Annotated in this window: 62 protein-coding genes (1 of these 62 only partly in view); 23 read left to right on the forward strand and 39 right to left on the reverse strand. The window is 63.3% G+C overall.

Going from position 1 to position 54,354, the window contains the following annotated elements; translation table 11 throughout:
- On the reverse strand, positions 1 to 211 hold a 211-nt coding region (locus tag BG83_RS27840; protein WP_037031974.1), incomplete at its 3' end, for a PAS domain-containing protein.
- Between the two features lie 369 nt (positions 212 to 580).
- Positions 581 to 706, reverse strand: a complete 126-nt coding sequence (locus tag BG83_RS30045) for a hypothetical protein (protein ID WP_268747346.1) — start codon at positions 704 to 706, stop codon at positions 581 to 583.
- Between the two features lie 102 nt (positions 707 to 808).
- On the opposite strand from BG83_RS30045, the gene BG83_RS29860 reads away from it, so the two are divergent.
- The 4 genes from BG83_RS29860 to BG83_RS0115255 all read left to right on the forward strand — a co-directional run bounded on the left by BG83_RS29860 (position 809) and on the right by BG83_RS0115255 (position 3,627).
- The gene (locus BG83_RS29860; RefSeq protein ID WP_235193203.1) at positions 809 to 976 is read left to right on the forward strand and encodes a hypothetical protein; all 168 of its coding nucleotides are present in this window, start codon (positions 809 to 811) and stop codon (positions 974 to 976) included.
- A 201-nt stretch (positions 977 to 1,177) separates the two neighbouring features.
- Complete coding sequence (locus BG83_RS0115245; protein ID WP_024977559.1) at positions 1,178 to 1,468, forward strand: H-NS family nucleoid-associated regulatory protein; 291 nt, start codon at positions 1,178 to 1,180, stop codon at positions 1,466 to 1,468.
- Between the two features lie 110 nt (positions 1,469 to 1,578).
- The gene (locus tag BG83_RS0115250) at positions 1,579 to 2,307 is read left to right on the forward strand and encodes a GntR family transcriptional regulator (protein ID WP_024977560.1); all 729 of its coding nucleotides are present in this window, start codon (positions 1,579 to 1,581) and stop codon (positions 2,305 to 2,307) included.
- 258 nt (positions 2,308 to 2,565) lie between these two features.
- On the forward strand, positions 2,566 to 3,627 hold the full coding sequence (locus BG83_RS0115255; RefSeq protein WP_024977561.1) for a porin: 1,062 nt from the start codon (positions 2,566 to 2,568) through the stop codon (positions 3,625 to 3,627).
- Between the two features lie 125 nt (positions 3,628 to 3,752).
- On the opposite strand, the gene BG83_RS0115260 is transcribed toward BG83_RS0115255, so the two are convergent.
- The 4 genes from BG83_RS0115260 to flgA form a co-directional block, all read right to left on the reverse strand.
- On the reverse strand, positions 3,753 to 4,469 hold the full coding sequence (locus tag BG83_RS0115260; protein ID WP_080693687.1) for a LuxR C-terminal-related transcriptional regulator: 717 nt from the start codon (positions 4,467 to 4,469) through the stop codon (positions 3,753 to 3,755).
- A gap of 458 nt (positions 4,470 to 4,927) precedes the next feature.
- Complete coding sequence (locus BG83_RS0115265; protein ID WP_004631399.1) at positions 4,928 to 5,389, reverse strand: flagella synthesis protein FlgN; 462 nt, start codon at positions 5,387 to 5,389, stop codon at positions 4,928 to 4,930.
- A gap of 400 nt (positions 5,390 to 5,789) precedes the next feature.
- On the reverse strand, positions 5,790 to 6,110 hold the full coding sequence (gene flgM, locus BG83_RS0115270) for a flagellar biosynthesis anti-sigma factor FlgM (protein ID WP_024977563.1): 321 nt from the start codon (positions 6,108 to 6,110) through the stop codon (positions 5,790 to 5,792).
- Positions 6,111 to 6,231: 121 nt separating this feature from the next.
- Positions 6,232 to 7,089, reverse strand: coding sequence for a flagellar basal body P-ring formation chaperone FlgA (gene flgA, locus BG83_RS0115275; protein ID WP_024977564.1), 858 nt, complete (start codon positions 7,087 to 7,089; stop codon positions 6,232 to 6,234).
- A 251-nt stretch (positions 7,090 to 7,340) separates the two neighbouring features.
- Between flgA and BG83_RS29545 the strand changes: the two genes are divergently transcribed.
- The 13 genes from BG83_RS29545 (at position 7,341) to BG83_RS0115340 (ending at position 19,049) form a co-directional block, all read left to right on the forward strand.
- Complete coding sequence (locus BG83_RS29545; protein ID WP_160169394.1) at positions 7,341 to 7,505, forward strand: hypothetical protein; 165 nt, start codon at positions 7,341 to 7,343, stop codon at positions 7,503 to 7,505.
- A gap of 5 nt (positions 7,506 to 7,510) precedes the next feature.
- On the forward strand, positions 7,511 to 7,966 hold the full coding sequence (gene flgB, locus BG83_RS0115285; protein WP_024977565.1) for a flagellar basal body rod protein FlgB: 456 nt from the start codon (positions 7,511 to 7,513) through the stop codon (positions 7,964 to 7,966).
- Between the two features lie 199 nt (positions 7,967 to 8,165).
- Complete coding sequence (gene flgC / locus BG83_RS0115290; RefSeq protein WP_024977566.1) at positions 8,166 to 8,573, forward strand: flagellar basal body rod protein FlgC; 408 nt, start codon at positions 8,166 to 8,168, stop codon at positions 8,571 to 8,573.
- Between the two features lie 28 nt (positions 8,574 to 8,601).
- The gene (locus BG83_RS0115295; protein WP_024977567.1) at positions 8,602 to 9,258 is read left to right on the forward strand and encodes a flagellar hook assembly protein FlgD; all 657 of its coding nucleotides are present in this window, start codon (positions 8,602 to 8,604) and stop codon (positions 9,256 to 9,258) included.
- Between the two features lie 54 nt (positions 9,259 to 9,312).
- Entirely contained in the window at positions 9,313 to 10,521 is a 1,209-nt protein-coding gene (gene flgE, locus BG83_RS0115300) for a flagellar hook protein FlgE (RefSeq protein WP_024977568.1), read from the forward strand.
- Between the two features lie 45 nt (positions 10,522 to 10,566).
- Positions 10,567 to 11,304: a flagellar basal-body rod protein FlgF gene (gene flgF, locus BG83_RS0115305; RefSeq protein ID WP_024977569.1), complete on the forward strand. Its 738-nt coding sequence runs from the start codon at positions 10,567 to 10,569 to the stop codon at positions 11,302 to 11,304.
- Positions 11,305 to 11,344: 40 nt separating this feature from the next.
- Positions 11,345 to 12,127: a flagellar basal-body rod protein FlgG gene (gene flgG, locus BG83_RS0115310; RefSeq protein WP_009240010.1), complete on the forward strand. Its 783-nt coding sequence runs from the start codon at positions 11,345 to 11,347 to the stop codon at positions 12,125 to 12,127.
- 32 nt (positions 12,128 to 12,159) lie between these two features.
- Complete coding sequence (locus tag BG83_RS0115315) at positions 12,160 to 12,912, forward strand: flagellar basal body L-ring protein FlgH (protein ID WP_024977570.1); 753 nt, start codon at positions 12,160 to 12,162, stop codon at positions 12,910 to 12,912.
- A 10-nt stretch (positions 12,913 to 12,922) separates the two neighbouring features.
- A complete protein-coding gene (locus BG83_RS0115320) occupies positions 12,923 to 14,056 on the forward strand; it encodes a flagellar basal body P-ring protein FlgI (RefSeq protein WP_024977571.1) in 1,134 nt (377 codons plus the stop codon).
- 16 nt (positions 14,057 to 14,072) lie between these two features.
- The gene (gene flgJ / locus BG83_RS0115325; RefSeq protein ID WP_024977572.1) at positions 14,073 to 15,158 is read left to right on the forward strand and encodes a flagellar assembly peptidoglycan hydrolase FlgJ; all 1,086 of its coding nucleotides are present in this window, start codon (positions 14,073 to 14,075) and stop codon (positions 15,156 to 15,158) included.
- 115 nt (positions 15,159 to 15,273) lie between these two features.
- Positions 15,274 to 17,211, forward strand: a complete 1,938-nt coding sequence (gene flgK, locus BG83_RS0115330) for a flagellar hook-associated protein FlgK (RefSeq protein ID WP_024977573.1) — start codon at positions 15,274 to 15,276, stop codon at positions 17,209 to 17,211.
- A 67-nt stretch (positions 17,212 to 17,278) separates the two neighbouring features.
- The gene (flgL, locus tag BG83_RS0115335) at positions 17,279 to 18,238 is read left to right on the forward strand and encodes a flagellar hook-associated protein FlgL (RefSeq protein ID WP_024977574.1); all 960 of its coding nucleotides are present in this window, start codon (positions 17,279 to 17,281) and stop codon (positions 18,236 to 18,238) included.
- Between the two features lie 67 nt (positions 18,239 to 18,305).
- Entirely contained in the window at positions 18,306 to 19,049 is a 744-nt protein-coding gene (locus tag BG83_RS0115340; RefSeq protein ID WP_024977575.1) for a YoaK family protein, read from the forward strand.
- A gap of 46 nt (positions 19,050 to 19,095) precedes the next feature.
- On the opposite strand, the gene BG83_RS0115345 is transcribed toward BG83_RS0115340, so the two are convergent.
- Positions 19,096 to 20,355, reverse strand: coding sequence for an NAD(P)/FAD-dependent oxidoreductase (locus tag BG83_RS0115345; RefSeq protein ID WP_024977576.1), 1,260 nt, complete (start codon positions 20,353 to 20,355; stop codon positions 19,096 to 19,098).
- A 153-nt stretch (positions 20,356 to 20,508) separates the two neighbouring features.
- On the opposite strand from BG83_RS0115345, the gene BG83_RS0115350 reads away from it, so the two are divergent.
- Entirely contained in the window at positions 20,509 to 21,237 is a 729-nt protein-coding gene (locus BG83_RS0115350) for a class I SAM-dependent methyltransferase (protein ID WP_024977577.1), read from the forward strand.
- Between the two features lie 44 nt (positions 21,238 to 21,281).
- Here BG83_RS0115350 and BG83_RS0115355 read toward each other — a convergent pair whose 3' ends face one another.
- From BG83_RS0115355 to fliL, 25 genes are all read right to left on the reverse strand, one after another.
- Positions 21,282 to 21,719 (reverse strand): hypothetical protein, encoded by a 438-nt coding sequence (locus tag BG83_RS0115355; protein ID WP_024977578.1) that lies wholly within the window; start codon positions 21,717 to 21,719, stop codon positions 21,282 to 21,284.
- Between the two features lie 48 nt (positions 21,720 to 21,767).
- Entirely contained in the window at positions 21,768 to 22,202 is a 435-nt protein-coding gene (locus BG83_RS0115360; protein ID WP_024977579.1) for a hypothetical protein, read from the reverse strand.
- Between the two features lie 51 nt (positions 22,203 to 22,253).
- Positions 22,254 to 23,498 carry a beta-ketoacyl synthase N-terminal-like domain-containing protein gene (locus tag BG83_RS0115365; RefSeq protein WP_024977580.1) on the reverse strand — a complete coding sequence of 415 codons (1,245 nt, stop codon included), beginning with the start codon at positions 23,496 to 23,498 and terminating at the stop codon, positions 22,254 to 22,256.
- Positions 23,498 to 24,724 carry a beta-ketoacyl-ACP synthase gene (locus BG83_RS0115370; protein WP_024977581.1) on the reverse strand — a complete coding sequence of 409 codons (1,227 nt, stop codon included), beginning with the start codon at positions 24,722 to 24,724 and terminating at the stop codon, positions 23,498 to 23,500. The genes BG83_RS0115365 and BG83_RS0115370 overlap by 1 nt, the downstream gene beginning before the upstream one ends.
- Positions 24,724 to 25,461, reverse strand: coding sequence for a 3-ketoacyl-ACP reductase FabG2 (locus BG83_RS0115375; protein WP_024977582.1), 738 nt, complete (start codon positions 25,459 to 25,461; stop codon positions 24,724 to 24,726). Before BG83_RS0115375 ends, BG83_RS0115370 begins: the two co-directional genes overlap by 1 nt.
- Entirely contained in the window at positions 25,458 to 25,943 is a 486-nt protein-coding gene (locus tag BG83_RS0115380) for a hotdog family protein (protein ID WP_024977583.1), read from the reverse strand. Before BG83_RS0115380 ends, BG83_RS0115375 begins: the two co-directional genes overlap by 4 nt.
- A gap of 2 nt (positions 25,944 to 25,945) precedes the next feature.
- A complete protein-coding gene (locus BG83_RS0115385; protein WP_024977584.1) occupies positions 25,946 to 27,127 on the reverse strand; it encodes a beta-ketoacyl-[acyl-carrier-protein] synthase family protein in 1,182 nt (393 codons plus the stop codon).
- On the reverse strand, positions 27,124 to 29,541 hold the full coding sequence (locus BG83_RS0115390; RefSeq protein ID WP_037031978.1) for an MMPL family transporter: 2,418 nt from the start codon (positions 29,539 to 29,541) through the stop codon (positions 27,124 to 27,126). The genes BG83_RS0115385 and BG83_RS0115390 overlap by 4 nt, the downstream gene beginning before the upstream one ends.
- A complete protein-coding gene (locus BG83_RS0115395) occupies positions 29,541 to 30,188 on the reverse strand; it encodes a LolA family protein (protein ID WP_024977586.1) in 648 nt (215 codons plus the stop codon). Before BG83_RS0115395 ends, BG83_RS0115390 begins: the two co-directional genes overlap by 1 nt.
- Positions 30,176 to 30,610, reverse strand: coding sequence for an acyl-CoA thioesterase (locus tag BG83_RS0115400; protein WP_024977587.1), 435 nt, complete (start codon positions 30,608 to 30,610; stop codon positions 30,176 to 30,178). Before BG83_RS0115400 ends, BG83_RS0115395 begins: the two co-directional genes overlap by 13 nt.
- Positions 30,607 to 32,205: an HAL/PAL/TAL family ammonia-lyase gene (locus BG83_RS0115405; protein ID WP_024977588.1), complete on the reverse strand. Its 1,599-nt coding sequence runs from the start codon at positions 32,203 to 32,205 to the stop codon at positions 30,607 to 30,609. Before BG83_RS0115405 ends, BG83_RS0115400 begins: the two co-directional genes overlap by 4 nt.
- A complete protein-coding gene (locus BG83_RS0115410) occupies positions 32,198 to 33,919 on the reverse strand; it encodes a glycosyltransferase family 2 protein (protein ID WP_024977589.1) in 1,722 nt (573 codons plus the stop codon). The genes BG83_RS0115405 and BG83_RS0115410 overlap by 8 nt, the downstream gene beginning before the upstream one ends.
- Positions 33,916 to 35,592, reverse strand: a complete 1,677-nt coding sequence (locus tag BG83_RS0115415; protein ID WP_024977590.1) for an AMP-binding protein — start codon at positions 35,590 to 35,592, stop codon at positions 33,916 to 33,918. The genes BG83_RS0115410 and BG83_RS0115415 overlap by 4 nt, the downstream gene beginning before the upstream one ends.
- Complete coding sequence (locus BG83_RS0115420; RefSeq protein WP_024977591.1) at positions 35,589 to 36,218, reverse strand: membrane protein; 630 nt, start codon at positions 36,216 to 36,218, stop codon at positions 35,589 to 35,591. Before BG83_RS0115420 ends, BG83_RS0115415 begins: the two co-directional genes overlap by 4 nt.
- A 4-nt stretch (positions 36,219 to 36,222) precedes the next feature.
- Positions 36,223 to 36,468, reverse strand: coding sequence for an acyl carrier protein (locus BG83_RS0115425; protein WP_024977592.1), 246 nt, complete (start codon positions 36,466 to 36,468; stop codon positions 36,223 to 36,225).
- A gap of 43 nt (positions 36,469 to 36,511) precedes the next feature.
- Positions 36,512 to 36,769: a phosphopantetheine-binding protein gene (locus BG83_RS0115430; RefSeq protein WP_004631431.1), complete on the reverse strand. Its 258-nt coding sequence runs from the start codon at positions 36,767 to 36,769 to the stop codon at positions 36,512 to 36,514.
- The gene (locus tag BG83_RS0115435) at positions 36,744 to 37,550 is read right to left on the reverse strand and encodes a lysophospholipid acyltransferase family protein (protein ID WP_080693688.1); all 807 of its coding nucleotides are present in this window, start codon (positions 37,548 to 37,550) and stop codon (positions 36,744 to 36,746) included. The genes BG83_RS0115430 and BG83_RS0115435 overlap by 26 nt, the downstream gene beginning before the upstream one ends.
- Positions 37,535 to 38,245, reverse strand: a complete 711-nt coding sequence (locus tag BG83_RS0115440; RefSeq protein WP_024977594.1) for a beta-ketoacyl synthase chain length factor — start codon at positions 38,243 to 38,245, stop codon at positions 37,535 to 37,537. The genes BG83_RS0115435 and BG83_RS0115440 overlap by 16 nt, the downstream gene beginning before the upstream one ends.
- 394 nt (positions 38,246 to 38,639) lie before the next feature.
- On the reverse strand, positions 38,640 to 39,452 hold the full coding sequence (gene fliR, locus BG83_RS0115445; RefSeq protein ID WP_024977595.1) for a flagellar biosynthetic protein FliR: 813 nt from the start codon (positions 39,450 to 39,452) through the stop codon (positions 38,640 to 38,642).
- Positions 39,453 to 39,485: 33 nt separating this feature from the next.
- Positions 39,486 to 39,755, reverse strand: coding sequence for a flagellar biosynthesis protein FliQ (gene fliQ / locus BG83_RS0115450; RefSeq protein WP_004631435.1), 270 nt, complete (start codon positions 39,753 to 39,755; stop codon positions 39,486 to 39,488).
- 19 nt (positions 39,756 to 39,774) lie between these two features.
- Entirely contained in the window at positions 39,775 to 40,524 is a 750-nt protein-coding gene (fliP, locus tag BG83_RS0115455) for a flagellar type III secretion system pore protein FliP (protein WP_024977596.1), read from the reverse strand.
- Entirely contained in the window at positions 40,521 to 40,922 is a 402-nt protein-coding gene (gene fliO / locus BG83_RS0115460; RefSeq protein WP_024977597.1) for a flagellar biosynthetic protein FliO, read from the reverse strand. Before fliO ends, fliP begins: the two co-directional genes overlap by 4 nt.
- Before the next feature lie 68 nt (positions 40,923 to 40,990).
- Positions 40,991 to 41,443, reverse strand: a complete 453-nt coding sequence (gene fliN / locus BG83_RS0115465) for a flagellar motor switch protein FliN (protein ID WP_024977598.1) — start codon at positions 41,441 to 41,443, stop codon at positions 40,991 to 40,993.
- The gene (gene fliM, locus BG83_RS0115470; protein ID WP_024977599.1) at positions 41,433 to 42,443 is read right to left on the reverse strand and encodes a flagellar motor switch protein FliM; all 1,011 of its coding nucleotides are present in this window, start codon (positions 42,441 to 42,443) and stop codon (positions 41,433 to 41,435) included. Before fliM ends, fliN begins: the two co-directional genes overlap by 11 nt.
- A 1-nt stretch (position 42,444) precedes the next feature.
- Positions 42,445 to 42,942, reverse strand: a complete 498-nt coding sequence (fliL, locus tag BG83_RS0115475; protein WP_024977600.1) for a flagellar basal body-associated protein FliL — start codon at positions 42,940 to 42,942, stop codon at positions 42,445 to 42,447.
- A 514-nt stretch (positions 42,943 to 43,456) separates the two neighbouring features.
- On the opposite strand from fliL, the gene BG83_RS0115480 reads away from it, so the two are divergent.
- The gene (locus BG83_RS0115480) at positions 43,457 to 45,193 is read left to right on the forward strand and encodes an EAL domain-containing protein (protein WP_024977601.1); all 1,737 of its coding nucleotides are present in this window, start codon (positions 43,457 to 43,459) and stop codon (positions 45,191 to 45,193) included.
- Between the two features lie 134 nt (positions 45,194 to 45,327).
- On the opposite strand, the gene BG83_RS0115485 is transcribed toward BG83_RS0115480, so the two are convergent.
- A complete protein-coding gene (locus BG83_RS0115485) occupies positions 45,328 to 45,963 on the reverse strand; it encodes a response regulator transcription factor (protein WP_024977602.1) in 636 nt (211 codons plus the stop codon).
- 411 nt (positions 45,964 to 46,374) lie between these two features.
- On the opposite strand from BG83_RS0115485, the gene BG83_RS0115490 reads away from it, so the two are divergent.
- The 4 genes from BG83_RS0115490 to BG83_RS0115505 all read left to right on the forward strand — a co-directional run bounded on the left by BG83_RS0115490 (position 46,375) and on the right by BG83_RS0115505 (position 50,355).
- Positions 46,375 to 47,196, forward strand: coding sequence for a flagellin (locus BG83_RS0115490; RefSeq protein ID WP_024977603.1), 822 nt, complete (start codon positions 46,375 to 46,377; stop codon positions 47,194 to 47,196).
- A gap of 197 nt (positions 47,197 to 47,393) precedes the next feature.
- The gene (gene fliD / locus BG83_RS0115495) at positions 47,394 to 49,442 is read left to right on the forward strand and encodes a flagellar filament capping protein FliD (RefSeq protein WP_024977604.1); all 2,049 of its coding nucleotides are present in this window, start codon (positions 47,394 to 47,396) and stop codon (positions 49,440 to 49,442) included.
- A gap of 60 nt (positions 49,443 to 49,502) precedes the next feature.
- Positions 49,503 to 49,940 (forward strand): flagellar export chaperone FliS, encoded by a 438-nt coding sequence (fliS, locus tag BG83_RS0115500; protein WP_024977605.1) that lies wholly within the window; start codon positions 49,503 to 49,505, stop codon positions 49,938 to 49,940.
- 58 nt (positions 49,941 to 49,998) lie between these two features.
- Positions 49,999 to 50,355: a flagellar protein FliT gene (locus BG83_RS0115505; protein ID WP_024977606.1), complete on the forward strand. Its 357-nt coding sequence runs from the start codon at positions 49,999 to 50,001 to the stop codon at positions 50,353 to 50,355.
- On the opposite strand, the gene BG83_RS0115510 is transcribed toward BG83_RS0115505, so the two are convergent.
- The 6 genes from BG83_RS0115510 to BG83_RS0115535 all read right to left on the reverse strand — a co-directional run.
- Positions 50,349 to 51,431 (reverse strand): glycosyltransferase family 2 protein, encoded by a 1,083-nt coding sequence (locus BG83_RS0115510; protein WP_024977607.1) that lies wholly within the window; start codon positions 51,429 to 51,431, stop codon positions 50,349 to 50,351. The two genes, BG83_RS0115505 and BG83_RS0115510, sit on opposite strands and share 7 nt — an antisense overlap.
- Positions 51,428 to 51,871 (reverse strand): MarR family winged helix-turn-helix transcriptional regulator, encoded by a 444-nt coding sequence (locus BG83_RS0115515; protein ID WP_024977608.1) that lies wholly within the window; start codon positions 51,869 to 51,871, stop codon positions 51,428 to 51,430. Before BG83_RS0115515 ends, BG83_RS0115510 begins: the two co-directional genes overlap by 4 nt.
- Before the next feature lie 75 nt (positions 51,872 to 51,946).
- A complete protein-coding gene (locus tag BG83_RS0115520) occupies positions 51,947 to 52,369 on the reverse strand; it encodes an organic hydroperoxide resistance protein (protein ID WP_024977609.1) in 423 nt (140 codons plus the stop codon).
- Between the two features lie 156 nt (positions 52,370 to 52,525).
- Positions 52,526 to 52,855, reverse strand: a complete 330-nt coding sequence (fliE, locus tag BG83_RS0115525) for a flagellar hook-basal body complex protein FliE (protein ID WP_024977610.1) — start codon at positions 52,853 to 52,855, stop codon at positions 52,526 to 52,528.
- A gap of 18 nt (positions 52,856 to 52,873) precedes the next feature.
- A complete protein-coding gene (locus BG83_RS0115530; RefSeq protein WP_024977611.1) occupies positions 52,874 to 54,148 on the reverse strand; it encodes a glycosyltransferase family 2 protein in 1,275 nt (424 codons plus the stop codon).
- On the reverse strand, positions 54,141 to 54,354 hold the end of the coding sequence (locus BG83_RS0115535; RefSeq protein WP_024977612.1) for a WbqC family protein. Its footprint extends 503 nt past the window's final position; the window shows 214 of its 717 coding nt (coding positions 504-717); its start codon lies off the right edge, out of view — the gene reads right to left on this strand; it ends in the stop codon at positions 54,141 to 54,143. Before BG83_RS0115535 ends, BG83_RS0115530 begins: the two co-directional genes overlap by 8 nt.

Consider the following 54,354-nt stretch of genomic DNA (forward strand, 5'->3'; position numbering starts at 1 on the left):
AATCGGCGTCTGCGCCGGTATGCGTCTCCAGCCACGCGGGCACGTCCTGGAAGAAGCGCGAGAAGGGCTCGCCGAGCAGTTGATCGGACGAAAGCGCCCGCACCATGCAAACGCCGGCCGCATTGGCAAAGACGATGCGGCCTTCGAGCACCACATAGAGCGGAACCGGAAGGCTTTGCGCCGACAACGGGTAGGAAATTTCGTCTGGCATCCCACGCTCCAACCTGAGGTATTGCCCGACATCTCACTCAGCATGAACTTCTGGCCAGGCTGACCGCGAGAACGCGCCGGCTCCGGAAGTCGGGGCAATGCTCTTCATGATGCGCAAAAGTCGTGCGCGGCGCAAAGCCTAGTTTGTGGCCGATACAACACACGAGAATTCGCCTTGCCGGTCGCGCTCTAGTTTGTTTGCGGCGCGGGTTTCAAAACGGTTTGCTCCGGTTCGGCCGCAGTCGGTTCTATTTCAGTATCCGAGCCATCCCCATCTTCGTGCGCGGCGAAATACCGATCGGTCCAGCGATGCATCAGTGCCAATCCGATTGCACACATCAAAACGCATGTTCCCATTGTCAGGCTGAAATCAGCGCTGATCCGTTCGACTGAACGTTGCGGAAAGAAAACGGGAGGCGTCGAAAAACAGGGTGCCGATCAGTGCGCCAAAGGCCAAAAGCAGATAGTAAAAATGGCATGGCAAGGGCGAATTCATCGTTGTCTCATCCAGCTGCAACCAAGAAAGGTGGCGCATTGAATCGTTTTACCGGGCGCTCAAATGAACATGCCACTGCGGTTGCAATCGCGGTGCAATCGCATGCCCGGCATCCAGCAGCTTGCGTATGAATTGATATTGCGTTTGCTGTACTGCTGCGATGCCGCAGATTGCCGCTTGGAGCAAGAACCGGAATTGCGGGACCCGGCAGCGCTTGCTATGGTGGTGGCACTGAAATGCAGCGCGATACCGGCTTGCGGCCTTGCATGATCGCGCACGCGAATCCGATGCGCCAATCTGGCTTTCGGGTTGAAACCTGGGCATCTGGTGTGCCACGAGTTGATTTTTGGCCTAGTGGCGCGTTTGAAGGGGCATGATCAAAAACGTTGAAATTTTATTTCAGTTATGAATACAATTGATCTAATATCTGGTCCACACCAGATTTCACACCAGACTTTATTGGGAGCGCATATGGCGACATACAAGGAATTGGTTGCACAAAAGGCCAAACTCGAAGAGCAGATCGAAACTGCGCGTGCCAAGGAACTGGAAGCGGTTATCCAGCAAGTGCGCCAGACGGTTGTCGAATATGGCCTGACGGCTGAAGACCTGGGCTTGGCTCAGCGTCGCGGCCGCCGTGCTGGTGCGAAGGCGCCGGTGCCGGCCAAGTACCGTGACCCGAAGACGGGCGCGACGTGGTCCGGCCGCGGCCGTGCCCCGGCCTGGATCGGCAAGAACCGCGATAAATTCCTGATCGCCTGATCTTCCAGGCCCTGCCTGGCGCGCGCGCAAGCGTGCAACGCAAATGGCCCACCCGCCCGGTGGGCCATTTGCGTTGCTGCGCGTGATGATCGTTCCTGTATAACAATGGCATGACGCCCCGCCTGCCCAAATACCTCGAACTGGCCGACCGCATTCGGCTCGACATCCTGCACGGAACCTTGCCGGCGGGCAGCATCGCGCCCAGCGAGAACGAAGTCGCCCAGCGCTACGGCGTATCCCGTTTGACGGCGCGCCGGACTCTGAACGAACTCGCGGCGCGCGGGCTGCTTCGGCGCTCGCGGGGGCAGCGTAGCGTGGTGCTCGATCGTGTGGGGCCGCATCGGCCAGTGCTGTACGCGCCAGGCCAGTCCGACGCTGCGCTGGAATACGTGCCGGGGGCCGTCTATACGGTCAGCGCATTTCGATTGGAGTTGGCCGACGAGACCGTGGCCGCCGCGCTCGACCTGGCGGTGGGGGCGCAAGTGGCGTTTGTCGAGCGCCGAGCCCAGGTGGAGGGGCAACCCATCATGCTGCTGCGTACTTGGCTGACGTCGCGGTTGGCCGCGATGCTTGAGGCGCGCGACTTTGAAGATCGCCTGTTCGTGCAGGTCTTCCAGCGCGCCAATCTGACCATCGCGCGCTCGCGCGAGGCGCCACTGGCCTGTGTGGCCGATGCCCACCAGGCCGCGCAGCTCGGCGTGGAAGCCGGCGTGCCGCTGGTCCGTGTGCGACGCATCGGCTACAGCGTGGCTGATGTGCCGATCTCCCTCACCTACTGCGATTTTTCCCCTGAGCGCTACACGCGCGAAGTCGACATCCGCGTGCTCCAAAACGACTGAAAGCGCACTGCGCCAGACCGGTGCAGAAACGGCGCCACACACCCCGCGATGGGGACTTGTCCGCCTAAAGTATTCAAGCTAGTCTGCGCCCCTTCCCCAGAAAACATATTTATTTGTGAAGCGACGCTTTGCCGACAGCGTATTGGCACGGCTGTTGCATTCACGGCGCCATCTCAGCAGCAGCGGGTTGAGCCACCTGCCGCCTCAACGCTGATTCAGTCGATTCAACACATCGGAACCAAGAGGGAGAAATCAACAATGCAACTCAAGCGACGTTTTTCGCTGGCCGTGCTGGCCGCCGCCGCAGGCCTGACCACAGGCGCGGCGCAGGCCCAATCGTCTGTGACGCTGTACGGCCAGGTGGATGCCTGGGCGGGCGCCACCAAGAACCTGGGCCAGGACCGCGCCTGGGGTGTCAATTCGGGCGGCATGTCGACGTCGTACTGGGGCATGAAGGGCAGCGAAGATCTGGGCAATGGCCTGAAGGCGATCTTCACCCTGGAAGCGTTCTTCCGCCCCGATACGGGCAAGTCCGGCCGCTTTGATGGCGACCACTTCTTCGCACGTAATTCGTTTGTCGGTCTGCAGTCGAACAGCTGGGGCTCGATCAAGCTCGGCCGTAACACCCCGCCGTACTTCGTTTCGACGATCCTGTTTAACCCGTTCATCGATTCGTACACGTTCTCGCCGATGGTGTTCCACACCTACCTCGGCAACGGCCGTTCGGGCGCCGCGGGCATCTCGGGTCTGGTCGGGGATTCGGGTTGGGACAACTCGATCATGTATTCCACGCCGGACATGGGGGGCCTGACGGCCAACCTGATCTACGGCGCGGGCGAGCAAGCCGGCCACAACGGTCAGAACAAGTGGGGCGGTAGCCTGCTGTACTTCCGCGGCAATTTTGCGGCCACGGCGGCGTTCCAGCAGGTGCGCTACGACGGCGCGCCTGGCGATCTGAACAGCCTGGTGGCAGGCTTCTCGCGCCAGACGGCGGGGCAGTTGGGCGCCACGTATGACTTTGGCGTGGTCAAGCTGTACGGCCAATACCAGTACATCAAGAACACGATCAGCACCGGCGACGCGAAGAGCAACGGCGGCCAGCTGGGCGTGTCGATTCCGGTGGGCCCGGGCGCCGTGCTGGCATCGTATGCCTACACGAAGACCTCGGGTGCGGCTGACGTGAAGCGCAACACCTGGGCGGTGGGCTACGACTATTCGCTGTCCAAGCGCACCGATGTGTATGCGGCGTACTTCCGCGACAAGGTGTCGGACCTGTCGACGGCCGACACCTTTGGTGTAGGCATCCGCGCAAAGTTCTAAGCCTTTCGCGTTCTGCTTTTCCTTGTCACCGCCCCCGTTTCGACAGCGTGGGCGGGCATTTGCAACGGCGTCCGGAGTCCGGGCGCCGTTTTTTGTTGTGCGGAAAAGCCGAAAGGGCGGCGGCGTCAGCCTGTGCGGGCCAGGCGCAACGGCGGCGAGAGCGGCGATGAGGCCTCCGCTCCAATGTTCGGATGATTCAGCAGCATGGCGCCGCGCTGCGTGGCAACGAAGACGGCCTCGGTACGGCTGCGCACTTCCAGCCGGCGATACAGCGCGTTGATATGCGCCTTGGTTGTCGCCTCGGAAATGCTCAGCATGCGGCTGATGGTTTTGACCGGATGCCCGCGGGAGAGCAAGACGAGAATCTCATATTGCCGCTGCGTCAGGCCGAGCAACGCGCCATCGTCATTACCGTTGGCAGAACCTGCCGCAATGGCTTCAGGCCGTGTCAGCACGATCGACGCCGGCACATAACGGCCGCCGGCGAGCACCAGTTCCAATGCCGCTGCAATCAATTTGCCGGAATAGCTTTTCAGCAGATATGCCGAGACATTCAATTGCATCAGCGTACGCACGTGCGCAGCGGAATCGGTTTCGCCGAGTACGGCGACATGCCGGGGATGCGGCTGTTGCAATAGCCGGGAGAGGGCCGGCAGATCGTCGATGCCGGGTAAGGGCAGGCCGATCAGGGCCAGTTCGGCGTCCGCATGCGCCGCGAGATTTTCAAAGAGGGCTTCGTCCGGCTCGACGCTGACCACTTCGGTAATGGCCGGCAAGGATTGCAACACGTGGGTCGCGCCGGCACGCACCAAAGGGTGTGCCTCCACTACGATTGATTTCACTGCGCCGCCTGTCTGGTTATGGTTTGTTTGCCCATTTCCGGAATCAGCTTGTTGCCGCGCCTTTTTGGACCACTGGGTCCAAAATCAATGCAGCCGTGCTTGTGGAAAATGCTTTTGGCGTGCGGTCTCGGTATATTCCCCGTTCAACCGGCAGTCACCGCAGTGCGGTGCCGCCGGGCCGAAACCTTGGCACGCCATTCAGGCGCAATTTCCTTCCGGTTTTTCTTGTTTATGTCGCCAGGCGCGGAGGATTAACCCCGCCAAAATCGCAGAATAAATCCCCAGCATGCTTGTTGCACCCATCAATGGGATGTAAACCTTTTTGTTTACCCCGATCGGTGGTGTGCTAGACCCCCCTATAGATAGCAGGATCAGACAGCAGCAGCTAGCCCCACTTCACGCCCATTGACGTAAGCGTAAAGCGGGGCTTTTGTACCCAAAAAACGTGTTGTGGTGGCTTATTGCGCGACGACCGAGAAGCGTGGCATCGACAGCGGTTGCTTGCCGTCGCGGCCGTAGGGTGTGCCGCCGCCGTTGTTGGCAGCATGCAGGACGGACAGCGCGTTTTGCGTGGCGCGCAGGCGCAGGTCGATCAGGGTGCCGTTGTCGATGTTGCGCTGGCGCAGCAGGCGGGCCAGGGCCAGGTTTTCGTCGAACAGGCGGCTGGCGGTTTCATCGGTGCGCAGGTATTTGACCAGCCCGTACGGATCGGCGCCGCCGTGCTGAGCCCACCACAGGCGGCGGTCACGGTCGGCTTCGCCCAGCGCGGCGAGTTGCTTCTGCTTGGTCTGGGTGATGCGTTCGAGCTCGACCATGTCGCCGTCGCGCAACGCCTGCGCTTCGGCATCCAGGGTGAGGGTGGCTGCGCGCAGCAGTTCCTGCTCGTCGGCAAGGGTGCGGATCAGCAGTGTGTTGTCCATGGTAGGGCCTATTCCCGTATGAAACGTGCGCGCGTTGGCCCAAGCGGGGGCCAGATGCGCGAAGGGCGTCGCCGCAAAGGGTGATTCCCTTTGCAAGACGCGCCGACAAAGCAGATGGCCCCCGCTTGGGCCAACCCGGAGGGCAATGACGATACGGGCCGCATGGCGTCGTTGCGACCGACTTGCTTGGCTGGCCAAGCGGCGCCGGTCGCGCCTAGCCCTACAGCCCGTATCGACATTGCGCGCACACGTTTCATACGGGAATAGGCCCTGAACCTCAGGCTGGGAAGCTTGGGCAGCCGCCGGCCGGCACGCCGCCCCGCCGCGATCAGTCGAGGGTCGGAAACCCTCGGACCGGCGGCGTCAGAAAATACAGGGGACGGACGACGGGAAAGCCCCGTCAGACCTTCTTGGATCGCGTGGAGAGCAGCGATTGCGCGTCGGAAAGCGCCGCATCGGCGATCTTGCCGGCGTCCATCTTGAGCGTGCCGTTCTGAATGGCACTGCGGATCTGCTCGACGCGTGCCGCGTCGAAGTCGCCGCTGCCCACTTGGCGCGAGACTTGTTGGACCGACAGCGACGGCGAATCGCCGGTGTGGCGCGTGGTGCCCGAAGCCGTCGTAGCGGCCGGGGACGAGCCGGTCGCGCGCGTCGACCCGGACGCAGCGTCCTTGGTCGGCGCAACGGCCGGCGTGTTGTTCACGATATGGTTGATTTTCACGGGTGTCTCCGAAGAGCGCGTTCATCCTATCACCCATAACGGCCAACCCCGGCTCAAACTTTAGCGGCAGGTATCGATAACGCATCACGGTTAAAAGTGATCAGTCGTTATCAATTTTGTCTTAAAACTGGATCGCCACGACGCCAGCAGACTGTGCAATGCCGGAAACGACATTGCCGTTGGCGGTGCGCACCTGCGCCACCTGGCCCACGGCCGCCTGGTTCAAGGCGCGACCGTCGCTGCTGACCTGGAAGCCCCCGCCCTCGGCGATGAGCTTGACGGTCTGGCCTGCCTGTACGGCAACCGGCAGGCGCAGGCTTTCGGCGCGCAGCGGCTGGTTGGCGGCCACGCTGGTGAGCAGTACACGCCCCACCACATCGGCCGGCTGCTGCACGACCGAGGCCGGCAGCATCGAAAGATCGCCCGTCCGGGCTTCCAGATCGCCCATGTCGAGCGTCTTGCCCGGCGGGAGCTGGTGCGAGGCGACGTAATACGTCCCAGTGATCTGGATCGTGGCCGGCACCCAGGCCGCCCAGGCATGCGGCGAACGGCAGCGCACGCCCACTTGTACACGGCCGCGCAGGCGGTTCGCCGCCGGGAGCATCAGGTCGATCTGGTCACAGGGCTGGTTGGCCACGCGGGCATCTACCGGTCCGACTTCCACCGACGCACGTGGCGCTCCCGTCTCATTCGTGCCGCCAAGGATGTCCAGTTGCGACTGCAGTTGTTGCTGAATCTGCATCTGGATGGCGTTCGGCCCCTGGATGGTGGTGGGCTGCACGGGCTGTTGCACGGCTTGGGCCGGCGGATAGCCGACGCGCACCATGCCCTGTGCGTGCGCCAGGATCGGGTGCACGACGCTGGCCAGCAGGCCCAGCGCCAGGATCAACAACAGCTTGCGCTGGCGCCCAGCCAGCGGCATGGCCGTGGCGGCAGGTCGGGTCGGGTGGTGCGCGCTGCGTGCAAACCGCGTGGACATGGAGAGCCCCTTCATCAAAAGTCCGGTGAAGTTTAGCCACGCGTGCGCGAGCGCCAAATGCGGAAATGTCGGCCAATCCCCCCCTTATTCGGACGAATGGTCTTGCACACCGGCCCCTAGACTTTGCAACGTGGTGAAGTCCCTGGCGTTGTGCGGTTCCTGGCCGTACAGCCTGTCCCGGTAGGTGGCGAGGTTGCTCGTTCTTCGGCCAGATATCGGATTCGCAGACAGGTCTTTTCCACTGAGGTCGCATGACGGCAACTCAGCAAGACAAGCGGTTCAGCGGTTTTGGAGACGGCATCGGCGGTTTTGAAGGGGCCGCTGATGCCGAGTTCTCCGGCCGAAGGGAACACGCAATACAGAACGCAACCCCGGCGGGTGGCAGCAGTAACCAGGGCGCCACGCGCAAGGAATGACAGACATGGTCGACAAGCTGGATCAGTTGTTCGGTTTTCAGGAGCAGGCGCTGCACTTGCGCTCGCAGCGTCACCAGATCCTGGCCTCGAACATTGCCAACGCCGATACGCCCAACTACAAGGCGCGCGACTTCGATTTTCAGTCGGCGCTGCAGAAAGCGGTCGGCCAGCAAAGCGGTAACAGCCTGCCGATGACGGCAACGGCTTCAGGCCACCTGACAGTGGATGGCGCACCGGCCGGCGATGTGTCGCTGATGCAGGCGTCGCTGTCGCAGCAGACCAAGGCGCTGCAGGGCGAAGTGCAGTACCGCACGTCGCAGCAGCCGTCCATCGATGGCAATACGGTGGACATGGATGGCGAGCGCATGCGCTTTGCCGATAACACCGTGCGCTACGAGGCCGATCTGAGCATCGTGACGCAGAAGATCAAGTCGATGCTGGCGGCCATTCAGAACAGCTAGCGCGGACGTAGCAAGAGCAGCAAGAGCAGCAGACAGGCATTAAGACGACCGCGCAGCAATCACGCGCGGCGAAAGAGGGGCGGGAACTGTGTGGCGCTCCGGGCCGGGAAATATCGGTCCGGAGCAAGCCGCCATACAGAACAACCGGAACGGTCCGGCAGCAGTGCCGGCAACAGTGTTTGAAGACATCGGAATCAACATGTCGCTATTCAAGGTGATGGATGTAGCGGGCAGCGCGCTCACCGCGCAGTCCAAGCGCATGAACGTGGTCGCCTCCAACCTGGCCAACGCCGAAAGCGTGACGGGCCCGGACGGCAAGGCGTACCGCGCCAAGCAAGTGGTGTTCTCGCCCGTGCAGGAGTCTGACGACTACGCCACCGGCGTGTCGGTCGACCGCGTGGTCGAAGACACCGTCACCCCCATGAAGCGCATGCACCAGCCGGGCAACCCGCTGGCCGATGCCGACGGCTACGTGACCATGCCGAACGTCGATGTGGTGGACGAAATGGTCAACATGATTTCTGCGTCGCGCTCGTACCAGGCCAACGTGGAAGTCGCCAACACCACCAAGACGATGGCCTCCAAGGCTCTGACCCTGGGCCAGTAAGCGGCTCTATTCATCGCGAGACACGAACATGACCGTCAGCTCAACAACCAACACGACCAGCGCCGCGAGCACGACCTCCGGCAACCAGCTTGCCATCACCAACGGCGGCGACCTGCAGAACACGTTCATGAAGCTGCTCGTTGCGCAGTTGCAGAACCAGGATCCGCTCAACCCGATGGACAACTCGCAGATGACCTCGCAGCTTGCGCAGATCAACACTGTGAACGGTATCCAGCAGTTGAACACCACGATGTCGAGCATGCTCACGCAGAACGCGACAACGCAGGCGTCGTCGATGATCGGCCGCACCGTGCAGGTGCCGACCAACAATCTGACGCTGGCCTCGGGCGCTGCCAACTTCGGCGTCTCGGTGCCCAACGGCGCCGACGATGTCGTCGTCACGATCACGAACGCCGCGGGCGTGGCGGTGCGCACCGTCGACCTCGGCCAGATGGCGGCCGGCAGTGGCAACTACACGTGGAACGGCAAGGACGACAAGGGCAACCAGCTCGCCGACGGTGCCTATTCCATCAAGGTGTCGGCCACGCAGGGTGGGAAGGTGGTCACGGGTAACGCGCTGGGCATCGACAAGGTGGCCGGCGTCACTATCAACAACGGCACGATGCAGCTGGTGTTGGCGTCTGGCGGAACCGCCAAGCTGTCCGACGTTGCATCGATTCAGTAATTACGGGTCAACTGCGGGCAGACCCCGCGCTTTTATCTTCTACGGGAGAACACTATGGGATTCCAGCAAGGCCTGAGCGGTCTCGACGCCGCCTCTGCAAACCTCGACGTGATCGGCAGCAACGTGGCAAACGCCAACACTGTCGGCTACAAGAAATCGACCGCCGAGTTTGGCGACGTGTACGCACGCTCGCTGGTGGGGGCGTCCGACAACCAGATCGGCCAGGGCGTGAGCGTGACCAAGGTGTCGCAGTCGTTCACGCAGGGCAACGTGACAAACACCGGCAACCCGCTGGACATCGCCATCAACGGCACGGGCTTCTACCGCATGGTCGACCCGTCCAGCGGCCAGGTGTCGTACACGCGTAACGGCCAGTTCCAGACCGACAAGAACGGCTTCATCATCTCGGCCACCGGCCAGAATCTGACCGGCTACGGTGTGGACTCCACCGGCAAGGTCAACACGGCCGTGCTGACCAACCTGAAGATTCCCGTCAACGACCTGGCGCCGCTGGCCACCACCAACACCGCGTTCGGCGTGAACCTGGATGCCGCCGCCACGGTGCCGACCACCACGCCGTTCTCGCCCACCAACTCGGCCACGTTCAACCACTCCGTTTCGGAACAGGTGTACGACGGCACGGGCACGGCCCACATGCTGACCAACTACTACGTGCGCACCGCCGCAGGCTGGGATGTGTACTCGCAAGTGGACGGCAACAACCCGACCGGCGGCAACCCGGTGACGTCGCTCACGTTCAACAGCAGCGGCCAGCTGACTTCCACGCCGAGCAAGATCGCCACGGCCTTCCCCGGCATGAGCATCGCCAGCATGGATTTCACGGGCACCACGCAGTACGGCGGCGGCTACAACGACACCGCCCCGGGCGTGACGCAAGACGGTTACGCCACCGGCCGCCTGGCCAGCTATGCGGTCGGTACCGATGGCACCGTCACCGCGCGCTACTCCAACGGCCGCACGGCAACGCTGGGCCAGGTTGCCATGGCCAACTTCAAGTCGCCGGAAGGTCTGCAGAACATCGGTGGCAACCAGTGGGTGGAAACGTCCAACTCGGGCGCCCCCAACCTGGGTACGCCGGGCATGGGTTCGTTCGGCCTGCTGCAGTCGTCGGCGGTGGAGCAATCCAACGTGGACCTGTCTGCCGAGCTGGTCAACATGATCATTGCCCAGCGCTCGTATCAAGCCAACGCGCAGACCATCAAGACGCAGGACACCATCCTGCAGACCCTGGTGACGATGTAATCGTCGTTGCCCGAAGCTGACTGACCGCACACCAAGGACACTCGTATGGACCGCTCGATCTACGTGTCGATGACTGGCGTAAAGCACCTGTTCGATCAACAGGCTGCCAGCGCCAACAATCTCGCCAACGCCAGCACCACCGGCTTCAAGGCGCAGATCGACGCGTTCCATACGGTGGGTGTGCAAGGCGATGGCTCGCCCACGCGCAGCTATGTGATGGCATCGGCTATCGGTACGGACCTCGCGCCTGGCCCGATCGAGACCACGGGCCGCAGCCTGGACGTGGCCATCGACGGGCAAGGCTTCTTTGCCGTGCAGACGCCCGATGGCGGCGAGGCTTACACCCGCGCCGGTACGTTCCAGCTCGGTCCTGACGGTACGATCCAGACGCTCTCCGGCCAGCCGGTGCTGGGCGATGGCGGCCCGATCACGCTGCCGCCCGACACCACGGTGCAGTTTGCCAAGGACGGCACGGTCAACGCGATCAGCGCGGACAGCCGTACGCCGCCCGTGTCGCTGGGCCGTCTGAAGCTGGTGAGCATCGACCCGTCGAACATCGACCGCGGCGCCGACGGCCTGTTCCGCCAGCGCGACGGCCAGGACGCCGATGTGGATGAAAAAGTTCGTGTGACAGGCGGGGCGCTGGAGGGCAGCAACGTCAACCTGACCGACTCGCTGGTCAACATGATCGAAATCTCGCGCCAACTGGAAATGCAGATGAAGTCGCTGCACACGAGCGACACGAACGCCCAGTCGGCCAATGAACTGCTGCGCCACGCCTGAACGGCCGGCGCAATGAATTGAATCAACCAAGGACTCGAACATGATTCGCTCCCTGTGGATTTCCAAAACCGGGATGGACGCCCAGCAATCGCAGCTGGATGTCATCTCGAACAACCTGGCGAACGTCAACACGACGGGCTTCAAGCGCTCGCGCGCCGTGTTCGAAGACTTGCTGTATCAGAACGTGCGCGAGCCGGGTGCGCAGTCGTCGCAGCAAACCACGCTGCCTTCGGGCATGCAGATCGGTACGGGTACGCGCATCGTCGCCACCGAGCGTCTGCACACGCAGGGCAACCTGCAGCAGACGGGCAACTCGACCGACGTGGCCATCAACGGCAACGGCTTCTTCCAGGTGCAGATGCCCGACGGCACGCTGGCCTACACGCGTGACGGTAGCTTCCAGATCAACGCGCAGGGGCAGCTCGTGACCTCGAGTGGTTACCCGGTGCAGCCGGCCGTGACGGTGCCGCAGAACGCCACCAGCCTGACCATCGGCAAGGACGGCGTTGTGACGGTCACCACGCCGGGCACGGTCAACAACACGCAGGTGGGCACGTTCCAGTTGGCCAACTTCATCAACCCGGCCGGCCTGCGCAGCATGGGCGAAAACCTGTACGCCGAAACCGAAGCGTCGGGCACGGCCAACCTGGCCAACCCGGGCTCGAATGGCGTGGGCGCGCTCAATCAGAACTACGTTGAAACGTCCAACGTGAACGTGGTGGAAGAAATGGTCAACATGATCCAGACGCAGCGTGCGTATGAGATCAACAGCAAGTCGGTCCAGACGTCGGACCAGATGCTGGAGAAGCTGTCTCAGCTTTGAGCTGACGGCGCAGTTTTTGAGGATGTAGTGCGATGCATACCCCCCCGGTTTACTCGCTCCAGAATGGCAAGCACAGCGGCCGCGCTGTGTCTGCTGTTCGAGTCGTTCGATTGGCCGTGCTCGGCACGGCCGCCTTGCTCGCTACGGCGTGCGGCATGCTGCCGCCGCCGGCCCCGATCGTGCAGGGTCCGACAACCGCGCGCCCACCGATGCCGGTGATGGCGCCGCGCCAGAACGGGGCGATCTACCAGGAAGTGGCATCGGGCAGTGGTGGTTTCCGCGGGATGTTTGAAGACCGCCGCGCCCACATGGTGGGCGACACGATCACGATCGTGATCACCGAGAACACGGCGGCCAGCAAGCAGACCTCCGGCAGCGTCAACCGCACGGGCAGCATGAGCGCTTCGGTGCCGACCTTCGCCGGCATGAACGCTGGCGTGCTCTCGCTGCTGGGTGTGTCGGCCAGCGACGCCAACAAGTTCGACAGCAAGGGCGCCAACGGTGCGCAGAACAACTTCACGGCCACGATTACCGTGACCGTGGTGGAAGTGCTGGGCAACGGCAACCTGGTGGTCAGCGGCGAGAAGCAGATGGCCGTTGGCCAGGGCACCGAGTCGATCAAGTTCTCCGGCGTGGTCAACCCGACCACCGTCAACAATCAAAACACCGTGCTGTCCACCCAGGTGGCGGACGCACGCATGGAATACCGCGGCACGGGCTATGTGGCCGAGTCGCAGCAGATGGGCTGGCTGTCGCGGTTCTTCCTGACCGTGTCACCGTTCTAAGGGATCTGCCATGACTTTGCATCGAACGAGGTTGTATCGAACCCTTGGCGCGGCCCTGGTGGCACTGAGCGCAATCTCGGCGGTTGTTCCGACAACGGCACACGCGGATCGCATCAAGGATCTGACCACCGTTGCCGGCGTGCGCGACAACGCGCTGATCGGCTACGGCCTTGTCGTCGGCCTGGACGGCAGCGGCGACCAGACCACACAAACCCCGTTCACGGTCCAGAGCTTCAACAACATGCTCACGCAGTTCGGCATCAATGTGCCGGCCGGCGCGAGCATCCAGCTCAAGAACACCGCCGCCGTGGTGGTGACGGCCACGCTGCCTGCCTTTGTGCGGCCAGGCCAGACCATCGACGTGACGGTGTCGTCCATCGGTAACGCCAAGAGCCTGCGTGGTGGCACGCTGCTGCTCACGCCGCTCAAGGGCGTGGATGGCCAGCTCTACGCATTGGCACAAGGCAACGTGGTGATTGGCGGCGCGGGCGCATCTGCCAATGGCAGCAAGGTGCAGATCAACCAGCTCGGCGCTGGCCGTATCGCCAATGGCGCCACGGTGGAGCGCGCTGTGCAGGCCACGGTGGGCGAGGCGGGCAGTATCCAGCTCGATACCGGCACGACGGATTTCGGCACCGTGCAGAACATCGTCACGGCCATCAACAAGCAGTTCGGCTCGGATACGGCGCAAGCCGCGGACGGCCGCACGGTCAACGTGCGCGCACCGGCCCTGGCGTCGGACCGCGTCGGTTTCCTGGCCAAGCTGCAGAACATTGACGTGACGCCGGCGCTGGCCGCCGCACGTGTGGTGATCAACGCCCGCACGGGCTCGGTGGTCATGAACCAGCTCGTCAAGCTCGAGCCCTGCGCGGTGGCGCACGGCAGCCTGTCGGTCACCATCAGCACAGATCCGGTCGTGAGCCAGCCGGCGCCGTTCTCGCAAGGGCAGACGGTGGCCGCAGCGCGCTCGAACATCGAGGTCAAGCAGCAAGGCGGCAGCCTTATCAACGTGAAGGGCGGCACCAATCTGGCGGACGTGGTCAAGGCCATCAACGCGATTGGCGCCAACCCGCAAGACCTGATCTCGATCCTGCAGGCGATGAAGGCGGCCAATGCGCTGCGCGCCGATCTGGAAATCATCTGACGCTGGGGAGGCCACGATGAACCAAACCGACCTCACCAGCCGCCTGGCGCTCGATTCCAAGGGTTTCGAGTCGCTCAAGCAAACGGCGCGTACCGACCCGACCGGCGCCGCCAAGACCGTCGCCAAGCAGTTCGACGCGATCTTCGTGAACATGATGCTCAAGCAGATGCGCGATGCAACGCCGCAGAACGGGCCGCTCGATTCGTCGTCGAGCAAGATGTACACGTCGATGCTCGATCAGCAGCTTTCGCAGACCATGGCCTCGCGCGGCGTGGGCGTGGCAGACCAGCTTCTGAAGCAGATGCTGCGTCAGGCCACGCATGTGAACCCGGATGCGGGCGGCAAGGTGAACACCACCCTGTCCAACACGACGGCCACCAATACCGCGCTGCCAGGTGCTGCCGGCTCCACGAGCGATGCCGCCAAGGCCATCGCCCGCTCGTCGCTGAACAGCATGGCCGCGGCCGTCGCGCCAGGCACGGAAGACGACGGTTCGGGCATCAGCACTGTGCCGCGCCCGGGCTTGGAAGAACGCGTGCAACGTGCACTGGCCGCCCTGCGCAAGCAGGCGGATGCGCAGGCGCAGACCCCGAGCGCGCCGCCCGACGTTGACCTGTCGACGGTGGCGTCTGAGCCGCGCGGCGAGCGCATGACCAGCTTCTACAACAAGCTGATCGGCCACGCATCGCAGGCCGCGCAGGAAACCGGCATTCCGGCCAACTTCATGATCGGCCACGCGGCGCTGGAATCCGGCTGGGGCCGTCGCGAGATCAAGGCAAAGGACGGCACGAACACGCACAACCTGTTCGGCATCAAGGCCGGTGGCTCGTGGGCCGGCAAGACCGCCACGGTGACGACCACCGAATACATTGGCGGCGTCGCCCATAAGGTCCAGGAGAAATTCCGCGCCTACAGCTCATATGCCGAAGCGTTCAAGGACTACGCCAACCTGCTGGCCAACAACCCGCGCTACAGCAACGTTGTGGCGGCCGGCAACGGCAACGACGCAGCATCGTTCGCCAAGGGCTTGCAGCGCGCGGGCTACGCCACCGATCCGAACTACGCCCACAAGATCATGGCGGTGCTCAAGCAGATCGTTTGAGTGATCCAAGAAGCATATTTTGGCGACGACGGCCGGCTCAAGTTTGCGCTTGTCCGGCCGATGTTGTTTCTAGAGCTTATTTCGGCGGCGTCATGCTGCCCGCACCGAGACAACTATGAGCAGCTCCCTTCTTAATATTGGCGCGTCCGGCCTGCGGGTTGCCGATATCAACCTGCAAGTGACCGGCAACAACATTGCCAACGCCAGCACCCCCGGCTATTCACGCCAGGAAGCCGTGCAGACGGAAAACATTCCGCTGTACGCCGGCGTGGGCTATCTCGGCCAGGGCGCCAATGTCACGACAGTCAAGCGTATCTACGACCAGTTCCTGACTGCGCAGGTACAAAGCGGCCAGGCTTCGACCAGCGCGGCCGACCAGCTCAACAGCCTGGTGTCGGGCCTGAGCAAGTACATGTCGGACAGCAACAGCGGCCTGACTTCGTCGCTCACCAGTTTCTTCAATGCCGCCGATGGCCTGGCCTCCAAGCCGTCGGATACCACCGCTCGCCAGGTTTTCCTGAACGCGGCCGCGGGCCTGCAAAGCCGCTTCAATTCGATTGCCGGGCAGCTGAGTTCGCTCAGCAACCAGGTCAATACGCAGGTGCAGACGCAGATCAGCTCGGTCAATGGCACCGCGCAGCAGATCGCTTCGTTGAATGATCAGATTTCCAAGGCGGAAGCGTCGACCGGCCAGCCGGCCAATGACCTGCGTGACCAGCGCGACCAGCTCGTGCAGACGCTCAACCAGTCGATCAAGGCGAGCGTGGTGCAGACCGGCGACGGCCAGTTCAACATCTACGTGGGCAACGGCCAGGCGCTGGTGCAGGGCAATCAGAGCTACCAGTTGACGGCGGTGCCGTCGCAGTACGATCCGACGCAACTGTCGGTGGGGTACAAGAGCCCGGGCGGCACGGTCAACATCGACGACAGCCAGCTCGGCGGCGGTGCGCTGGGCGGCCTGATGGACTTCCGCAGCAACACGCTCATTCCGGCGCAGAACAGCCTGGGCCGCCTGGCCACGGCCGTGACGGCCGACGTGAATGCGCAGAACAAGCTCGGCATGGACGCCAACGGCAAGATGGGCACGGACCTCTTCTCCGTGGCCAGCCCGAGCGTTGCACCCAGCACCAACAACACCGGCAGCGGCACGCTCACTGCCAGCATCACCAACGCCAATGCGGGGCAAGGCTACGACTATCAGGTCAAGTACCAGGGCGGCGCCTACACCGTTTCGCACTATCCGGACGGCTCCGCCTCTGTAACGGTGTCGAGCTGGCCGACCACGATTGACGGCGTCACGCTGAACCTGTCGGGCACGATGAACAGCGGCGATTCCTTCCTGGTGCGTCCGACCGCCAACGCGGCCGCCACCATGCAGACGCTCACCACCGACTACCACAACGTGGCCGCGGCCTCGCCCGTGGTGCTCAACCAGGGCAGCAACAACACGGGCAGTGCCACGGTGTCGTCGTTGGGCGTGGACAGCACGTATGCCGGTTCGCCGCTCACCTCGCCAATCAACCTGACGTACAGCTCGGCCGTCGGCGGCTCGCTGTCGGGGTTCCCGGGCAGTGTGACGGTCACGGCGGGCGGCACGTCCACCACGTACACGGGCGGCACGGCGCCGTACACGCAGGGCGCGACGTATGCGTTCAACGGCGTGCAGATGACGCTTTCGGGCTCGCCCGGCAATGGCGACACGTTCACCATTTCGGCCAACACCGCCAACAGCACCGACAACGGCAACGCCAGCGCGCTGGCCAAGCTGCGCAACAGCAACCTGCTTGACGGCGGCACGACGTCGATCGGCACGGCGTGGAACAACCTCGTCACCCAGGTGGGTGTGCAGGCCAACCGGGCCAGCACCAACCTGACCTCGCAGAAGGCGCTGCTGGCCAGCTCCACGCAACAGCAGCAGTCGGTTTCCGGGGTGAACCTCGATGACGAGGCGATGAACCTGATGAAGTATCAGCAGGCCTACCAGGCCTCGGCCAAGGTGATGCAGACGGCCAATTCGCTGTTTGCCAGCTTGCTGTCGATTGCCGGCGGCTGATCGGGGCGGCTGAAGAAATCGCCCCGCCTGCCGATAACGTCCTAAAGCCCTACCGTCCGGACCGATCATGCGAGTCAGTACCGCCCAATTCTTTGCAGCGTCTTCCGCTTCGATGCAGAACACGCAATCGAACCTGCTCACGTTGCAGCAGCAGATTGCGAGCGGCATCGCGCTCAACAGCGCGGGCGACAACCCCAGCGCGTTTGGTCAGATGGCGCAACTGCAGCAAACGCAGGACGCCAACGATCAATACCAAGCCAATCGCGACGCCACCGACGCGCGTCTGACCAACGTGTCTTCGGCGCTGACCAACCTGGTGACCACGCTGCAGCAGGGCAAGCAGACATTGGTGGGGGCCAACACCTCGCTGATGACGGATTCGCAGCGCATTGGTGTGCTGGCGCAGGTCAAGCAGCAGTACCAGCAGTTGCTGTCGACGGCCAACCAGCGCGATGCCGCAGGCGTGGCCCTGTTTGGCGGCGCCAACGGCACGACCGATCCTTTCACGAATACCAGCGGTTCCGTGCAGTACGTTGGTAGCGGCCAGCCGCCCACGGTGCAGGTGTCACAGAACATTTCGATGCCGAATTCGGTGTCGGGCGATTCGGTGTTCGTGCGCATCCCCAACTCGGATACGTCCAACCCGAACACCAACCAGAGCATCTTCAAGACGTACGAGAACCTGATCTCGGCGCTGTCGACCCCGATCAGCGCGGCCACCCAGGCCACCGACGTCGCGAACCTGCAAAAGGCCGTGCAGACGGCGCAGGGCAATCTGGACAACGCCTATCAGGTCGCCCTGCAAGCGCAGGTGACGGTGGGCACTCAGCAAGCGCAGATCACCACGCTCAACAGCAGCGGCTCGAACTACGGCGAGCAGTTGAAGGAGCAGATCTCGAAGCTGCAATCGGTGGACTACACCACCGCCATTTCGCAGTTTTCTCAGCAGCAGGTGTCGCTGCAGGCCGCGCAGAAGACGTTCACGGCAATGCAGGGCATGTCGCTGTTCCAGTACATCAATCCGTGATCTGTCGCGGGCAGACGGTGGGGTGGCGCGGCGTATCATGTCGGCTAACCTACCGTCAGGACTGGTCATGCCTATCCAGTATCTTCGCCGCCTGACCAGCCCGGAACGCTCAGAGGATGCCAACCGGCGCCTCGGTCAGTCGCTGGCCTTCGTGGCGGGCGCCGCCAACGCAGGCGGATTCCTCGCCGTCAAGCAATACACCTCCCACATGTCCGGCATCGTCTCGGCGATGGCCGACTCGCTCGTGCTGGGCGATATCGTCCTTGTGCTCGCCGGCTTCGCCTCGCTGCTGGCATTCCTTTGCGGTGCCGCCTGCACGGCGGTGCTCGTCAACTGGGGCCGTCGGCGCAGCACGCAGAGCGAATTCGCGTTGCCGCTCATGCTCGAAGCCGCGCTGTTGTTGCTGTTCGGCCTGATGGGGACATCGCTGGGGCAATACCGTGTCGTGTTCGTGCCGGCCACCGTGGCACTGCTGTGTTTCCTGATGGGGCTGCAGAACGCCATCATCACCAAGATTTCGAAAGCGGAAATCCGCACCACGCACGTGACCGGCCTGGCCACCGATATCGGCATCGAAGTGGGCAAGGCGCTCTACTGGAACCACGGGCACCGCAACCTGCCGGCCGTCGTAGCCAATCGGCCCAAGCTGCGATTGTTGGCGTCGTTGCTGGGGATGTTCTTCGTGGGCGGCGTGGCGGGCGCGTTGGGCTTCAAGTATCTGGGTTATGCCGCCACGATTCCGCTGGCGTCCATCCTGATGCTGCTGGCCGTTGTGCCAGTGGTGGATGATTTGCTGGCGCGTCGTCGGTAAACGGGCCCGGGCTGCATCGGCCCGGGCGTGCGCAGCTGCGCTCCCCTCAGCCTATTTCCCGCCGGCATACCTCGTGCAGTGTATTCAGGCGCCGCACCGGATTGACCACGAACGGATTCGTTTCGTCCCAGGCGTAGCCCGCCAGGATGGCGCTGATCATGCGGCGGATGCCTGGAGAATGGCGTGGGTGGAAGATGATGTCCTGTAGCTCGCCCGAGTACCACCGGTCGACGAAGGCGCGGAACGTATCGACGCCTTTGCGTAGCGGCTTGTCGTAATCGGCAAGCCAATCGACGGTTTCGCCGTTGAGTTGGCGTACGAGGACGCGCGTCGCCAGGTCCGCCGAGCGCAATGCGATCGTTACGCCTGACGAGAACACCGGGTCCAGGAACTCGCCCGCATTGCCCAGCAACGCATACCCTGGCCCATAGAGGCGCTCTACATTGGCCGCGTAGCCACCGATCTGTCGCACGGGCATGAGGAACGGCGCGTCGCCAATCAGCGCTGCGATATTCGGTTCGGCCTGGATCAGCTTGCGCAAGGTCGCTTCGCGCTCTGCCTCCGGCACGTCGAGGAAACTCGCTTCGGCTACGCAGCCGACTGACGAGCGACCGTTGGCCAGCGGGATCATCCAGTACCAGACATCGCGCCGCTCGGGGTGAACGGCGATGCAGATCTTGTCGCGATCGGTGCTGCCGGCGGGCAAGGCGTCGCGCACGTGCGTGAACAGCGCCGCACGGGTTGGCATGCGGGTCGGCGCTTCAAGATTCAGCAGGCGCGGTAGCACGCGGCCAAAGCCGCTTGCGTCTAGCACGAAGCGGGCATGAACGGCATAAGCGTTCCCGGCTTCGTCTTCAACTTCCAGCACAGGCGCATCGCCCGGCTGCATCGTGCGCACGGTGTGGCCGAAGCGAACGTCGGCGCCTTGTTCGGCGGCGCTTTTGATCAGTGTTTGATCAAACACCGCGCGTTCAACCTGATACGTGGTGCCCCAGCCAGTGGAATGCTTGTCTCGGAAATCGAAGGAGGCGTGCTTGTCCTGATGTACGAAATACGCCCCGTTCTTGTACTGGAATCCTGCTTCCACAACCGCTTGCAGCATGCCCGCCGCTTCAAGGTAGGCCATGCTTTGGGGCAGCAGGCTTTCGCCAATGGAGAAGCGCGGGAAGTGCTGGCGTTCGAGCACCAGCACATTGCGCCCGGCGCGCTGCAGCAAGGCTGCTGCTACCGCGCCTGAAGGGCCCGCGCCAATGATGGCGACGTCAACATGTTCGTGCTTTTCGATTGCTTGGGTAGTTGTGTGCATTATCGGTTGTGATTTTCGTTGTCTTTTCGCGGCCGGCCGAGATAACGCACAAGATTACGTCTTCCCAAACGCTTTGAAAACCGGCGATCGATGTCGGTACAATGCGCCAGCCTTGAAAACCCGTTTTGATTTTCAGACCAACACCATTCATCCATGGATACCACTTCAACGCCTGCGCATATCGGATCGTTTGTTCCGGAAACCGCTTTCGGCATCTGGTTTCTGCGCACGTATACGTGGGAGCACCATGTGCTGCGTGTTGCCATCAATGACCTCAAACGGCTGATCACCAAACCGCTGCCTGCCGCGCCGGTCCTAGTGGATGTGGGGTGCGGACAGGGCATTTCCTTTCGGTTGTTGGAGCAAGCGTTTGCCCCGCAACGGATTGTCGGGGTGGACTGCCATGCGCCTTCGCTGGAGGCGTCCCGTAGGGCGGCCCGTGCCATCGGCACGCCGGTCGACATCCTGCATGCCGATTGTGCGGCGCTGCCCTTGCCTGATGCCAGCGCAGATATCGTGTTCTGCCACCAGACGTTTCATCATCTTGTCGAACAGGAGCGCGCATTGGCGGAGTTCCGCCGCGTATTGAAGCCAGGCGGCGTGCTGCTGTTCGCTGAATCGACCGACGCGTATATCAAGTCGTGGGTCATCCGGTTGCTGTTCCGTCATCCGATGCATGTGCAAAAGAGCGCGGACGGGTATCTGCAAATGCTGCGTGCGGGCGGTTTCGATTTTGACCAACGTAACGTGTCGCTACCGTATCTCTGGTGGAGCAGGGCGGCGGATTTCGGCTTGTTTGAACGCCTGGGCTTGCACCATCCGAAGCCGGGCAAGCGGCGCGAGACGCTCGTCAATGTCGCCGCCACCAAGTTGGCTGCCTGAGGGGCCGCCGACCGATCTCTCTGGCCGGCGGCGCCCGCTGGCCACTACTTCTTCAGGGTTACAACCTCGCCCTTCAGTGCAACGCCCGACATGAGCGCGCCCGAACCGCAGGTGAACTCCGTGGCGCTCTCGGTCAGCTTGTTCTTATAGTTGCTCTTGATATTGATGACCGCGTTGCCACCCAACTGGCGCGCACGTTCCTGCAGCGCCAGCACGGCAGACAGGAACACATACTGGCACGCCGCTTCATCGCTGCGGCCGACGCCATTGGTCTTCTTGTTGGTGGCAATCTCGCCCATCGATTTCTCGACCGCCGCGTGCTTCTGGCCGGCGAAGACGAGCGCGATATCGCTGCCCACCTTGTCGGAACCTTCGCTCTTAAGGGCCGCATCGAGCGAGTACGCCTCGACATCGTTGCGGGCAAACGCGGCGGTGCTCACCGTGGCAACGCACAGCACGGCCAGCATCAGGTGACGCTTCATTCCAGACTCCTGTAACGAGTGTGAGTGGGTGCGGACGACGAACGCCGATTACTTGGCCGCCTCGACCGTGACCAACTCGCCGCTCACGCGCAATGCCGCCGATACGCCACTGACACCGCAGGTGTAGTTGTTCACGTCGTTGCTCTCGGTCGAGTGGAACCACGTCTTGATGTTGATGACGGCATTGGCGCCACGGTCGTGCGCGGCGCTTGCGAGCTGGCGCAGGGCATCGGCCAGCGTGGCGTTGCAGATTTCGACCTCCGTGGCGGTCTTGCGTGCCGGGTGGGACGACTTCGTGACTTCACCCAGGCTGGACACCACTGCCGGGTGCGCCTGGTTGCCGAAGTAGAGCGCCACGCCGGGGGCGAATTGCTGCGATTGCAGCACGGGCTGGATCGGGTACGTCATGACTTCTGTGCGCGCGTGTGCAACCTGCGTGAGCATGGCAAGCGCGCTGGCGGCCAGCAGTAGTTGTTTCTTCATTGAGAGCACTCCTGTCTTCTTATTGCGTTGAGAAAATCGCCGAGGATGGTGTCAGATCACGGCGTCGAACATCAGCCCGGCGCAACTGCCGCCGAACCCAAAGGAAATCGATAGCGCACGCTCGATGCGAGCGGCACGCGATTGGCGCACCAACGGCAGGCCGACAACCGCGGGGTCGAGTGTTTCGATACCGGCCGAACCCGCAATGAAGCCGTCTCGCATCATCAACAAGGTATAGATGGCTTCCTGCGCGCCCGCCGCCCCCGGGGGATGTCCGGTGAGGGCCTTGGTGGATGAGAACGGCGGCATGGCGGTACCAAATACGGTTTGCAGGGCAAGCAGCTCTTCCACGTCGCCAGAGGGTGTGGATGGGCCGTGCGTATTGATGTAGTCAGGGCGGGTGCCGGCATCATCCACTGCGCTCTGGATTGCACGCGCAATGCCCGGTGCACGCGGCGATACCATCGAGCCGACGTCGGTGCTCTGCCCGAAGCCGGTCAGTTCCGCATAGATCCGGGCGCCACGGGCGCGTGCGTGCGTAAGCGATTCCAGCACCAGCATGCCGGCGCCGGAAGCCAGCACGAAGCCGTCGCGTGCCACATCGTACGGGCGTGATGCGCGCTCGGGCGCGTGCGCCGGTGCACGCGACAGCGCGCCCATGGCATCGAAGAACATGGCATAGCTGTCGTGTAGTTCTTCTGCACCGCCGGCCAGCATGATGTCTTGCTGCCCTGAGCGGATCCATTGCGCAGCCTGACCAATCGCCAGCGCCGACGTAGTGCACGCCGATGACGGTGAGTAGCTGATGCCGCCAAACCCGAACACCTGCGCAAGGTTGGCCGACACCGTACTGCTCATCACCTGCGGCACGATATAGGGCGATGCCCGTTCCACGCCGCGCGCACGTACGGCGTCCAGTGCGATGTCATACGCGGCCAATGCACCGCTACCGGAGCCTGCCACCAAGCCCGCGCGCGGCGTCTGCAGAGCCGTCGATTCCAGTCCAGCATCGCCGATGGCGTTGCGTGCCGCGTGGCACGCCATGCGCGCGGTCTCGCCCATGAAGCGTTCGAACTTGCGTGCAAACGGCGGAGCGCCCTCAACTGAGGCCAAGCCTGCGACCTGGCTCGACAGCCCCAGCGCCTGCCAGGCCGGAACGTGCGAGAGGCCCGAGCGGCCGTCGCGCAGCGCCGCAGAAACCCCATCCAGCGTGTTACCCAGACAACTTACGATACCCAGGCCCGTCACGACCACGCGTTCCGGTGCAGCCAAGGGGCGCGAAGTGCTAAGCGACATCAGGCAGCGCGCTTGAAAATCAGCGACGTGTTGATGCCGCCAAACGCGAAGTTGTTGCTCATCACGTGCTCGGTATCAAGGGTGCGCGCGCTGCCGACGATGTAGTCGAGCGGTGCACAGGCCGGGTCGACGTTCTCGAGGTTGAGCGTGGGCGCGTACCAGTTGCGCTTCATCATCTCGATGGTCCACCACGCTTCAATGGCGCCGCATGCGCCCAGCGTATGACCGATATAGCTCTTGAGCGAACTGATCGGCATCGTGGGGCGGAAGACCTCGGCCGTGGCCAGGCTCTCAGCCACGTCACCGAGGTCTGTGGATGTGCCGTGCGCGTTGACGTAGCCGATGGCGTCCTGCGGCAGGTGTGCATCCTGCAGCGCCAGACGCATGGCCTGGCTCATGGTGGCCGCGGTAGGTTGCGTCATGTGTGCACCGTCGGAATTGCAGCCGAAACCGACGACCTCGGCATGGATGCGCGCGCCGCGCGCGCGGGCGTGGTCGTAGTCTTCCAGCACCAGCGTGGCTGCGCCTTCGCCCACGACCAAACCATCGCGGGCTTTGTCGAACGGGCGAGGCGTGAGGTGCGGCTCATCATTGCGCGTGCTGGTGGCGTACAGGGTGTCGAATACGGCCACGGCTGGTGCGGACAGTTCCTCGGCGCCGCCGGCCAGCATCATCGTCTGTTTGCCGGTCGCGATGGCTTCATAGGCATAGCCGATCGCCTGGCTGCCCGATGCGCACGCGCACGATGTGGGAATGACTCGGCCCTTCAAATCCCAGAACAGCCCGACGTTGACCGCCGTCGTGTGCGGCATCATCTGCACGTAGCTGTTGGATGTGACGCCCTGCATCGAGCCCGTGTCCAGCATGTTGCCGAACGCGCGGATGGGCTGCACCGAGCCTGACGACGAGCCATACGCCACGCCCATGCGGCCATCGGCGATGGAGGTGTCTCCCGCCAAGCCTGCATCGGCCAGGGCCAGCTCGCTTGCGCGCACCGCGTACACCGAGACAGGTCCCATCGAGCGCGTCTTTTTGCGTGGGTACTCCGCCGGTGTGCTGAAGGCCGGCAGCGGGCACGCCAGCCGCGCGTGCAGTGTGTCGAAGTAATCCCACTCCGGCATACGCCGAACGGCATTGCGGCCCTGTTCGAGGGCCGATTGGATTTCACTCCACTCAGAGCCGAGGGCGGTAACACCGCCCATGCCGGTGACGACAACCCGTTTCATCAGATCATCCCGCCGTTGACACCGATGACCTGGCGCGTGACGTACGACGCCGCATCCGACATCAAAAAGCCCACCACCGCAGCCACCTCGGCTGGCTGGCCGACGCGCTGCATCGGTACCGTCTGGAGTGCGTGGTCCAGGTGTTCGACGTGGGACAGCATCTCGGTTTCGACCAGACCCGGGGCTACGCAGTTGACGGTGATGTTGCGTGAAGCCAGTTCTACAGCCAGGGCCTTTGTTGCACCAATCAGCCCGGCCTTGGCCGCGCTGTAATTGACCTGCCCTCGATTGCCCATCACGCCCGAGACCGATGCGATGGTGACGATGCGTCCACCCTTGCGAGCACGCACCATTGGCATGGTGAGTGGGTGCAGGACGTTGTAGAAACCGTCCAGGCTGGTTTCGAGCACGATGTCCCAGTCTTCGTCCGTCAGGGCGGGGAAGGCGGCATCGCGGGTGACACCCGCGCACAAAACGATGCCGTAGTAGGCACCGTGCGCTTCGACGTCGGCCTCGAGCTGCGTACGGCAGGCGTTGCGGTCGCGTACATCGAACTGGAGCACGCGGGCCTTACCTGCATTCGCACCCTGCGCCTGGATACCGGCGACAACGGCATCGGCCTCGTTGCGGCCACTGCGGCAATGCACCGAGACGTCAAACCCGTCGGCTGCGAGCTGATAGGCGATGGCGCGGCCGATGCCACGGCTTGCGCCCGTCACAAGAACACGGCGGCTCATATCGTGAGACTCCCTTCGATGAATGCTTGAAAATCGGTCGGCTGGTAAACCTTGATGATGGCGTTGGCCAGGGGCTGGCCGCCTGCACTGATTGTGCACTCGTACGCGCCATGACCCTCGGCACCGCGCAACAGCTCGCGTGCCTCCACGCGCAACGGCTTGCCTTGTTCAAACGCGGGAACGCTGGCCTCGTACTTGCGCGAACCAAGCAGCACGCCAGGCCGCGCTGGTTGACCAGCGCGCGTCGAAAGCAGGCCGACATGTGCTGCAATGGCCTGCGCCATCAGCTCAATGCCGATCCACGCGGGCATGTTGCCGCGGGTGTCGGCATACCAGGCGGCAGGGTCGACATGTGCAACCGCCGCAAGAAATTCGTCATCCCAGGATTCGACGCCTGCGAGCAGCAACATCGTGCCGCGATGCGGCAGGATCGATTCGATGGGAGCCAAGGGGAAAGCAGCCCTCACTTCGGTATCAGTCATGCTCATCCCTGCCCCAGGATCAGGCTGGCGTTACTGCCGCCAAAAGCAAACGAGTTGCTCATTACGTACCGGCCGGCGCCCAGGCGGCGGGTGTCTTCGATCAGATCGAGCGTGGGCAGAGCGGGGTCGGCTTCGCCATCCCAGAGGTGGCGCGGCAGGGTGATGCCTTCATCGGCGAGCGTCAGCCATGCGAAGCCGAGTTCGGTGGCGCCTGCGGCGCCCAGCGTGTGCCCCGTCAGCGGCTTGGTGCCGCTGGTCGGCACACCCGCTGGAAAGACGTGCGCCATCAGATGCGCTTCCATCTCATCGTTCTTGCGGGTGGCGGTGGCGTGCAGGTTGACGTAGCCGATGGCGCTGACATCGATGCCAGCATCCGCCAAGGCGGCACGCAGGGCGCTTTCAGCGCCGGCGCCGGTCGGGTCGGGCGCAGAAATGTGGTGGGCATCGCTTGATTCCCCCACACCCGCCAGCCGTACGGGGCCGCGTTCACGTGTCATCAGGAATACGGCCGCCCCTTCGCCGATATTGATACCGGCACGGTTGCGGCTCATGGGGTTGGTGCGCGCGGCGCTGGTCGATTCCAGCGAGGCAAAGCCCTGCAGCGTCAACTCACATAGCGAATCCGCACCCCCCACGACCACTGCGTCACACAGGCCTAGTTGCAGCAACCGGCGGGCCGAGGCGAAAGCCTTGGCGCTCGATGTGCAAGCGGTGGATACCGTATAAGCCGGACCAGTGGTGCCAAGTGCCGCAGCGGCGAACGGTGCCAGCGTGCCGATTTCCATTTGGCGATAGTCGAACGCGCGGGGAAGATTGCCGTGTTCTTTTGCATGGCGCAGCGCCGCCTCGGCAGCGTCGATGCCCGACGTGCTGGTCCCGAGGACGATGCCAATCCGGTGCGGGCCATACTGGGTGCGGGCCTGGTCCACCACGGGTTGAATCTGCGCGAGCGCGGCAAGCAGCAACCGGTTGTTGCGACAGTCGTAGGCGGACAAGTGCGCGGGCGGTTCGATCTCGAGTGCAGCCAAGGCGCGTCCGATCATGCCCGTTGAACCTTCCGGCCGGTCGACCGCCCCCATGCCAGGCGCATGCCCGGCTGCCAGGTTGCGGCGGATGGAATTCACGTCATCACCCAGCGCATTGACCATGCCGAGCGCATGCAGATAAACAGGAGAAGCGGTCATGATGGTCGATGTCTTACGGTGGGCATTCCGAGCGGCGCCAACGCAACCGCAATGACAATGCCCAGGGCAAGTGTCATGCCGAAGCTGCGCAGCACCGGCATGCCACTTGTACCCAGCAGGCCGAACGAGAGCAGCGTGGTGGACGCCGACAGCAACACGCCAACCCATACGCCACCAATATCCGCGCGCTGCCGCGCACAACCTTCGCGCAGGAACACAGCGTAGTTGGCGCCGACGCCCAGCACCAGCATCAGGGCTAGCCAATGGAACAGGTTTAGCGGAATGCCCGCGTAGCCATACACAGCAAACGTGATGCCGACAGCGCAGACGACCGGCAAGGTCACGCGCACACCGGCGGCCACGCCATAGCGCACGCAGAACAGCATGAGGATCAGGCTGAGCGCCCCAGCCAGCCACCAACCGCTATCGATGCGGTACGTGGCGAACAGGCGCGCGACGCTGGCGGGTTTGTCGACGAAGCGGATACCAGGGGTGGCATCGGCCAGTGCCGCCAACGCGGGCAACTGCGCCGACGTGACACCGGTCGGGATGACGATGGCGGCAAACATGCGCGGCGCACCGGCGCTCGACACTTGGCCTAACCAGAGGTGGCGATAGGGCTGCGACCAAGGCATCGCTAGCCATGCATCCACCGTAAGCGGGGCGCTCGGAGTGGTTTCAAATGCAGTCACGTACTTGGCGGCGATCTCGGGCCGAAAGCCAGCGTCCGTCAAGGTCGCGCGCAGGGCTTGCGGGTCAGCAGACACGCGTTTGCTCAGGCGGGCGCGGTCTTCCGCTTGTTGATGAGCGGAAGGCACGAACTGGGTGACTGATTGCACGCCTTTGAGCGAGGCACCTGCAATCGGCAGCTCCAGCTTGTGTTGCAGTGTTTCAGCACGTTGCAACACCTGCTCGGTGGAGTCGCCCTTCACAACGAAAAATTGGGTGCTGTTTTCTACGCCGATGGCTTCGCGCACGAAGGCCTCTTGTCGTGCCAGATCGGGGTCGCGCTGGATCAGCAGGTGGATGTCGTCGTCGCTGGTCAGGCGTAGCCATCCGGGCACGGCGGCCGCCGCAATGAGTGCCAGGCAAACCCAAGCACCCCGTCGCGTCAGTGCTGCCTGCCAGCGGCCCAGCCAACGCGCGGCGCGATCGTAGGTGCGGTATGGCTGTCGCTGCGCATTCGTCAGCAGTGCAGGCAACAGCGATGCCACTGACAAAAAGGCCGCTCCGATCCCAGCGATCGCAAAGCACGCAATCTGGCGCAGCGCCGGAAATGGCACGCCAACCAGGATCGCGTAGCCGAGCAGGCTTGTTGCAAGCGCCACCAGCAGTGCCGGCCGCACCTCGCGCGCGCTGCGTTGCGCGTCTTGCCCCTGGGCACCGAGGTGGCCGACGAAGTACTGAATGGAGTAATCCACCGCCTCGCCGATCAGGCTGGCGCCGAATACGAGCGTGAGGAGGTGCAGCTTTCCAAAGACCAGCATCGTTGCGGCCAACGCAAACACGATCCCAATGCCCGTGGACAGGAACCCGAGCAGCAGAAAGCGCGGCGAGCGGAAGACCCACAACATCAGCAAAGCGATACCGAGCGTCGAGATGATGCCGATGCGATGCAGTTCCTGTTCCGAAGCGCTGCGCGCAGCGGCGGCATAGAAAACGGCGCCGGTGCGCACCAGAGTGACGTCCGGAAAGGTACGCGCCAATGATTGCTCAGCCTGTGCGACAGCGGTGCGGACGTCGGCCTGGGTTTGCCCATCGTAGGCAGAAGCGGCCAGCGTGCTGGTGACCAAGACGCTGGTGGTGTCACCGCGCCGGGTGATCAGCAGGTTGTCTTCCAGTTCGAGCCGCGTGGCGGCCAGCGGCAGGCCCGCCAGCCAGTGGCTGAGCCAGCCGAATGGGTCGTCAGCCAGCGGTGCGCTCAGACCGGCTTCGACCGGCGCGTACAGCCTTTGCGCGAGCAGTGTGGGCAGCGCGGTGGATGTGTCATCCAGTGCCGCGCGGTCTGCGGCGCTCAGCAGGCCGAATCGGTAAGGCAGATAGAAGCGGGTGATCTGCGCGGTATCGAATGGCGGCAACTGGGCAATCACGGTGCGAAACGCCTTGCTGCGCTTGAGTTGCGAACCAAACTGCATGGCAGCCGCTTTTGCATGGTCAGCGTTGCGGCTACTGAGCAGGAAGACCGCGCGGTCACCCAGTGATGCCGCCAGCGTATCGACAGCCTTTTCCGCAACCGGGTCGGCCTCGGTGTCCGGCAGCAACGACAGCAGGTTCGTTTGCAACGCCGTACCGTCGTGCAGGCGCAGGCCGCAATAGAGCAGGGCGGCCAGCACGACCGCCAGCCAGCCGAGCCGGATGCCCCACATTCGTCGGACAGAGAGGGCCGGCCGATGCAACCCCAGCTCCAGCGTCATCAGGGCGCTCCCAGCAGCGTGCGCTCGGCAGCGCTGGGCGCTTCCACACGCGTGCTGCCCGTGAACTCGATGCGTGTTTCATCGCCATTGGCTGACTGGATGCGGATACTCCGCACGTAGGTGTCGCCCGACAGATCCAGCCCGCGCAGTGCCTGTGCCAATTGCGGCTGGGCTGGGGTCAACTTCAGATGCCAGCGGCTGACGTTGCCTTGTGCATTGACGTTGAACTGGGAGTAGAGCGCGGACAGGTCGCCCGTGAGCATCGCGCGCATCATGCGCGAGACCTGCGCTACACCAGCGGCGTTGCGCGCGCCACGCGTCGGCCGGTCGTTGGCATCCAGCACGGTGACACCCGAGTCGGTCATCACATACGTCATGCGGGTCGGCTGCTCGATGCGCCAGACTGCGCCCAGATCGCGCAAGAACAGCAGCGTGCCGCTGCTTACCAGCGGCTTCTGCATGGCCTGCAGCGATTGCGTTTGTACGAACTGCGCGCGTACGCCACGTGCCTGTGCCAATTGCGCAGCGACTTGCGAGACGAGTGTGCTGCCCGGCGATACTTCGCTCGGTGTCGCGCTGGCGAGTGTGCACGTCCCCAGCATCAGCGCGGTAATCCACGCGCGCACGATAGCGTTCAGCCCAACCATGCGCGCTCCACACGTTCGATCATCACGGGCGGCGAGACGAACTGCAGTTCGCCGGTGCGGGCGCATACGGCTACCTGCGTGGTGGTTCCCTTGGTCAGCCGGGTGCCGGATGCGCAATCGACGATCTCGTAGCCGATCTTCAGGCGGTTCTCGTACTCCAGCAGCGTTGCGCGCACCTCGATCTGTTGGCCGTAAGTTGCCGGCTTGATGTACTTCAGGTGTGCTTCGACAACGGGCCATAGGTAGCCGGAGTCGCGCATCTCGCGGTAATCGTAGTCGAAGCGGCGCAGCAGCGCGGCACGGCCGATCTCGAAGTACTTCAGGTAGTGACCATGCCAGCAGACGTCCATGGCGTCGACGTCGTGAAACGGCACCTCAACCTGGGCGCTGGCGGCCAGTGGCGGCAGGTCGCGGGAAGTCATGCTGGCATTTCCTGTTGGTTGTCTGCGTTGGTGAGCAGGCCACGCTCGATGGCGAGCGTCAGTGTGCGCAGATCGGCTTCCAGTGGGCGGTCTTCGCTCACGAATGCCGACATGGCGCTGATACGCTCCACGAACGCCTGCACGGGTGCCGGCACCTGCGTGTACGGGTCAAGCTGACAGCGCAATCGCACTGCCTGCACAGCTGCGAGCGTATGCGCGGCTGCCACCTGTTCCGTTAGCTCCAGCACGCGCAGACAATCACGCGCGGCAATCGTGCCCATGCTGACCTTGTCCTGGTTATGCGCTTCCGTTGATCGCGAGAAGACGCTGGCCGGCATGGTGTGCTTGAGCGCTTCGGCCGTCCAGGCTGATGACGAGATCTGCACGGCTTTGAAACCGTGGTTGATCGGTGCACGCTCGGCGGTGGCGCCCGACAGGTTGCGCGGCAAACCGTTGTTGAATTTGTCGTCCACCAGGAGCGCAAACTGGCGGTCCATCAGGTCGGCCAGGTTGGCAACGGCTGTTTTGAGCGCGTCCATCGCGAACGCGATGTGCCCACCATAGAAGTTGCCGCCGTGCAGGATCTCCTGCGCGTCGGGATCGACCAGCGGGTTGTCGTTGGCGCTGTTGAGTTCGTTCTCGATGTCGCGGCGGATCCACGACTGCGCGTCGCGCGCCACGCCGATCACATGCGGAGCGCAGCGGATCGAATAGCGATCTTGCACGCGGTGCGCCGAAGCGTCATCCCAGTCGGCCAGATCCGCGCGAATCCATCCGGCAACTTCCGCCTGCCCCGCATGTGGCTTGGCCGCGAAGATGGTCGGGTGGAAGTGCGCAGCGCGCCCATCGAGTGCCACCGTGGCCAAGGCCGTCAGTCGAGAAGACAGGCGAATCAGTTGCTCTGCGCGGGCGTAGGCCAGACACGCCAGACCAGTCATGACCGCAGTGCCGTTCATCAGCGCAAGCCCCTCTTTCGGGGCCAGGGTGATGGGCGAGTGGCCGATCTGGTGCCACACGCCGGCGGCGGGCTGCACATGGTTGTTGAAAAGCACGTCGCGCTCGCCGACCAGCGTGGCAGCCACGTACGACAGGGGCGTCAGGTCACCGCTGGCGCCCACCGATCCCTCGGCCGGAATGCGCGGCAGGATGCGGTGGTTGATCAGGTCGGCCAGGCGCTGCAGCAGCACATACCGGACACCCGAATAGCCGTGGGCCAGCGAGTTCAGTCGTGCAGCCACCACGGCCAGCGTTTCAGCCGGCTCCAGGTGGCGGCCCATGCCGCAACCGTGATAGCGCGTGAGCTGCAGCGGCAGAGCTTCAACCAGCGCCATCGGCACACTTACTTGGCACGCATCGCCGTAGCCTGTGTTGACGCCGTAGATGGTTGCGCCTTCGGCCAGCCGTTGGCACAGGAACTGCGCACCACGTTCGATGCGATCGCGCCACGCGGCATCGGCGCAGAGCGAAACCGGCTGCTGGTCGCGCGCAATGGCAACGACGTCTTCAATCGTCAGATGACGGTTGCCGATGACAACGCCGAGCCGTTGGGCGGGCGCATTGACTTGCGCGGGCACGTTCAAATCGTGTTCAGCCATGGGCGTCCATGTTCTTGGTGGCGTTGGGGCGCGCCCAAAAATCGAAAAAATTGAACCATTGGAAAGAGGCCTTGCGGCAATAGTGTTCCAGCCGCTCTGCGTAACGCTGGGCCAATGCGCCAAGGTGGCGTGCGCGCTCGGCACGCGGTAGCGCAACGTGCTCGGCAAATGGCTCGAAATACAGGGTATGGTCCTGCCCCGTCTTTAGGCAAAAGAACAGGTACACCGGGCAGCCCAGCGCGTGTGCCAGAACGTATGGGCCCTGTGCGAATTGTGCAGGTGCGCCCAGAAAGCGGGCCTCCACCGTGCGGCCGGATTCGTGTGCGGGCACCCGGTCGCCCACGATCACCAGCAGTTCGCCGGCGTCGATGCGCTCTTGCATCAGCATGGCTGTGGCTGGGCCGAAGTCGGTCACTTGCATCAGGTGCGAGACGACATCCGGATGCGCTTGTGCCAGCACGTGGTTAAAGCGCTGCGCATGCTCGGTGTAGACCACCGCAGTTACCTTGGCGAGGCCATTGCGGGCAGCCAGCGCGCGCGTCATTTCCAGGTTGCCCAGGTGCGCGCCAATGACCAGTGCGCCACGACCGCTGGCAACGAGTGCTTCGAATGCGGTCGGGTCATCAAAGCGCACGCGTTCATTTTTGACCTGCCCCGACCATGCGGCCAGCTTGTCTAGCCCCGACTGCGCAAACGCGATCATGTGGCGGTATGCACTAAGCCAACCCGGTTGCGGCATGCCTGTACCCGGCGACACCGAATGCAAGCGGGTGAAGTACTGCCGCGATGCCTCTCGCGCCGCACGCCCGGTTATCAGGAAATACGCGACGATCGGGTATAGCCACAACGAAGTGAGGCGTGTGCCGAACAGGCGGCAGCTCAGCGCAAGAAGTTGCATGCCGAACTGGCTCCCACGCTCGGCCACGCGCCACCAACCTTGCGTCGTGGTTGATGCCGAAGAATGACGCCAGCGCGGCAAGCATTTTCCGGCCAGCAGCATCGGAAAACGCAGCAGCATGCCGGCCACCAGCCGCGTGTGGCTCTTGCTGATGCGGATGTTGTCCCACAGCACGTCAAAGTGCGACAGCCCGCCGCGTTCATACGTCACGCGCGTGGGCAGCGTGATGATGCGCGCCCGGCGCCAGTGCAGGCGTACCAGAATCTCGATATCGAAATCCATGCGGGTGGGCAGCGCCACGTCATCCATCAGCTTGCACGCCAGCGCCAACGGGTAGATGCGGAAGCCACACATCGAATCCCGGATGTCGAATGACAGCGTTTCGATCCACACCCACACGTGCGTGAGGTAGCGGCCGTACAGGCGCGACCTGGGCACGCTTTCGTCGTAGACCGGGCGGCCGAGGATGATGGCGTCGGGCGCGGAAATGGCGGCGGCAAGAAAGCGAGGTACGTCGCCCGCATCGTGCTGGCCGTCGGCGTCGATCTGCAGGGCGTGGGTATAGCCGGCAGCGTAGGCCGCACGCAGACCGGCCATCACAGCTGCGCCCTTGCCGCCGTTTTCCGGTAGCCGCAGCAGCGTGACTTGTTGTGCGTACTGCTGTGCGAGCGCGGCCAGCACGGATTGCGTGGCCGCGTTGCTGCCGTCGTCGACGATGAGGATCGGCAGCCCGTGGATCAACAGGTTTGCGACGGTGTTGCCGATCGCATCCTTGTGGTTGTAGATCGGGATGACGATGACCGTGTTCGGGCTCACGCAGCCTCCCGATGGACCAGTACGCCCGAGGCGCAATCACGGGCGCCGAGTCGGGCAGTGAAGCGTACGCGGCTGCGATCCGGCTCGTGCACGAGGCGCAGCGACACCACGGCACCCGGAGGTACCGGCGCCATGAACTTCAGTTGGTCGATTGACGTAATCGTACGTACTGCGCTGTTACGGGCAGCGGCCAGGCTCACAGTCCAGTCGATGAGCACCACACCGGGCAGGATCGGGAGGCCAGGAAAGTGGCCCGCGAAATGCACGAGATCGTGGCTGACGCGCAGCTCGTAGTGATCGCTGTCGGCATCGCTCACATGGGAGAGCGTTTCGAAGCCCTCGGCGCCCGGCCGGAACGCAGCGGCCACGGTTGCCGCGGGCAATTTGCCGCGCGCGTCTATCGGCATGGCCATGCAGAAGCGCCAGCGGCGCGGGATCAACGTGGGCTCGGTGTAGGCGGACAGGTGCCGGCGCAGCGTCTTGGCCAGCGCCACGCGGCCCTGTGCGCGCAGCGCCTGCGCGCCAGCCGGCGTGAGTGCGACCAGCGCGCCCAATCGGTCGCGTGACGTCCCCGTTAGCAACGTTGCCGCTGCCCGCGCCACAAACGGATGCTCACCCAACCACGCTTCGACTTCTGGCAGCGAGACACGCTTGCCGTCAACCTTGACGACGCGGTCCAATCTGCCACGCAGGACGAAGCGGCCACTGTCGTCAAACGCGATCGCGTCATCGGTGCGGTGCCATTCACGGTGGGGTAGATGCGGCGAGCGTACGGCAAGCGCGCCGTCGTCTTCCTGGCGGACTTCGATGCTGCCGAACGGCTGCCATGCATGGGAGCGGTCCTGACGGCGCCAGGCGATGCCGCCGGTTTCCGTGCTGCCGAACACTTCGATGGGTGCACTTCCATGTGCATCTGCAAACGCCGTTGCTGCAGCCGCATCCAATGGGCCACCAGACGAAAACACGGTTGGGAGTGCCGGCAGCGTATCGAAACCCGAAAGCAACGGCCATCGCGCCAGTTGGGTCGGGCTGGAGACCAACGCGGCAGCGGGTTGCAACATCAGGGCACGCTGCAATGCGGAGGGTTCGGTAACGGTCTGCCGACTGAATGCGCGCCCGGCGGCCAACGGCCAGAACACGCGGAACAGCAGCCCGTAAATATGGTGATGGGGCACGCTGGCCAGCACCACGCCGCTGCCCATCTGCGGACCCCACTGCTGTTCAAGTGTTAAGACTTCCGCATCGAATTGCGCGAGCGTCTTACGGATAGGCTTGGGCGCGCCGGTGCTACCTGAGGTGTACAGCGTGATCGGTACATCCGGATGGATTGTGCTGAGCGTCACGCCTTCGGCATGCGCGCCGATGGTCGGGAGGTCGGTATCGGTGATGAGCACGTCGTACGCGTCTGCCAGCGTGCCGAGATAGGCAGGCGCGGCGCTGGCGGGAATCACGACATGCTTGCCGCATGCAAACAACGCAAACAGCGCGCATGCGAAATCGAACGGATCGTCGACGCACAGCGCGTAGCGTGTCGCCTGCTGGCCAGCGAACACCGCTGAGCAGGCCGCTACACGGGCACGAAAGACGCCGGATGTTATGGATTGCCGGCCATCGGCGCAGATGGCAGTGTCAACAGGCTGCGCAGCCGACAGCAGGGCGTGGAGGGCAATCATGTCGCCTCCGACGGCAGGGCGTGCGGGCGCACAATCCAATGACGGAACGCCATTTCCGCTACAACCAACACACCGACCAAGACGTAAGCGATCACGCCGTTGTACAACGCCCATGCACCGCGCGACCAGTACAGGGCCGCGATCATTGCCGTCACTCCGTTGAGTGCGAAGAAAACGCACCACGCCTGCGTGACGCGCCGCGTATAGCAAACGGCGCGCGGCTGCAGGTCGGGCAGGCGCATGCGCGCAAACTTTTCGATCATGGAAGGGCCCGAGCGAAGGGTAGCTGCAAAGCTCAGCAACAGCCCAGCATTGACCAGCGCCGGATACAGGCGCAGCAGCAATTCGCTATCCGTGATGGCGACGGCGGCGGACATGCATGTCAGCGTTCCCGCAGTCAGCCAATCCAGCGGCGTGAGCTGGCGCAGCAGCGTCGATACGCTGCCCGCGCCGATCCACCGCTGCATCCAGAGCAACGCCAGCAGCGCGATGCCGGCGTAGCGCGGTGTGCCGAAATGCCATGCCCCGATCAGCACCAGCGGATACGCGATCTTCAACGCCGCTTGAGCGGCGCCACGCGCCCACTTGGGCAGTGCGAGGGGTTGGCGGGCAGGTTGCGCCTGCATCCGCTTATGCCGCGAGCAGCGATTCGACTGCGCCGATGACGTCGCCCACCGTGCGTACCGTCTTGAATTCTTCGGGCTTGATGCGGCGTCCTGTCATTTCCTGCAGCTTGATTGCCAGATCGACTGCATCGATGCTGTCCAGATCCAGCTCTTCAAATAGATGCGCCTCGGGCGTGACGCGTGCCGGATCGATATCGAAGTTCTCTTTGAAAATGACGCGGATGCGCTCGAGGATCTCAGTGTCCGTCATGATTTTTTTCTCCCTGTGCCTGCCGGTGCCAATGCCCGGGCGATTATTGTTGGCTCTTCACCAGTGCGGCGAGTGTGTTAATCGAGCGGAAATGCTCGCGCGTATGTTCGTCATTGGCGGCAATCGTCAATTGGTAACGCTTGCGCAGCACGATGCCGATTTCCAGTGCGTCAATGGAATCCAGGCCAATACCGTTCGTATCAAAGAGCGGGGCATCGTCGTCAATGTCCGCTGGCGTCATATCTTCCAGATCGAGCGCTTCGATAAGAAGTTGCTTAATTTCGAGCTTCAAAGAATCCATGTTGCAGAAGATGATCGGTGATGTGGGTTTCGACGCCGGTGGTAAGTGCACGTGCGGCGAGCGCCGGCGGCGAGCCATCGGGCACGTATTGCGCGACGCTGATAGGCGGCAGCACGGCGATCTTCATGCAGAAGGCGCGTGGTGGCACGTCGTACCAACGCATGGTTTTGGTAAAGGCGGGCGGGTCGCAATCCATCAGCACGGGCACGATGGGGGCCCCCACGTTGAGCGCCATATGTGCAAAGCCGCGTGAGAATGGATGCAACCGATCCTTGGCTGGACTGCGCGTGCCTTCCGGGAAGATGATCATGGTGTACCCCGCGGCCAACTGGCGCGCGCTCGCCTCTACCAGTTCGGTCGGGTCTGCGTTGCTGATGTATTCGGCGGCACGCACGATGCCCCAGAAGCACGGGTTACCCCAGTGGGCCTTCTTCACCACGCAGCAGGCTGACGGAGTCAGCGCCAGGAGCACCATCACGTCCAGGTAGGTCGGGTGGTTGGCCACCACGATGGCGGGTCGGCGCGCACGCAGCTCCTCCGCACCTTGCACATCCAGCCTCATCACACCGAGCCATTGGAGCGCGCGAACCAGCGTACGGAAGAACCAATGGATAACGAACGTGACAGTGCGTTGGCGCGATGCCCGGTGCGGCCACAGCCAAGCCAAGGGAAATACGACGACGGAGAACAGCACCCCGCAGACGCCGAAGACGGTAAAGGCCAGCCCCGTTGCCACCAAGCGCCATGCCAAGTTGAGGCGGGCGCTCAGTGTGCTTGCCATGGGCCCTCACGCCATTGCCACGTCCAGCTGCCGTCTGCGTGTTGCCAGACGCCGGAGGTGCGGGACGACAGGCAGTGCAGAACGGCCTGGCTTTGGGTTGTCGTGACATTTGCCGCTTGCCCGCCCGCTGTCGCGGGGCCATGCGAACACACCAACGAGGCACTGGCCGAACCGTCGAGCAGTACGGCTAGCGCGCACGTATCCACCTCATCGGCCACGGAGCCGAAGCGCGCATCGGCGGGTTCATCGGCGTAGACCAGCAGCACCGGTGAAGCAGGGTCCGATGCGTACTGGGCATGCGCTTCCAGCAGAGCGAGCCCCAGCGTAGCCGGGCCGGCCGACACGGCGATGGCAGGCGAGGTGTCGCCGCGCGCAATGCCAAATACGCCGCTCATGGCGTTGAGTACAGACAGGCTGAATGCGGTGGGGGAGACCGGGGCGGCGTTCTCGATGTCGGCCAGGATGCCGGCCGTGCGGCGCAATTCGCCATGCCGGGAGGCAAAGACGACACGTGCGCGTGGGACATCGGCAGCGCAATCGTGTGCGACCTTCAGCGCGCTTTTAGAGAGCGTGCTCAGACGCCGCCGAACCATCGGTTCAATAAAACCGATTTCCGGAGACGATATTGAATCAGCACCAATGGCAGGCCAGCAGGACCAGCGAGCAACCGGGATTGTCCAGTGCAAATCGGGCATATCGGTGTTCGCATGTGGAGCACTGCCAGTGGCCGCAATGTGTGCGGCGCCCGGCGCGGGGCTGGCTGTCGCGCATCAACGCAACACTTGCCTCACCCGATTCGCTCTCATTGTTTTCGATTGATCTGGGTGAATGCGCGGGCCGTTATTCTCAGCCGATTTTGTCTTTCAAAGCGCTTGCTATTCCCCAACCCTGGGGCCGAATCATACTGAAAAGTCCCCTAGGAAAACAACCGCTTGCTTGACTTCGTGTCACATGCGCGACGCTGGCGAGAATGCGCGAGGAATGTGACAAAACAGGACGGCGTCGTTCGCGCGGTTATTGAAGTGATGGCGCTTGAATGGATTCCCCCATGTAGAGGGGTATTGAAACCGCCGTTTTAATTTGTTCGGATTATGGGCGAGGTTGGCCCGATGACGGGGGTGTACTGAACTGGCTGAACGCCCGCCCACCCAGGTCCAGTGCATCCATCACAGACCGCTCCACCACCGGCGCCAACGACGTCATCATCACCATGACGAGCATCAGCCCCACCACGAGCGTGGCGGCGATGCCCACGGCAAACGGGTTGAGCGCCTGCGCCGTGCGCGAGAGCACGGCAAAGCCGAGGTTGACGATCATCATGATCGCGATGATGGGCAGGGCGATGCGCAGGGCTAGCGCAAAGACGATCGTGCCGCCGCCGGCCAGCGTCTGCCAACCCGCGTTGCCCAGCGGCGCTGCCGAGACGGGCAGGGCGGTGAAGCTGTCGAACAACGCGTGCAGCAGCACGAGATGGCCGTCACCTGCAATGAACGCGGTAACGGCCGTGAGGCTGAGGAAGCGGCCGAGGAGCATGCTGCTCTCGGTTTGCGTTGGGTCGAGCAGCGACGCAAAACCCAGGCCTATCTGCACCGACATCACTTCGCCGGCACCACTGATGGCCGAGAACACGAGCTGCACGCAAAAGCCCAGCGCCAGCCCGATCAACACCTGCACCAGCGTGATCCACAGCCCTTCGTATGAGCCCACCGACACGCCTGCGGGCACCGGCAGCATGGGCGCCAGCGCCACCGTGATGACCACGCCAAATGCCACCTTGATCGACGTCGGGATCTCGGTATTGGCAAACGGGGGCGCAATGGCGATGAACGCCAGCACGCGCACCAGCGGCCACCAGTACATGGCGATCCAGCCGTTGAGCTGCGTGGCGGTGAATTGGATCATCGTTGATTTGGCGGCTGCGTCAGCTCGGTGTCGTCAATTCACGTAGTTGGGGATATTGGTCAGCACGCCGCGCGTGTAGTCGACGATCACGGCGACGATCCACGGGCCGGCCAGCACCATCGTGGCCGCGACGGCCAGCAGCTTGGGGATGAACGACAGCGTCTGCTCGTTGAGCTGCGTGGCGGCCTGGAATACTGCCACCAGCAGGCCGACGACGAGCGACACCAGCAACATCGGCGCGCCCACCATCATGGCGACCTGCATGGCCTGGCGGGCCATATCCAGAACGTACTCGGGTGTCATGTCGGTTTCCTATCGACGCTTATTGCACGAAGCTCTGCGCCAGCGAGCCCAGCAGCAGGTGCCAGCCATCCACCAGCACGAACAGCATGATCTTGAACGGCAGCGAGAAGATCGACGGCGTGACCATCATCATCCCCATCGACATCAGCACCGCCGCCACCACGATGTCGATCACGAGGAACGGGATGAAGATGGCAAACCCGATTTGGAATGCGCTCTTCAGCTCGCTTGTGACGAAGGCGGGGATGAGCGCGCGCATGGGCGTTTGCTCGGGCGAGGCAATGGCCGGCATGTTGCCCATCTTGACGAACAGGGCGAGATCCGGCTCGCGCGTCTGCTTGAGCATGAACTGGCGCAGCGGCGTGGCGGCCGTGTCCATGGCCTGTTCGACGGTGATCTTGTTGTCACGCAGCGGCACGTAGGCGTCGGTGTAGACCTTGTCGAGCACCGGCGACATGACGAAGAACGTGAGGAACAGCGCCAGCCCGATCAGCACCTGGTTGGGCGGCGTGGTTTGCGTGCCCAGCGCATGGCGCAGCAATGACAGGACGATGATGATGCGCGTGAAGCTGCTCATCATCAGAATGATCGCCGGCAGAAACCCGAGCGAGGTCAGGAAGACCAGCGTCTGGACGGGTAGCGAATAGCTTTGGCCCCCGGCGGTGCCCGTGAGCAGCGGCAGGCCGGGTTGCGCCTGTGCGAACACGGCGGGCGCGGCGCCCAGCAGCGCCATTGCGATCAGGCAACGGAAGAAGGTGCCCGCGTTCATTCCGACTTCCCCGTCAGATGACGTTTGAGCTGGATGGACAGCGCGTCGGCAAAGCGGGGCGGCTTGCCGGAGTTGGAAGAGCCGTCTCCGGATTGGTCGTCCGGCGCGGAAGCAGCTTCTGCGGGGCGCGGCAGCGTGTGGAGCGTCTGCACGTGCTGCTGAGTCACGCCCAACACGAGCCACGTGCCTTCCACATCGACGACGACGACCTTCTCGCGGGCGCCCAGCATCTGCTGCGCAACCACGGTGATCACCTGGCTGCGGCGCCGGCCTAAACCTGCGGGGCCCATGCCCGCGCGCTGCTGCAGACGGCGCAGTAGCCAGCCGGCCGCCACGATCATCGCCAACACTACAAACAGCCCGCCTAGGGTGCGGGCCCAATCCACTGCATGGTTCATTTCAACACCTTGCCCGGGGGGAGCACTGGTTGCTGTCAGGGTGCCGATTGACGGCGCACTTGTGTGGCTTATCGGTTCAACTTACGGATACGTTCCGACGGCGTAATGATGTCGGTGAGGCGGATACCGAACTTCTCGTTGACCACCACCACTTCACCTTGGGCGATCAGGTAGCCGTTGACAAGTACATCCATCGGCTCACCGGCCAGTGCGTCGAGTTCCACCACCGAACCTTGCGCGAGTTGCAGCAGGTTCTTGATGGGCACCTTGGTGCGACCCAGCTCCACCGTCAACTGCACGGGGATGTCCAGGATCATGTCGATGTCTTGGCGTTGGGCGCCGCCCAGGCCGTCGGCCGTCAGGGGCTTGAACACCGTGCCGGATTCGGCGGCGGGCGCGGGAGCCGGCGGGTTGGCCGCAGCACGCTGCGCGGCTTCCAGGGCCATGGCCTCTTCCATCGTCATCTCGACATCGATGTCGTCGGCGTTGGCTTCGGGGTTCATGGTCGGTTCAGTTGTCATCGTCAGACTCCGTGGCAGACTCGCTGCCGCTCATATTCAGCATGCGGTTGACCCGCAGCGCGTATTGGCCGTTGAACGTGCCGTAGTTGCATTCCATGACGGGCACGCCGTCTACCTTGGCGGTCACGCAGTCATCCAGCTCCAGCGGAATGACGTCGCCCACCTTCATGTTCAGGATGTCGGACACCTGCACCTTGGCCGTAGCGAGGTCGGCAATCAGCTCCACCTCGGCGGTCTGCACCTGTTGCGACAGCAGCCGCAGCCAGCGCTTGTCCACTTCCAGCGCTTCGCCCTGGATGGCGGAGGTGAGCCGGTCGCGGATCGGCTCGATCATGGTGTACGGCATGCAGATGTGCACGTCGCCGCCGTTACTGCCCAGCTCGATGCTGAAGCTGGTGGTGATCACCACTTCATTGGGCGTGGCCACGTTGGCGAACTCGGTGTGCATTTCCATGCGCAGGAATTCGAAATCGATCGGGTAGACCGGCTGCCACGCCTTGGCGTAGTGCTCGAACACAAGCTGCAGCATGCGCTGGATGATGCGCTGCTCCACGTTGGTAAAGTCGCGGCCTTCCACGCGCATGTGGAAGCGCCCGTCACCACCGAACAGGTTGTCGACCACCAGGAAGATGAGGTTGGGGTCGAACACGAACAACGCCGTGCCGCGCAGCGGCTTGACGTGCACAAGGTTGAGCGAGGTCGGCACCACCAGGTTGCGGATGAACTCGCTGTACTTCTGCACCTTCACCGGCCCGACGGAGATTTCCGCGTTGCGCCGCATGAAGTTGAACAGCCCGATGCGCCAGTTGCGTGCGAACCGCTCGTTGATGATTTCCAGCGTGGGCATGCGCCCACGGACGATGCGCTCCTGCGAGCCCAGGTTGTACGAGCGTATGCCTGAGGGGTCGGCGGCTTCGACAGGGTCGTCGTCCGCGTCATCGGACACGCCCTTCAGGAGCGCGTCGATTTCCTCCTGGGAAAGAAACTCTTCCTTGAGCATGTCACTGGATCACAAAGTTGGTGAACAAGACATCAGCGACCGGCGATTCCTTGCCGACAGCCTTGAAGACGTGTTCGCACAGTTCAACGATTTCCTTGGACAGCTTGACCTTGCCCTCCGCCGGATACAGCTCGGTGGGCGTCTTGCTGGCCAGCAGCATCAGGACCTTGCTGCGCAACTCGGGCGTATAGGTCTTGATCTCTTCTTCGGCATGCTTGTCGAAGCTCTTGAACGTAATGCCGATCTGCAGGTAACGGTCGTTGCCTTCTTCAGGCTGCAGATTGACGGTCAGGGTTTCCATGGCCACGAACACCGGCTCTTTGGGCTTGGGTGGTGCTGCGGGGCCGGATGCGGCGTGATTGCCGCCTCCGAGGAAGAACCAGGCAGCGCCGCCGCCCATGCCGGCGAGCAGGAGCACGATCAGGATGATCAGCAGCAGCTTGGTGGAGCCGCCCTTTGCTGGGGCGGGGGCGGTAGTGGCGGCAGCGGCTTCGGCCATGGGGATCACTCGGGGACTAGGGGGGGGGTGGGCTTTCCCGGCTCGCGTCGCGCAAGACACCGTAAAACAACGCAAAGCACAGAGTCGGGTTCTCGGATGGCATTCTTCCCCACCTCTGTCCAGCTCATTCCAGCAAGAAACGTGGTCAATCCCGCTTATCTCGGGCGTTTGCGATGTGCAGGGTGGGACGGTATGTGCGCTGAAAGTGATTATCGAGGCACTTTTATGTGCCGATTACGTTGCGCCGGGCGCTTTACCCGTCGCGCCGCTCGCCGGCTCCGCCGCAAAAGTGACGTTGCCCGAAAGATTTGCCCGCACTTGCCGTTGTAATGATGGAATGCGCCGGCACGGTCCGGCCCTGCATACCTGCGTTGCCTTGCCGGAAGCCGCCTTGAATTCCTTGCCCTTTCCCACCCGTATTGACCTTGCGCTCGTCGATGCCGAAGGCTTGCCGGCCGACTGTCCTGCGCGCGGCGAGCCGCCGGGCTTTTGCCCGAAGCTGGACCTGCTGTCGATGGTCAACGCGCTGACGGAGGGCATCCTGGTGTGCGGAACAGACCGCCGCGTCACCTACGCCAATCCGAGTGCCGCACGGCTGCTGGGTTTGCCGGTGGAAGCGCTGGTGGGGCGCTTGCTGCCCACGGTCGTCAACGCCGCGGTGGATGAATTCGATGCGTCCATCCACGAGGCCGACTGGCCTGATCAGGATGTGATCGCCGAAGGGCAGCCGCAGTTGAACCAGATTTTCGGAATGCACTGTGTGGATGGCCGCACGGTGTGGGTTTCCAGCAACTGGACGCCGCTGTATGCCGATGGCGGTCATTCGATGACGGCCTCGCCGCGGGCATCGGAAGCCGGTGCGACGCCATATTCGGTGCTGGTGTCGCTGGTCGACATCACGCAGATCCGCGAAGCCCAGCAGCGCATCCGGCATCTGGCCACGCACGATACGCTGACGGGTCTGCTGAACCGCTCCGCGCTGGAAGACCGTCTGGAGCACGCGCTGGCGATCGCGCGCCGCAACCGCTCGCGCGTCTCGGTCATGTTCCTCGACCTGGATCGTTTCAAGAACGTCAACGACACGCTGGGCCACCAGTTTGGCGACATGCTGTTGCGCGAAGTGGCGGCCCGCCTGCAGGCTTGTGCGCGCGAAGCCGACACCGTGGCCCGCCTGGGCGGCGATGAATTTGTCGTCATGCTCGAAGCGCTCGACGGGCTGGGCACGCGGCGCGTGGCCGAGCGCATTCTCTCGGCCATCAGCGCGCCGTTCCATATTGAGGGGCAGGAGCTGTATCTGGGCGTGTCGATCGGGATTGCCGTGGCGCCGCACGACGGCGACGATCCGAACACGCTGCTGCGCAAGGCCGACGCCGCCATGTACCTGGCAAAAGAGCGCGGCCGCAACAATTTCCAGACCTTTACGAGCGACCTGGACGACCGCGTCTCGCGCCGCTTCCGCATTGAATCGGGCTTGCGCCGCGCGAGCGACCGCAACGAGTTCTACGCCGACTACCAGCCGCGTGTGGACGTCAAGAGCGGCCGTATCGTCGGCGTGGAAGCGCTCATCCGCTGGAATTCGGCCGATTTCGGCCACATGATGCCCGGCCAGTTCATTCAGGACGCCGAAGAAACCGGCCTGATCGTCGAGATCGACCGCTGGATTCTGCGCGCTGCCTGCGACCAGCTTGCACGCTGGCGCCGCATCGGGCTGCCGGACTTGCGCATGTCGATCAACCTCTCGGGCCAGGCATTCAGCTCTGGGCAGTTGAGCGGGATGGTGCGTGGCGCGCTATCGACCAGTGGCTTGCCCGGCAATGCGGTGGAACTGGAGATGACCGAAGGCATTCTGATTCGCGACGATCCGTCATTGCATGCGTTGCTGACCGAGCTGCGCGCGATGGGCGTATCGCTGGCGCTGGACGATTTCGGTACCGGATATTCATCGCTGTCGTATCTGCACCGCTTCCCGATCGATACGTTGAAGATCGACCGTTCGTTCGTGCAAGACCTGCCGCATGTGGCGGAACGCGCGGCCATCACGCGGGCCATCATCATGATGGCGCAGGCCATGGGCATGAAGACCGTGGCCGAAGGCGTGGAGACCACCGGGCAACTCGAATTTCTGCGCGAAGTCGGCTGCGACGAGTTTCAGGGCTATCTGCTCACGCGGCCGCTGGAGCCGACGGCGGTACAGGACCTCGTACGCGAGAACGCGCGCCGCTACGGCGAGCGTGTCCCCCGGTTTCTATAAGTCTTGAGTCTATTCAGGGTGTCCCGGAAAGCGTAGCGAGCGGCCCGAGGTTGGTGGGAGAAGCGCAGCCGTACATGTGTACGGCGAGCATCGCACCGCCAAGATCGGGCCGCGCAGTAGCTTTACGGGACACCCTAGAGTTGCAGGCCGTTGCTGACCACGTACATGGTCAGCTCGGCGTTGTTGCGCAGCTTCATCTTCGAGAGCACGCGCCCCCGATACACGCTGACCGTCTTGACGCTGATCTGCAGTGCCTCGGCAATCTCGCCCAACGTGCGGCCAGAGCCGAGCATGCGCAGCGTCTGGAATTCGCGGTCGGAAAGGATGTCGTGGCGGGGCTTGTCCCAGTCGACATTCAGGTTGTCGGCAAGTACCTCCACGAGGTCCGAAGGCAGGTATTTCTTTCCCTTGGAGATGGCGTTGACGGCGGCCAGCAACTGCGGCTGGCTGGCGTCCATCGGCAGATAGCCGGCGGCGCCCGCCTTGAGTGCCCGTACGGCAAGCAGAGCTTCAGGATGGCGGCCCAGTGCCAGCACGGCCAGGCGGGCATGCTGCTGGCGCACGGTCTTGATGGTCTGGAATTCGTCTCCGGTGGCCGATTCCACCGAGAAGAGCATGACGTCCCACTCGCGCTGCGCGAGCAGGTCGTTATTGGCATCGCGCAGGTCCGGCACGGCCTCGATCTGCCGGGCCAGGCGCGAATCCTTGAGGATCTGGCGCAGGCCGACACGGGCAATATCGTGCGGTTCGACGATCAGGACATTGAGCATGGTGGGTGTTGCGGGTCAAACGCGGGCTCGCATCGAGCTCTTCTTTCCGCCCGCAGGCCTTCCGGCCGAACTGGCGGGCTTGCAACTCCCCATCTGTGCACTGTGTGGCGCTCTATATATAGAAGGATGCTGGCGCCTATGAACTGGTCGAACGAGTATAGCCGAGGGTCTGCAGGCCAAGAAGCAGGCTTGCCGCCTCTTTTGGAGGGGGTGTCGAAAGTCAGGCGCCCGCAAGCCCAAACCGCCGCCGACGCACAAATTTGTCAAGGCGACCCTAAACTTTCCTCAGAGGCCACCGATAACCTGAGTACAACGCAGACCTGATCCCCTTCAAGTTGCAGGTCACGTTGCCCGGCCTAGCCGGAATTAGCAAACACGGGCAACAAACCATCGGGAAACTTAGGAGCCGTCATGTCCCTCAGCCTCAATACCAACATCTCGTCCCTGCAAACGCAGCAAGCTCTGTCGCAATCGCAGTCCGCTCTGCAAACGTCGCTGCAACGTCTGTCGACCGGCCTGCGCGTGAACAGCGCGAAGGACGATGCCGCTGCATATGCTGTGGCTTCCAGCCTGACGACCACGCTGAACTCGCAAACCCAAGGTATCCAGAACGCCAACAACGCACAGTCGTACCTGCAAACGGCTGACTCGTACCTGGGCCAGGTTGAAAACAACCTGCAACGTATGCGCCAACTGGCTGTGGAAGCCAACAACGGCGGTCTGTCGACCACCGACCAGGCCAACCTGGACAAGGAATACCAACAGCTGGCCACGGCCAACAAGAACATCGAGACGAACGCCAACTACAACGGCGCCAAGCTGTTCGATGGTTCGGTGACCTCGACCACGTTCCAGTACGGCCAAAGCGCATCGACCGACGTCGCTACCGTGACCAACGCCAACCTGGCGAGCTTCGGCACGCTGTCGAGCACGAGCGTGACCTCGACTGCCAACGCAACGGCAGCTCAGGCGGCCATCGATACCGATCTGGCCAGCCTGAAGTCGGCCCGCGCCAGCCTCGGTGCACAGCAAAGCGGTCTGAGCTCGACCATCAACACGCTGACCTCGTCGAACACCGCCCTGTCGGCTGCCAAGTCGGCCATGGTCGATACGGACTACGCGTCGGAAACGTCGAACATGACTCGCCAGAACATCCTGCAGCAAGCGGGTACGGCGATGCTGGCGCAAGCCAACTCGGCACCGAACAGCATCCTGAGCCTGCTGAAGGGTTAATCAGTAAGTTGGATGCAGCCCAGCCGCTTCGCGATTGGGCCAAGGGCCGGCGCTCCTCGGGGCGTCGGCCTTTTTTCTTTTTTTGGATACCCCCCTTTTTCGTGGGTGGCGCCTGCATAACCTGCCCTAAAGAAGCTGCAACCCGTGCCGTTGTGTAGAGAGACTTCCGCCGGCGCAGATGCTTATCGGACCCGATCATGGCGACTACCACTACCACCTCCTCAACCAGCAACTACGTTCCGCCGATCTCCATTCCCGGCATCGGGACGAGCATCGACGTCAATTCGCTGGTGACCAGCCTCATGAAGGTGGAGAGCCAGCCGCTGACGCAACTGCAGACGCAGCAAAGCTCGTACCAGACGCAGCTGTCGGCCGTGGGCTCGCTCAAGAGTGCGCTGTCGACCTTCCAGACCGCGCTATCGAACCTGACCAACGCGTCGAACTACAGCGCGATGAAGGCCAGCGGCTACGACACCTCGATGCTGAGTGCGTCGGTGACGGGCTCGGCGCCTGCAGGTTCCTACGCGGTCAATGTCACGCAGCTTGCGCAATCGCAGGTGCTGGCGGCGCAGGGGCAGACGTCCACTACGACGGCCATCGGCAGCGGCACCTCGACCACGATTTCGTTCTCGTTCGGCTCGGTGTCGGGCGGCTCGTTCTCGGGCGGCAAGTACACCGGTTCGACGTTCACGCAGAACGGCAACCTGGCGGGTGGCTCGATCACGATCGATTCGTCCAACAACACGCTCGCGGGTATCCGTGATGCGATCAACTCGGCCAACGTGGGTGTCTCGGCCAGCATCGTGAACGACGGCAGCGGCAGCCCGTACCGTCTGGTGCTGACGTCGACCGCGGGCGGCTCCAGCTCGGAGATGAAGATTTCGGTGTCGGGCGACTCGACGCTGCAATCGCTGCTCTCGCAAGACCCGGCAGGCACGCAGAACATGACCGAGGTGACCACGGGCCAGAATGCCCTCGCCACCATCAACGGCATTGCCGTGCAGAGCCCGACCAACACGTTGTCGAACGTGGTGGACGGCACATCGTTCACGCTGTCCAAGACGGGCAGCACCAACGTGACGGTCGCCAACGACCCGACCGCCACCACCACCGCCGTCACCAACTTTGTGAACGGCTACAACGCGCTGCGCACGCAACTGAATTCGCTCACCAACATCGACACCGCCAACAGCGCCAACAACGGCCCGCTGGCGGGCGATGTGAGTACCAAGACGCTCATCAACCAGATTACCGACGTGCTGGGCCAAGCGGTTGGCAACGGCAATTACCAGTCGCTGGGTAGCGTGGGCGTGACGATGAATTCCGACGGCACGCTGTCGGTTGACAACACCAAGCTGTCGGCTGCCGTTGCAAAGTCGCCCAGCCAGGTAGCCGGTCTGTTTGCCGGTACCGGCACGGCCACCGATTCACTGGTCAGCGTGCCGACGTTCTCGGATTCCACGCAGGCCGGCAGCTACGCCCTCAACGTGACGCGGTTGGCCACGCAGGGCACGCTCACGGGTTCGGCCGCCGCCAGCACGACCATCACGGCGGGTGTGAACGACACGCTCGCGTTCAACATCAGCGGCATGTCCATCAACGTGACGTTGGCGGCCGGCAGTTACACCGCGGCGACGCTGGCTGCGCAGATCCAAAGCCAGATCAACGCATCGACGACGCTGCAGAACGCGAAGGTTAACGCTTCGGTGTCGGCCAATGCCGGCGGCGTGCTGAGCGTAACCGATAGCCAGTTCGGCTCGGTGTCGGCGGTATCGGTGTCGGGCAATGGCGCTTCGTCGCTCTTCGGCGCGAGCCCCACGGCCACCAACGGTGTGGATGTGCAAGGCACGATCAACGGCGTTGCTGCAACCGGTTCGGGACAGAACCTCTATGGCATCAGCGGTTCCGCCACCGACGGCTTGACCGTGCAGGTGGCCGGCGGCCCGCTGGGCGCCCGTGGCACGGTCACGGTGCAGCGCGGTTACGCTGCCCAGCTCAACACGGTGATGACCAACCTGCTGTCGTCCAGCGGCATGGTGCAGAACGAGACGGACTCGATCAACAGTTCGCTCACCTCGCTTGCCAGCCAGATCACCGCCATGCAGACGCGGCTGGATAACAAGCAGGCGCTGTACTACACGCAGTTCAACGCGTTGTCGGCAGCGGTGGCGAGCATGACGAACACAAGCAATTACCTGACGACGCAGCTCGCGGCCATTACGAAGCAGACCTCGAGCAGCAACTAAGCCAGGTTCAGGTTTAGAGCACAACCCAAAACAAAACAGACTACAGCGAGGACCTTTTCCATGTACGCTGCACGCCGTGCCATCGGTGCCTATGCGCAAGTCGGCATCGAGACGTCCGTGGTAGACGCCAATCCGCACCGCCTGATCGCCATGCTGTTTGAAGGCGCGCGCGCCGCCATCAACCTGGCCGGCGCCGCCATCCAGCGCGGTGACGTGCTGGCCAAGGTGCGGGCGTTCGACAAGGCCATCTCGATCATCGGCCAGGGCCTGCAGGCCAGCCTCGATCACCAGCGCGGCGGCGACATCGCCGTGCAACTGAACAATCTGTACGACTACATGCTGCGCCGCTTGCTGCTGGCCAACGGCAACAACGATCTGACGATCCTCGCTGAAGTGGACGCCTTGCTCGTCCCGCTGCAGGATGCGTGGCTCGCCATTGGCCAGATGGGCCAGCCTGGCGCCGCCGTGGCAAACAGCCACCTGAGCGTTGTGAGCTGATTGCCGGACGTTGGCAGTAAAGCGACCTTTGACTGAATTCGGCCCAACTGGAGCCAATATGCACCGCAACATCCCGATCAAGGACAGCGAAAGTCTGTTCACCTGCTACGAAGCCATCGCACGCCTGACCGCCGAAATGGTCAGCGCGGCCGAAGTGGGTAACTGGGACGTCGTCAGCACGCTTGAACGCGAGAGCGCCACCTATGTGGATGCACTGCGCCGTTCCGAGCCGCATCCGCAGCTCTCGCGTGCGGACGTGGAACGCAAGCGCGCGCTGCTGGTACGCATTCTGGAAGATGACGCCCGCGTGCGCGCCATGGTGTATCCGCGCCTGGACCGCCTGCAAAAGCGCATCGACACGGCACGCCGTGCCACCACCGCAAGCAACGCTTACGGCAGCATGGCGCGTTATTGAGACGAAGCGTCTTGCAGTTGTTTTGACAGCGTCAGATAGTGCTCGGACTTGCGTGCGAGCGCGTGACTCTGCATCTGGTACACGATCGCCAGTTGCTGGGCAGCGAGGAAGCTGCCCCGCCCGACGACGCTGCCGTCCATCTCCGGCTGATCGCCGATCTCAAGGCAGCGGTTGAAGACCTGTTCTGCCAGCGGTAGCCACCGGGCGGCCGCCTCATCAGGGTGTTTGGCCGCCGCATCCAGCAAGACCAATCCCAGTGCAAAGCAAAGGTCCGGAAAATCTGGCCACGTCTGGATGGCGACATCGCCTTGCGCGAGCGCTTCTTCAACGCGATCGGCCTTGCCCAGGCTGTACACATAGCGCAGCGTCAGGTTGCGGCGGTACGGCGCATCAGGCGGCGCCAGGCTGAAGGCGCGCGCGTAGTAATTCACGGCCTTTGCGTAGTCTTCGTGATGCAGCTCGGTTTCCTTGCCGAGCTGATACAGCACATACGGGTCGTCCGGCCGATGCGCGAGTTCATCGAGCAGCAGTTGCGTGTTGCGCTCGCCTTTCTTTTGCATCTTGGCCGCGGTATAGCCGTCGTGGCGGATCACGATGGGTACGCGCGCCGCAGGCAATGACGACACCGGCTGCTCGTGAATGCGCCCCGTGTAGTGCACGCCACGGGGCAGCACACGCGGGATCCACGCAATCAGCTGGCTGGCAGCTTCGGCGTCGTCGGTATCGTTCTTGACGCACACCACACCGACAGCCGGCTCCGCACCGCTGAGCGTGCGCAGATGTTCACCGCCGCTTTCCAGCCATTCGTCAGCGTCGAGGATCAGGTTCCAGTCGGCGTTGGCTGCCTGCAGTGCGGTGTTGCGCGCAGCTGAGAAATCGTTTGTCCAGGCCATGTGGCTGACGAGCGCGCCGCACGACTGGGCAATGGCCACGGTGTCGTCCGTGGAGCCTGTATCGAGTACCACCATGCGATCGACAAACGGCTTCGCGCTGAGCAGGCAGCGCGCAATGCTGGCGGCTTCATTGCGGGCGATGACGACCAACGCCACATCGGCGGAAGCGGACGGGGCGCTCATTCGCGGTCATCCGCCGTGGCGAGGGCGTCGAGCAGCTTGCGCAGCACGTTGCGCGTGGCGCCAATTTCATCAAGTTCCAGCGGAATCTTGCAGGCAAGGGCTTCGGGCACCTTGGCAGCGCGCTCGCGTAGCGCGCGGCCGGCATCGGTCAGCTCGATGACGACGCGGCGCTGGTCATCGGGATCGCGCGTGCGGGTGACGAGGCCCTGTTCTTCCAGACGCTTGAGCAGCGGCGTCAGCGTGCCCGTATCGAGGTACAGCGTGCGGCCGAGGTCACCCACGGCGCACGGCGCCTGCTGCCAGCACGCCAGCATCACGAGGTATTGCGGATAGGTCAGGCCCAGTTCATCCAGCAGCGGGCGGTAGAGGCGCGTCAGCAGATGGCCGGCGGCATACAAAGGAAAGCAAAGCTGCTGATCGAGCGCCAGCACGTCGTTCACGGAAAACTCCCGGGGGGGACGGTCTGGCGCCCGAGCGGCGAATGCCGCATCGGCCCGAAAAGGGCTAAGCAAGGCTCAGCGCGTGACCGTGTTCAATTGGACGTCAATATTGCCACGGACGGCATGCGAATAGGGGCATACACCGTGTGCGGCGGTCACAAGCGCCTCCGCCGTCGCCTGATCCACGCCGCCCAGGGTGGCATTCAGCGACACTGTCAACGCAAACCCGCCATCCTCGCGCGGGCCGATGCCCACCGTGGCGGTCACCGAGGTCGATGCCAGCTTGATCTGCTTGCCACGTGCAACATGCAGCACAGCGTTTTCAAAGCAGGCGGCATAACCGGCGGCAAAGAGCTGCTCGGGGTTCGTGGCGGCACCACCTGCACCGCCGAGTTCGCGCGGCAGCGACAGGGGCAGATCCAGCGTGCCATCGGCGCTGCGAACATGGCCGGCACGGCCGCCTTCAGCGGTGACTTGGGTCTGGTAGAGCGTCTTCATGGTCGGGTCCTCTTATTTGGGAAGCCCGGTCGGCGACATGTCGGCCGGGAGATCGATCCTGAAATCGATGACGCAATTATATTGCGCACAATATAAATAGCAAGGACAACCAGAAACCCTTTTCCGGAACGTGGAAAAGGGCGGAAGAGCGTGATCTCAGATCGACATGCCCATGATGCTTTGGTAAGCCGAGACCAGCTTGTTGCGCACCTGCACGGCAGTCTGCATGTCGATGTTGGCCTTCTGCAGCGAGAGCATCACGTCGTGCAGGTCGACGTCGTTGTTGCCCATCTCAAAGCTGCGCGAAATGGCTTCGGCCTTCTGCTGCGAAGCGTCGACACGGTCCAGCGACGACTTGAGCACGGAGCCGAAGTCGACACTGGGTTTGCCGCCATCGCCGCTGGCGGTGCTGCCGCCGACGGCGCTTGCCGGTGCCAGCACGCTGTTCATCAGGGAGACCACGGAATTGGCGTTGGAGAGGTCCATGTTGGCGTGATCAGTGACTCAGGGGAATTTGGCGAGCGTTTCGAGCTCCGACACGAAGCGGACTTCACGGCCGGCCGGCACCGCTATGTCCATCGGGATCGGCGTGACGACGATGGTGTGATGCGGAATGGCGGCATCGTCATCGAGCACCAGAAACTCGGTTTCGGCAAAGCCGTGCGCGTGGTGGAAGACCTGAAGCGGTGCGCGGCGCAGGGTGGCGTACTTGGGCGGCTCGGGCTTGAACGGGTCGAGCTTGGTCAAGTATTCGAACGCAGCATTGACGCGGTATAGGTCATACGGCGCGGGCAGATCGGACACTTCACCCAGCGCGCGAACGCGGTTGGCGATGTAATAGTTGTCGATCCAATTGCCGCCTTCATGCGTGCGCAGGCGCAGCGCAACCTTCATGCGTGCCAGCACGAACTGGTTGATGGCGTTCAGCCACTCCGGGCGCTCGGCTGCCGGCAGCGTGTGCGCGAACTTGCCGAACAGGTATTCCAGACCGCCGCGATAGCGGTCCCACGCATGCTTCACTTCTTCGTTGCCGGCCTGGGCGCGGGTCTCGTCGGCAAAGTAGCGTGAGACCGACCGGTAGAACGGCGTCTTGCTGAAGTACACCGCGCTGGAGCCGAGCATTTCTGCCGCGTGCACGAAGGCGTAGAACGCGTGTTCCGGCGCGCTGAAGTAGATGCGGTCCATCACCTCGCGGCGTGCCAGGTAGATCTCCGGAAACAGGTGGTGCGACAAGACCAGCGCCAGCAGCTTGGCGTAGTCGTGCTGCTCGATCAGGTAGTTGTCGTCCTGCCGATAGAACGCGGTGACATCCTGCCGCGTCGGCAGGTCGTGAATGAACCACGGCGCAAAGATGACATCCACGCCTGGGTTGCGCTCGAAGATGTCGATGTTGTTGTTGATCTCGGCCAGGATCGGCAGGTCATCATCGGCGTGGTAGAGCACGTACTTGCCCTGCGCGCTGCGATAGAGCTGGTTCAGGTTTTCTGCCGAGCCCAGGTTGGACGGGCGGCGGAAATACCGGATGTTCAGCTTGTCCTGATAGCGGCCGACGACCTCTTCGGTGGCATCGGTCGAGCAGTTGTCGCCGATCAGCAGTTCGTAGCTGAACTTCAGTTCGCCGATCTGCGAGACCAGTTCTGCGAGCAGGTTGTCGAGATAGCGCGCACGGTTGTAGGTCGGGATGCAGACGCTCAGCGCGACCTGCTGGATGACCGCGTCGTGCTTCACGGGCGCAACGTCCTGCAGCGCTTCCGGTTGGATTGCTTCGATCTCACTCATGGATGAACTCGCGCCAGTTGAGGGTCTGAGGGCACATGTACTGCTTGCCGCCCGGGCCATGATTGGCAATCAGGTCCAGGCTGCTGACAAACGGGGTGAACGCGCCATGCAGTTGCGGATACGGCCGCATGGCGTAGTTCATGTATTCGACGGCGATGCCGTGCTGCTCGAACTCGGCATGGGCCAGGTAATTCTTGGCACCGTGT

The sequence above is a fragment of the Ralstonia pickettii genome (genome assembly GCF_000607165.1).
Taxonomy (GTDB): Bacteria; Pseudomonadota; Gammaproteobacteria; order Burkholderiales; family Burkholderiaceae; genus Ralstonia; species Ralstonia holmesii.

What these genes read in the sequence shown, in the direction of transcription:
- BG83_RS0115315 (WP_024977570.1), top strand. Translation starts at nt 12,160, where the DNA reads ATGCATACCCCCCCGGTTTACTCGCTCCAGAATGGCAAGCACAGCGGC.
- BG83_RS0115345 (WP_024977576.1), bottom strand. Translation starts at nt 20,355, where the DNA reads ATGCACACAACTACCCAAGCAATCGAAAAGCACGAACATGTTGACGTC.
- fliQ (WP_004631435.1), bottom strand. Translation starts at nt 39,755, where the DNA reads ATGACACCCGAGTACGTTCTGGATATGGCCCGCCAGGCCATGCAGGTC.
- fliN (WP_024977598.1), bottom strand. Translation starts at nt 41,443, where the DNA reads ATGACAACTGAACCGACCATGAACCCCGAAGCCAACGCCGACGACATC.
- BG83_RS0115295 (WP_024977567.1), top strand. Translation starts at nt 8,602, where the DNA reads ATGACCGTCAGCTCAACAACCAACACGACCAGCGCCGCGAGCACGACC.
- BG83_RS0115340 (WP_024977575.1), top strand. Translation starts at nt 18,306, where the DNA reads ATGCCTATCCAGTATCTTCGCCGCCTGACCAGCCCGGAACGCTCAGAG.
- BG83_RS0115435 (WP_080693688.1), bottom strand. Translation starts at nt 37,550, where the DNA reads ATGGCAAGCACACTGAGCGCCCGCCTCAACTTGGCATGGCGCTTGGTG.
- BG83_RS0115490 (WP_024977603.1), top strand. Translation starts at nt 46,375, where the DNA reads ATGTCCCTCAGCCTCAATACCAACATCTCGTCCCTGCAAACGCAGCAA.
- flgF (WP_024977569.1), top strand. Translation starts at nt 10,567, where the DNA reads ATGGACCGCTCGATCTACGTGTCGATGACTGGCGTAAAGCACCTGTTC.
- BG83_RS0115390 (WP_037031978.1), bottom strand. Translation starts at nt 29,541, where the DNA reads ATGACGCTGGAGCTGGGGTTGCATCGGCCGGCCCTCTCTGTCCGACGA.
- fliD (WP_024977604.1), top strand. Translation starts at nt 47,394, where the DNA reads ATGGCGACTACCACTACCACCTCCTCAACCAGCAACTACGTTCCGCCG.
- BG83_RS0115485 (WP_024977602.1), bottom strand. Translation starts at nt 45,963, where the DNA reads ATGCTCAATGTCCTGATCGTCGAACCGCACGATATTGCCCGTGTCGGC.
- BG83_RS0115355 (WP_024977578.1), bottom strand. Translation starts at nt 21,719, where the DNA reads ATGAAGCGTCACCTGATGCTGGCCGTGCTGTGCGTTGCCACGGTGAGC.
- flgL (WP_024977574.1), top strand. Translation starts at nt 17,279, where the DNA reads ATGCGAGTCAGTACCGCCCAATTCTTTGCAGCGTCTTCCGCTTCGATG.
- BG83_RS0115255 (WP_024977561.1), top strand. Translation starts at nt 2,566, where the DNA reads ATGCAACTCAAGCGACGTTTTTCGCTGGCCGTGCTGGCCGCCGCCGCA.
- BG83_RS29860 (WP_235193203.1), top strand. Translation starts at nt 809, where the DNA reads ATGCCCGGCATCCAGCAGCTTGCGTATGAATTGATATTGCGTTTGCTG.
- flgE (WP_024977568.1), top strand. Translation starts at nt 9,313, where the DNA reads ATGGGATTCCAGCAAGGCCTGAGCGGTCTCGACGCCGCCTCTGCAAAC.
- BG83_RS0115520 (WP_024977609.1), bottom strand. Translation starts at nt 52,369, where the DNA reads ATGAAGACGCTCTACCAGACCCAAGTCACCGCTGAAGGCGGCCGTGCC.
- fliE (WP_024977610.1), bottom strand. Translation starts at nt 52,855, where the DNA reads ATGGACCTCTCCAACGCCAATTCCGTGGTCTCCCTGATGAACAGCGTG.
- BG83_RS0115395 (WP_024977586.1), bottom strand. Translation starts at nt 30,188, where the DNA reads ATGGTTGGGCTGAACGCTATCGTGCGCGCGTGGATTACCGCGCTGATG.
- BG83_RS0115350 (WP_024977577.1), top strand. Translation starts at nt 20,509, where the DNA reads ATGGATACCACTTCAACGCCTGCGCATATCGGATCGTTTGTTCCGGAA.
- flgA (WP_024977564.1), bottom strand. Translation starts at nt 7,089, where the DNA reads ATGTCCACGCGGTTTGCACGCAGCGCGCACCACCCGACCCGACCTGCC.
- BG83_RS0115385 (WP_024977584.1), bottom strand. Translation starts at nt 27,127, where the DNA reads ATGACCGCTTCTCCTGTTTATCTGCATGCGCTCGGCATGGTCAATGCG.
- flgJ (WP_024977572.1), top strand. Translation starts at nt 14,073, where the DNA reads ATGAACCAAACCGACCTCACCAGCCGCCTGGCGCTCGATTCCAAGGGT.
- BG83_RS0115510 (WP_024977607.1), bottom strand. Translation starts at nt 51,431, where the DNA reads ATGAGCGCCCCGTCCGCTTCCGCCGATGTGGCGTTGGTCGTCATCGCC.
- BG83_RS29545 (WP_160169394.1), top strand. Translation starts at nt 7,341, where the DNA reads ATGACGGCAACTCAGCAAGACAAGCGGTTCAGCGGTTTTGGAGACGGC.
- BG83_RS0115380 (WP_024977583.1), bottom strand. Translation starts at nt 25,943, where the DNA reads ATGACTGATACCGAAGTGAGGGCTGCTTTCCCCTTGGCTCCCATCGAA.
- BG83_RS0115245 (WP_024977559.1), top strand. Translation starts at nt 1,178, where the DNA reads ATGGCGACATACAAGGAATTGGTTGCACAAAAGGCCAAACTCGAAGAG.
- fliR (WP_024977595.1), bottom strand. Translation starts at nt 39,452, where the DNA reads ATGATCCAATTCACCGCCACGCAGCTCAACGGCTGGATCGCCATGTAC.
- BG83_RS0115375 (WP_024977582.1), bottom strand. Translation starts at nt 25,461, where the DNA reads ATGAGCCGCCGTGTTCTTGTGACGGGCGCAAGCCGTGGCATCGGCCGC.
- fliS (WP_024977605.1), top strand. Translation starts at nt 49,503, where the DNA reads ATGTACGCTGCACGCCGTGCCATCGGTGCCTATGCGCAAGTCGGCATC.
- BG83_RS0115370 (WP_024977581.1), bottom strand. Translation starts at nt 24,724, where the DNA reads ATGAAACGGGTTGTCGTCACCGGCATGGGCGGTGTTACCGCCCTCGGC.
- BG83_RS0115365 (WP_024977580.1), bottom strand. Translation starts at nt 23,498, where the DNA reads ATGTCGCTTAGCACTTCGCGCCCCTTGGCTGCACCGGAACGCGTGGTC.
- BG83_RS0115360 (WP_024977579.1), bottom strand. Translation starts at nt 22,202, where the DNA reads ATGAAGAAACAACTACTGCTGGCCGCCAGCGCGCTTGCCATGCTCACG.
- BG83_RS0115505 (WP_024977606.1), top strand. Translation starts at nt 49,999, where the DNA reads ATGCACCGCAACATCCCGATCAAGGACAGCGAAAGTCTGTTCACCTGC.
- flgG (WP_009240010.1), top strand. Translation starts at nt 11,345, where the DNA reads ATGATTCGCTCCCTGTGGATTTCCAAAACCGGGATGGACGCCCAGCAA.
- BG83_RS0115400 (WP_024977587.1), bottom strand. Translation starts at nt 30,610, where the DNA reads ATGACTTCCCGCGACCTGCCGCCACTGGCCGCCAGCGCCCAGGTTGAG.
- BG83_RS0115480 (WP_024977601.1), top strand. Translation starts at nt 43,457, where the DNA reads ATGGTCAACGCGCTGACGGAGGGCATCCTGGTGTGCGGAACAGACCGC.
- BG83_RS0115530 (WP_024977611.1), bottom strand. Translation starts at nt 54,148, where the DNA reads ATGAGTGAGATCGAAGCAATCCAACCGGAAGCGCTGCAGGACGTTGCG.
- BG83_RS0115405 (WP_024977588.1), bottom strand. Translation starts at nt 32,205, where the DNA reads ATGGCTGAACACGATTTGAACGTGCCCGCGCAAGTCAATGCGCCCGCC.
- fliM (WP_024977599.1), bottom strand. Translation starts at nt 42,443, where the DNA reads ATGCTCAAGGAAGAGTTTCTTTCCCAGGAGGAAATCGACGCGCTCCTG.
- fliP (WP_024977596.1), bottom strand. Translation starts at nt 40,524, where the DNA reads ATGAACGCGGGCACCTTCTTCCGTTGCCTGATCGCAATGGCGCTGCTG.
- BG83_RS0115415 (WP_024977590.1), bottom strand. Translation starts at nt 35,592, where the DNA reads ATGATTGCCCTCCACGCCCTGCTGTCGGCTGCGCAGCCTGTTGACACT.
- BG83_RS0115250 (WP_024977560.1), top strand. Translation starts at nt 1,579, where the DNA reads ATGACGCCCCGCCTGCCCAAATACCTCGAACTGGCCGACCGCATTCGG.
- BG83_RS0115420 (WP_024977591.1), bottom strand. Translation starts at nt 36,218, where the DNA reads ATGCAGGCGCAACCTGCCCGCCAACCCCTCGCACTGCCCAAGTGGGCG.
- BG83_RS0115265 (WP_004631399.1), bottom strand. Translation starts at nt 5,389, where the DNA reads ATGGACAACACACTGCTGATCCGCACCCTTGCCGACGAGCAGGAACTG.
- BG83_RS0115425 (WP_024977592.1), bottom strand. Translation starts at nt 36,468, where the DNA reads ATGACGGACACTGAGATCCTCGAGCGCATCCGCGTCATTTTCAAAGAG.
- fliO (WP_024977597.1), bottom strand. Translation starts at nt 40,922, where the DNA reads ATGAACCATGCAGTGGATTGGGCCCGCACCCTAGGCGGGCTGTTTGTA.
- fliL (WP_024977600.1), bottom strand. Translation starts at nt 42,942, where the DNA reads ATGGCCGAAGCCGCTGCCGCCACTACCGCCCCCGCCCCAGCAAAGGGC.
- BG83_RS0115440 (WP_024977594.1), bottom strand. Translation starts at nt 38,245, where the DNA reads ATGCCCGATTTGCACTGGACAATCCCGGTTGCTCGCTGGTCCTGCTGG.
- flgC (WP_024977566.1), top strand. Translation starts at nt 8,166, where the DNA reads ATGTCGCTATTCAAGGTGATGGATGTAGCGGGCAGCGCGCTCACCGCG.
- BG83_RS30045 (WP_268747346.1), bottom strand. Translation starts at nt 706, where the DNA reads ATGAATTCGCCCTTGCCATGCCATTTTTACTATCTGCTTTTGGCCTTT.
- BG83_RS0115320 (WP_024977571.1), top strand. Translation starts at nt 12,923, where the DNA reads ATGACTTTGCATCGAACGAGGTTGTATCGAACCCTTGGCGCGGCCCTG.
- flgK (WP_024977573.1), top strand. Translation starts at nt 15,274, where the DNA reads ATGAGCAGCTCCCTTCTTAATATTGGCGCGTCCGGCCTGCGGGTTGCC.
- flgB (WP_024977565.1), top strand. Translation starts at nt 7,511, where the DNA reads ATGGTCGACAAGCTGGATCAGTTGTTCGGTTTTCAGGAGCAGGCGCTG.
- BG83_RS0115430 (WP_004631431.1), bottom strand. Translation starts at nt 36,769, where the DNA reads ATGGATTCTTTGAAGCTCGAAATTAAGCAACTTCTTATCGAAGCGCTC.